Source organism: Blastococcus sp. CT_GayMR19 (genome assembly GCF_004570385.1).
Lineage (GTDB): Bacteria > Actinomycetota > Actinomycetes > Mycobacteriales > Geodermatophilaceae > Blastococcus_B.
The window spans coordinates 55477-110234 of the sequence record NZ_SPQL01000014.1 but is presented as its reverse complement, the minus strand read 5'-3'; the positions used below and the strand labels follow the sequence as shown (position 1 = coordinate 110234).

General features: G+C 73.8%; 50 protein-coding genes and 1 riboswitch (1 of these 51 running past the window's edge). Of the genes, 26 read left to right on the top strand and 24 right to left on the bottom strand.

All coding sequences use genetic code 11. From position 1 onward, the window contains the following. The first annotated feature begins 366 nt into the window (after window positions 1-366). From E4P39_RS17950 to E4P39_RS17925, 6 genes are all read left to right on the top strand, one after another. Window positions 367-1731, top strand: a complete 1365-nt coding sequence (locus tag E4P39_RS17950) for a glutamine synthetase family protein (protein WP_135137942.1) — start codon at window positions 367-369, stop codon at window positions 1729-1731. 9 nt (window positions 1732-1740) lie between these two features. Next, window positions 1741-3120 carry an aldehyde dehydrogenase family protein gene (locus E4P39_RS17945; protein WP_245159929.1) on the top strand — a complete coding sequence of 460 codons (1380 nt, stop codon included), beginning with the start codon at window positions 1741-1743 and terminating at the stop codon, window positions 3118-3120. A gap of 14 nt (window positions 3121-3134) precedes the next feature. Further along, window positions 3135-3902, top strand: coding sequence for a 3-oxoacyl-ACP reductase (locus E4P39_RS17940; RefSeq protein WP_209306602.1), 768 nt, complete (start codon window positions 3135-3137; stop codon window positions 3900-3902). Between the two features lie 56 nt (window positions 3903-3958). Next, window positions 3959-4897 carry a quinone oxidoreductase gene (locus tag E4P39_RS17935; RefSeq protein WP_135137940.1) on the top strand — a complete coding sequence of 313 codons (939 nt, stop codon included), beginning with the start codon at window positions 3959-3961 and terminating at the stop codon, window positions 4895-4897. A gap of 10 nt (window positions 4898-4907) precedes the next feature. Beyond that, complete coding sequence (locus tag E4P39_RS17930) at window positions 4908-5279, top strand: hypothetical protein (RefSeq protein WP_209306598.1); 372 nt, start codon at window positions 4908-4910, stop codon at window positions 5277-5279. Window positions 5280-5455: 176 nt separating this feature from the next. After that, on the top strand, window positions 5456-6070 hold the full coding sequence (locus tag E4P39_RS17925) for a hypothetical protein (RefSeq protein WP_135137939.1): 615 nt from the start codon (window positions 5456-5458) through the stop codon (window positions 6068-6070). Window positions 6071-6623: 553 nt separating this feature from the next. On the opposite strand, the gene E4P39_RS17920 is transcribed toward E4P39_RS17925, so the two are convergent. Further along, the gene (locus E4P39_RS17920) at window positions 6624-7187 is read right to left on the bottom strand and encodes a dihydrofolate reductase family protein (protein WP_135137938.1); all 564 of its coding nucleotides are present in this window, start codon (window positions 7185-7187) and stop codon (window positions 6624-6626) included. Window positions 7188-7264: 77 nt separating this feature from the next. Between E4P39_RS17920 and E4P39_RS17915 the strand changes: the two genes are divergently transcribed. Next, window positions 7265-8350 (top strand): S-(hydroxymethyl)mycothiol dehydrogenase, encoded by a 1086-nt coding sequence (locus E4P39_RS17915; protein ID WP_135137937.1) that lies wholly within the window; start codon window positions 7265-7267, stop codon window positions 8348-8350. After that, window positions 8350-8979 (top strand): MBL fold metallo-hydrolase, encoded by a 630-nt coding sequence (locus E4P39_RS17910; RefSeq protein WP_135137936.1) that lies wholly within the window; start codon window positions 8350-8352, stop codon window positions 8977-8979. The genes E4P39_RS17915 and E4P39_RS17910 overlap by 1 nt, the downstream gene beginning before the upstream one ends. A gap of 251 nt (window positions 8980-9230) precedes the next feature. Here the strand turns inward: E4P39_RS17910 and E4P39_RS17900 are convergent, their stop codons facing one another. Then, complete coding sequence (locus E4P39_RS17900; protein WP_135137935.1) at window positions 9231-9509, bottom strand: DUF1905 domain-containing protein; 279 nt, start codon at window positions 9507-9509, stop codon at window positions 9231-9233. A gap of 148 nt (window positions 9510-9657) precedes the next feature. Between E4P39_RS17900 and E4P39_RS17895 the strand changes: the two genes are divergently transcribed. Then, window positions 9658-10485 carry a DUF2218 domain-containing protein gene (locus tag E4P39_RS17895; RefSeq protein WP_209306596.1) on the top strand — a complete coding sequence of 276 codons (828 nt, stop codon included), beginning with the start codon at window positions 9658-9660 and terminating at the stop codon, window positions 10483-10485. A 30-nt stretch (window positions 10486-10515) separates the two neighbouring features. On the opposite strand, the gene E4P39_RS17890 is transcribed toward E4P39_RS17895, so the two are convergent. After that, a complete protein-coding gene (locus tag E4P39_RS17890) occupies window positions 10516-10893 on the bottom strand; it encodes an ABC transporter permease (RefSeq protein ID WP_245159928.1) in 378 nt (125 codons plus the stop codon). 109 nt (window positions 10894-11002) lie between these two features. Here E4P39_RS17890 and E4P39_RS17885 point away from each other — a divergent pair, with 109 nt between their 5' ends. Continuing rightward, window positions 11003-11761: a class II glutamine amidotransferase gene (locus E4P39_RS17885; protein ID WP_167761938.1), complete on the top strand. Its 759-nt coding sequence runs from the start codon at window positions 11003-11005 to the stop codon at window positions 11759-11761. Window positions 11762-11980: 219 nt separating this feature from the next. Continuing rightward, window positions 11981-12307: a GYD domain-containing protein gene (locus tag E4P39_RS17880; protein WP_135137933.1), complete on the top strand. Its 327-nt coding sequence runs from the start codon at window positions 11981-11983 to the stop codon at window positions 12305-12307. Between the two features lie 64 nt (window positions 12308-12371). Here the strand turns inward: E4P39_RS17880 and E4P39_RS17875 are convergent, their stop codons facing one another. After that, window positions 12372-12914, bottom strand: a complete 543-nt coding sequence (locus E4P39_RS17875) for a DoxX family protein (RefSeq protein WP_135137932.1) — start codon at window positions 12912-12914, stop codon at window positions 12372-12374. Window positions 12915-13296: 382 nt separating this feature from the next. Continuing rightward, window positions 13297-13437, top strand: a riboswitch (cyclic di-AMP (ydaO/yuaA leader). A gap of 14 nt (window positions 13438-13451) precedes the next feature. Between E4P39_RS17875 and E4P39_RS17870 the strand changes: the two genes are divergently transcribed. From E4P39_RS17870 to E4P39_RS17855, 4 genes are all read left to right on the top strand, one after another. Next, entirely contained in the window at window positions 13452-14564 is a 1113-nt protein-coding gene (locus E4P39_RS17870; protein ID WP_167761936.1) for a C40 family peptidase, read from the top strand. 281 nt (window positions 14565-14845) lie between these two features. Then, a complete protein-coding gene (locus E4P39_RS22425; RefSeq protein WP_167761934.1) occupies window positions 14846-15445 on the top strand; it encodes a TetR family transcriptional regulator in 600 nt (199 codons plus the stop codon). Between the two features lie 110 nt (window positions 15446-15555). Further along, the gene (locus tag E4P39_RS17860) at window positions 15556-17235 is read left to right on the top strand and encodes an MDR family MFS transporter (protein WP_135137930.1); all 1680 of its coding nucleotides are present in this window, start codon (window positions 15556-15558) and stop codon (window positions 17233-17235) included. Window positions 17236-17385: 150 nt separating this feature from the next. Continuing rightward, a complete protein-coding gene (locus E4P39_RS17855) occupies window positions 17386-18198 on the top strand; it encodes a DUF427 domain-containing protein (RefSeq protein ID WP_209306595.1) in 813 nt (270 codons plus the stop codon). A 60-nt stretch (window positions 18199-18258) separates the two neighbouring features. Here the strand turns inward: E4P39_RS17855 and E4P39_RS17850 are convergent, their stop codons facing one another. Beyond that, complete coding sequence (locus E4P39_RS17850) at window positions 18259-19710, bottom strand: FGGY-family carbohydrate kinase (protein ID WP_135137929.1); 1452 nt, start codon at window positions 19708-19710, stop codon at window positions 18259-18261. After that, window positions 19711-20901 (bottom strand): xylose isomerase, encoded by a 1191-nt coding sequence (gene xylA / locus E4P39_RS17845; RefSeq protein WP_135137928.1) that lies wholly within the window; start codon window positions 20899-20901, stop codon window positions 19711-19713. Window positions 20902-20975: 74 nt separating this feature from the next. Between xylA and E4P39_RS17840 the strand changes: the two genes are divergently transcribed. Further along, window positions 20976-22169 carry an ROK family protein gene (locus E4P39_RS17840; protein WP_245159927.1) on the top strand — a complete coding sequence of 398 codons (1194 nt, stop codon included), beginning with the start codon at window positions 20976-20978 and terminating at the stop codon, window positions 22167-22169. A gap of 74 nt (window positions 22170-22243) precedes the next feature. Here E4P39_RS17840 and E4P39_RS17835 read toward each other — a convergent pair whose 3' ends face one another. Next, a complete protein-coding gene (locus tag E4P39_RS17835) occupies window positions 22244-23272 on the bottom strand; it encodes an alcohol dehydrogenase catalytic domain-containing protein (RefSeq protein WP_135137927.1) in 1029 nt (342 codons plus the stop codon). Between the two features lie 9 nt (window positions 23273-23281). On the opposite strand from E4P39_RS17835, the gene E4P39_RS17830 reads away from it, so the two are divergent. Further along, the gene (locus E4P39_RS17830) at window positions 23282-25000 is read left to right on the top strand and encodes an IlvD/Edd family dehydratase (protein WP_209306594.1); all 1719 of its coding nucleotides are present in this window, start codon (window positions 23282-23284) and stop codon (window positions 24998-25000) included. A 7-nt stretch (window positions 25001-25007) separates the two neighbouring features. Here E4P39_RS17830 and E4P39_RS17825 read toward each other — a convergent pair whose 3' ends face one another. Beyond that, the gene (locus E4P39_RS17825) at window positions 25008-25769 is read right to left on the bottom strand and encodes a dihydrodipicolinate synthase family protein (protein ID WP_167761932.1); all 762 of its coding nucleotides are present in this window, start codon (window positions 25767-25769) and stop codon (window positions 25008-25010) included. 327 nt (window positions 25770-26096) lie between these two features. Between E4P39_RS17825 and E4P39_RS17820 the strand changes: the two genes are divergently transcribed. Beyond that, window positions 26097-27374 (top strand): multidrug effflux MFS transporter, encoded by a 1278-nt coding sequence (locus tag E4P39_RS17820; RefSeq protein ID WP_245159926.1) that lies wholly within the window; start codon window positions 26097-26099, stop codon window positions 27372-27374. Window positions 27375-27407: 33 nt separating this feature from the next. On the opposite strand, the gene E4P39_RS17815 is transcribed toward E4P39_RS17820, so the two are convergent. From E4P39_RS17815 to E4P39_RS17780, 8 genes are all read right to left on the bottom strand, one after another. Continuing rightward, window positions 27408-28913: a rhamnulokinase family protein gene (locus E4P39_RS17815; RefSeq protein ID WP_135137924.1), complete on the bottom strand. Its 1506-nt coding sequence runs from the start codon at window positions 28911-28913 to the stop codon at window positions 27408-27410. Window positions 28914-28923: 10 nt separating this feature from the next. Next, window positions 28924-30960 carry a bifunctional aldolase/short-chain dehydrogenase gene (locus E4P39_RS17810; protein ID WP_245159925.1) on the bottom strand — a complete coding sequence of 679 codons (2037 nt, stop codon included), beginning with the start codon at window positions 30958-30960 and terminating at the stop codon, window positions 28924-28926. A 98-nt stretch (window positions 30961-31058) separates the two neighbouring features. Beyond that, entirely contained in the window at window positions 31059-32225 is a 1167-nt protein-coding gene (gene rhaI, locus E4P39_RS17805) for an L-rhamnose isomerase (protein WP_135137922.1), read from the bottom strand. Then, entirely contained in the window at window positions 32222-32593 is a 372-nt protein-coding gene (locus tag E4P39_RS17800; RefSeq protein WP_135137921.1) for an L-rhamnose mutarotase, read from the bottom strand. The genes rhaI and E4P39_RS17800 overlap by 4 nt, the downstream gene beginning before the upstream one ends. A 75-nt stretch (window positions 32594-32668) precedes the next feature. After that, the gene (gene rhaS / locus E4P39_RS17795) at window positions 32669-33754 is read right to left on the bottom strand and encodes a rhamnose ABC transporter substrate-binding protein (RefSeq protein ID WP_135137920.1); all 1086 of its coding nucleotides are present in this window, start codon (window positions 33752-33754) and stop codon (window positions 32669-32671) included. 86 nt (window positions 33755-33840) lie between these two features. After that, the gene (locus E4P39_RS17790; RefSeq protein ID WP_135137919.1) at window positions 33841-34899 is read right to left on the bottom strand and encodes an ABC transporter permease; all 1059 of its coding nucleotides are present in this window, start codon (window positions 34897-34899) and stop codon (window positions 33841-33843) included. Beyond that, complete coding sequence (locus E4P39_RS17785; RefSeq protein WP_135137918.1) at window positions 34889-35959, bottom strand: ABC transporter permease; 1071 nt, start codon at window positions 35957-35959, stop codon at window positions 34889-34891. The genes E4P39_RS17790 and E4P39_RS17785 overlap by 11 nt, the downstream gene beginning before the upstream one ends. Beyond that, window positions 35956-37437 (bottom strand): sugar ABC transporter ATP-binding protein, encoded by a 1482-nt coding sequence (locus tag E4P39_RS17780; RefSeq protein WP_209306593.1) that lies wholly within the window; start codon window positions 37435-37437, stop codon window positions 35956-35958. The genes E4P39_RS17785 and E4P39_RS17780 overlap by 4 nt, the downstream gene beginning before the upstream one ends. A 246-nt stretch (window positions 37438-37683) precedes the next feature. Here E4P39_RS17780 and E4P39_RS17775 point away from each other — a divergent pair, with 246 nt between their 5' ends. The 5 genes from E4P39_RS17775 (at window position 37684) to E4P39_RS17755 (ending at window position 42474) form a co-directional block, all read left to right on the top strand. Next, window positions 37684-38745: a LacI family DNA-binding transcriptional regulator gene (locus tag E4P39_RS17775; protein WP_245159924.1), complete on the top strand. Its 1062-nt coding sequence runs from the start codon at window positions 37684-37686 to the stop codon at window positions 38743-38745. Next, the gene (locus tag E4P39_RS17770; RefSeq protein ID WP_135137915.1) at window positions 38742-39515 is read left to right on the top strand and encodes a (Fe-S)-binding protein; all 774 of its coding nucleotides are present in this window, start codon (window positions 38742-38744) and stop codon (window positions 39513-39515) included. The genes E4P39_RS17775 and E4P39_RS17770 overlap by 4 nt, the downstream gene beginning before the upstream one ends. Before the next feature lie 76 nt (window positions 39516-39591). Next, on the top strand, window positions 39592-41052 hold the full coding sequence (locus E4P39_RS17765) for a LutB/LldF family L-lactate oxidation iron-sulfur protein (protein WP_135137914.1): 1461 nt from the start codon (window positions 39592-39594) through the stop codon (window positions 41050-41052). Continuing rightward, window positions 41049-41672 carry an LUD domain-containing protein gene (locus E4P39_RS17760; protein ID WP_135137913.1) on the top strand — a complete coding sequence of 208 codons (624 nt, stop codon included), beginning with the start codon at window positions 41049-41051 and terminating at the stop codon, window positions 41670-41672. The genes E4P39_RS17765 and E4P39_RS17760 overlap by 4 nt, the downstream gene beginning before the upstream one ends. Before the next feature lie 85 nt (window positions 41673-41757). Beyond that, window positions 41758-42474 carry an alpha/beta hydrolase gene (locus tag E4P39_RS17755; protein ID WP_135137912.1) on the top strand — a complete coding sequence of 239 codons (717 nt, stop codon included), beginning with the start codon at window positions 41758-41760 and terminating at the stop codon, window positions 42472-42474. A 26-nt stretch (window positions 42475-42500) separates the two neighbouring features. Here the strand turns inward: E4P39_RS17755 and E4P39_RS17750 are convergent, their stop codons facing one another. The 3 genes from E4P39_RS17750 to E4P39_RS17740 all read right to left on the bottom strand — a co-directional run bounded on the left by E4P39_RS17750 (window position 42501) and on the right by E4P39_RS17740 (window position 48038). Continuing rightward, window positions 42501-42947 (bottom strand): hypothetical protein, encoded by a 447-nt coding sequence (locus E4P39_RS17750; RefSeq protein WP_135137911.1) that lies wholly within the window; start codon window positions 42945-42947, stop codon window positions 42501-42503. Then, window positions 42940-47457 (bottom strand): cation-translocating P-type ATPase, encoded by a 4518-nt coding sequence (locus E4P39_RS17745; protein ID WP_135137910.1) that lies wholly within the window; start codon window positions 47455-47457, stop codon window positions 42940-42942. Before E4P39_RS17745 ends, E4P39_RS17750 begins: the two co-directional genes overlap by 8 nt. A 122-nt stretch (window positions 47458-47579) precedes the next feature. Continuing rightward, on the bottom strand, window positions 47580-48038 hold the full coding sequence (locus E4P39_RS17740; RefSeq protein ID WP_135137909.1) for a helix-turn-helix domain-containing protein: 459 nt from the start codon (window positions 48036-48038) through the stop codon (window positions 47580-47582). An 83-nt stretch (window positions 48039-48121) separates the two neighbouring features. On the opposite strand from E4P39_RS17740, the gene E4P39_RS17735 reads away from it, so the two are divergent. Both E4P39_RS17735 and E4P39_RS22420 read left to right on the top strand, forming a co-directional pair. Continuing rightward, a complete protein-coding gene (locus E4P39_RS17735; protein WP_135137908.1) occupies window positions 48122-48595 on the top strand; it encodes a GNAT family N-acetyltransferase in 474 nt (157 codons plus the stop codon). Window positions 48596-48627: 32 nt separating this feature from the next. Then, window positions 48628-48771, top strand: a complete 144-nt coding sequence (locus E4P39_RS22420; protein ID WP_167761930.1) for a hypothetical protein — start codon at window positions 48628-48630, stop codon at window positions 48769-48771. Window positions 48772-48774: 3 nt separating this feature from the next. Here E4P39_RS22420 and E4P39_RS17730 read toward each other — a convergent pair whose 3' ends face one another. Genes E4P39_RS17730 through E4P39_RS17715 form a run of 4 tightly spaced genes read right to left on the bottom strand, consistent with a single transcriptional unit; the run spans window position 48775 to window position 52130 of the window. Further along, entirely contained in the window at window positions 48775-50409 is a 1635-nt protein-coding gene (locus E4P39_RS17730) for a TIGR03086 family metal-binding protein (protein ID WP_135137907.1), read from the bottom strand. Next, complete coding sequence (locus tag E4P39_RS17725) at window positions 50406-51074, bottom strand: hypothetical protein (RefSeq protein ID WP_135137906.1); 669 nt, start codon at window positions 51072-51074, stop codon at window positions 50406-50408. The genes E4P39_RS17730 and E4P39_RS17725 overlap by 4 nt, the downstream gene beginning before the upstream one ends. Window positions 51075-51123: 49 nt before the next feature. Then, on the bottom strand, window positions 51124-51798 hold the full coding sequence (locus tag E4P39_RS17720) for a hypothetical protein (protein ID WP_135137905.1): 675 nt from the start codon (window positions 51796-51798) through the stop codon (window positions 51124-51126). Next, on the bottom strand, window positions 51795-52130 hold the full coding sequence (locus E4P39_RS17715; RefSeq protein WP_135137904.1) for an antibiotic biosynthesis monooxygenase: 336 nt from the start codon (window positions 52128-52130) through the stop codon (window positions 51795-51797). The genes E4P39_RS17720 and E4P39_RS17715 overlap by 4 nt, the downstream gene beginning before the upstream one ends. Window positions 52131-52229: 99 nt before the next feature. Between E4P39_RS17715 and E4P39_RS17710 the strand changes: the two genes are divergently transcribed. Beyond that, window positions 52230-53579 carry a cytochrome P450 gene (locus tag E4P39_RS17710; RefSeq protein WP_135137903.1) on the top strand — a complete coding sequence of 450 codons (1350 nt, stop codon included), beginning with the start codon at window positions 52230-52232 and terminating at the stop codon, window positions 53577-53579. 36 nt (window positions 53580-53615) lie between these two features. Here E4P39_RS17710 and E4P39_RS17705 read toward each other — a convergent pair whose 3' ends face one another. Further along, window positions 53616-54758, bottom strand: the 3' portion of a protein-coding gene (locus E4P39_RS17705) for an MFS transporter (RefSeq protein ID WP_135137902.1). 24 nt of this gene lie beyond the right edge of the window; only the last 1143 of its 1167 coding nucleotides appear in the window; its start codon lies off the right edge, out of view; the stop codon is at window positions 53616-53618.

The following is a 54758-nucleotide window of genomic DNA, read 5'->3' as shown; positions in this document are numbered from 1 at the left end:
AACGCCACGACCGCATGGATCTGCGGTTCGCCATCGGCGTGCTCATGGGCAACCGCGACCTCCTCCGACGCCTCGCCGCCGAGGCCGGCGTGCCCGCGAACGGCTGAGACGGCGCTTCCGCGGGAACAGACCCGCAGGCCGACGCAGTCGCCGGAGTGGCACCCGGGGGACGGCGGCGACCGGGACCGGTCGGGTCGTTCGTGGGCGCAGGGCAGCAACCGATCCGGTAACGGCGGCCGCAGCGGCTTGTGGGGCGCATCGGGGGGCACCTAGGGTTCCGGCCTCTGGCCCATCCGCCGGGGTCAGCGGCCGGACGAAGGTAGGTCTGCATGAACGAGCGCGCGACCCGCGGCGCCGTGGACCGACGTGCCTGACCTCCGCGACCCCGTCCTCACGGTCGAGGACCTCCGCCGGCAGGTCGAGTCCGGCGACGTCGACACCGTATTGGTGGCCATCACCGACATGCAGGGCCGGCTGCAGGGGAAGCGCCTGCACGCCCGGTACTTCCTGGACGTCGTCCTCGAGCATGCGACAGAGGGCTGCAACTACCTGCTCGCGGTCGACGTCGACATGACCACCGTCGCCGGCTACGCGATGTCATCCTGGTCGAGCGGCTACGGCGACTTCGTGATGCAGCCCGACCTGTCCACGCTGCGGCCGGTGCCCTGGAACCCCGGCACGGTGATGGTCCTGGCCGACCTGCGGTGGGAGGACGGCAGCCCGGTCGTCGCCTCGCCGCGCCAGATCCTCGCCCGGCAGACGGCACGACTGGCCGACGCCGGCCTGACCGCCTACGTCGGCACCGAGCTGGAGTTCATCGTCTTCCGGGACACCTACGAACAGGCCTGGATCGCCGGCTACCGGAACCTGACGCCGGCCAACCAGTACAACGTCGACTACTCGATGCTCGGCACCGCGCGCATCGAGCCGCTGCTGCGGCGGATCCGCAACGACATGACCGGCGCCGGCCTGGTGGTCGAGTCCGCCAAGGGCGAGTGCAATCTCGGCCAGCACGAGATCGCCTTCCGGTACGACGAGGCGCTGCGCGCGTGCGACGGCCACGTGATCTACAAGAACGGCGCCAAGGAGATCGCCGCCCAGGAGGGCGTCGCGCTCACGTTCATGGCCAAGTTCGACGAGCGCGAGGGCAACTCGTGCCACATCCACTGCAGCGTCCGCGGCACCGACGACTCGATGGTCATGGCCGACGGCGACGGCATGTCCGCGGTCGGGCGGTCGTTCGTCGCGGGTCAGCTGAAGTACATGCGCGAGCTCACCCTCTTCCTCGCGCCGAACATCAACTCCTACAAGCGGTACGTCGAGGGGTCCTTCGCCCCGACCGCGCTCCGCTGGGGCCGGGACAACCGCACCTGCGCCTACCGGCTGGTGGGCCACGGCGGCTCGCTCCGGCTGGAGAACCGCATCCCCGGTGGCGACGTGAACCCCTATCTCGCCACGGCCGCGGTCGTGGCCGCCGGTTTCGCCGGCATCGAGGAGGGGCTGGAGCTGGAGCCGGCGTACGAGGGCAACGCCTACGGCGACCCGGACGCTCCGCGCGTGCCCACGGGCCTGGCCGAGGCGCTGGACCTGTGGCGGGGCAGCGCGTTCGCGCGCACTACATTCGGCGACGACGTCGTCGAGCACTACGCGAACATGGCCGCCGTGGAGTTGGCGGCCTTCGGCAGGTCGGTCACCGACTGGGAGCGTGTCCGGGGGTTCGAGCGGTTGTGAGCAGCACTCGTGTCTGACGGGATCGCGTCGTCCTACGACGTCGTCGATCCCGCCACCGAGCAGGTCCTCACCACCGTCCCCCTCGCGGACGGAGCGCAGACCGATGCGGCGGTGGCCCGGGCCAGGCGTGCCTACGACTCGTGGCGGCGGGTCGCCCCCGCCGACCGCGGGCGGCTGCTGCGCCGGTTCGCCGAGCAGGTCGAGCACTCCCTGGAGGAGCTCGCCCAGCTCGAGGTGCGCAACGCCGGGCACACGATCGGGAACGCCCGCTGGGAGGCCGGCAACGTCCGCGACGTGCTGACCTACTACAGCGCCGCGCCCGAACGCCTCTTCGGCCGGCAGATCCCGGTGGCCGGCGGGGTCGACATCACGTTCCACGAGCCGCTCGGCGTGGTCGGCGTCATCGTGCCGTGGAACTTCCCGATGCCGATCGCCGGCTGGGCCTTCGCCCCCGCCCTGGCCGCCGGGAACACCGTCGTCCTCAAGCCGGCCGAGCTCACCCCGCTGACCGCGATGCGGTTGGCGGAGCTGGCGCTGGAGGCGGGGCTGCCCGAAGGCGTCCTGACCGTCCTGCCGGGCAAGGGCTCGGTGGTCGGGCAGCGGCTGGTCGAGCACCCCGACGTCCGCAAGATCGTCTTCACCGGCTCGACGGCCGTCGGCAAGGGCGTGATGGCCGGCTGCGCCGCGCAGGTCAAGCGGCTGACCCTCGAACTCGGTGGCAAGAGCGCCAACGTCGTCTTCGCCGACGCGGACCTGGAGAAGGCCGCGGCGACGGCGCCCTCGGCCGTCTTCGACAACGCCGGGCAGGACTGCTGCGCCCGGTCGCGCATCCTCGTCCAGCGCTCGGCCTACGACCGGTTCCTCGAGCTCCTGGAGCCCGCGGTGAAGGCGGTCCGGGTCGAGGACCCGTCGCTGGAGACGGCGGACATGGGGCCCCTGATCAGCCGGGGCCAGTGGAACCGCGTGGCCTCCTACGTCCCGGACGACGCACCGGTGGCCTTCCGCGGCACTGCTCCCGACGGGCCGGGCTTCTGGTTCGCGCCGACGGTGCTGACGCCGACCGACCCCCGCGACCGGGCGCTGACCGAGGAGATCTTCGGTCCGGTCGTCGCCGTCGTGCCCTTCGACGACGAGGCCGACGCCGTCCGCATCGCCAACGAGGGCGAGTACGGCCTGTCCGGGTCCATCTGGACCCGGGACATGGGCACCGCCCTGCGGGTCTCGCGCGGCATCGAGGCCGGCAACCTGTCGGTCAACAGCCACTCGTCGGTGCGGTACTCGACGCCGTTCGGTGGCTTCAAGCAGTCCGGACTCGGCCGTGAGCTGGGCCCTGACGCGCTGCACTCGTTCACCGACGAGAAGAACGTGTTCATGGCGACGGAAGGGTGACCGTGGAGGAGCAGGTGGTGCGCCGGCTGGTCGACCGGGTGGCGGTGGTGACCGGCGGGGCGAGCGGCATCGGCCTGGCCACGGCCCGCCGGTTCGCCTCCGAGGGCGCGCACGTCGTCGTCGGCGACGTCGACCCCGTGAGTGGCAAGGCCGCCGCCGAGGAGGTCGGCGGGCTGTTCGTGCAGGTCGACGTGACCTCGCCGGAGCAGGTCGAGACCCTCTTCCAGACGGCGGTCGACACGTTCGGCGGACTCGACGTCGCGTTCAACAACGCGGGCATCTCCCCGCCGGACGACGACTCGATCCTCACCACCGGGCTGGACGCGTGGCGCCGGGTGCAGGAGGTCAACCTGACGTCGGTCTACCTGTGCTGCAAGGCCGCGATCCCGCACATGCAGGCACGGGGGCGCGGCTCGATCATCAACACCGCGTCCTTCGTGGCGCGAATGGGCGCGGCGACGTCCCAGATCTCCTACACCGCCTCCAAGGGAGGCGTCCTGGCGATGTCCCGGGAGCTCGGGGTGCAGTTCGCCCGCGAGGGCATCCGGGTCAACGCCCTGTCGCCCGGCCCGGTGAACACCCCGCTGCTCCAGGAGCTCTTCGCCAAGGACCCGGAGCGCGCCGCGCGGCGGCTCGTGCACATCCCGATGGGGCGGTTCGCCGAGCCGGCGGAGATCGCGGCGGCCGTCGCCTTCCTGGCCTCGGACGACTCCTCGTTCATCACCGCCTCGGAGTTCCTGGTCGACGGCGGGCTCTGCGGGGCGTACGTCACGCCGGTCTGACCCGGTCGGGCCGACGTCGGCCTGCCGCGACGGAGGACACGGGAGAGGATCGGGGCATGCGTGCAGTCGTGTTCGAGCGAAACGGTGGCCCCGACGTCCTGAATTTCACCGAGGCGCCCGATCCGGAGCCCGGTCCCGGCCACGCCCTGGTCGACGTCGAGGCGGCCGGTATCAACTACATGGACGTCTACGAGCGCGAGGGCAACGGGTACGGCCGGCCCGCGCCGGCCGTCCCGGGCGCCGAGGGCGCCGGCACCGTCGCCGGAACCGGGGAGCGGGTCGCCTGGATGAACGTCCCCGGCAGTTATGCGCAACGGCTGAGCGCGCCACGGGAGAATCTGGTGCCGGTGCCGGACGGCCTGTCGCTCGAGGTCGCGGCGGCCGCGATGCTGCAGGGCATCACCGCGGACTACCTCGTGTCCGACTCCTATCCGGTCCAGCCAGGCGACTGGGTCGTGGTGCACGCGGCGGCCGGCGGCGTCGGTCTGCTGCTGACGCAGCTGGTGAAGCTCCGGGGCGGCCGGGTCATCGGCACGACGTCGACCGAGGAGAAGACCGCGCTGGCCCGGGAGGCGGGCGCGGACGAGGTGCTCGGCTACGACGGCTTCGACGGACGCGTCCGGGAGATCACCGACGGCGAGGGCGCGGCGGTCGTGTACGACGGCGTCGGCCGGACCACGTTCGACGCCGGACTGAAGGCGCTCCGCCCGGCCGGCAGCATGATCCTCTACGGCGCCGCGAGCGGGCAGCCCGAGCCGCTGACGCTGCAGTCGCTGGCCGCCCACGGGTCCCTCTACGTGCAGCGGCCGACGGTGAAGACCTACGTCCGGACGGCGGACATGCTGCAGCAGCGGGCCCGCCGCGTCCTGGACCTGGTCAGCACCGGGAAGCTGGAGATCCGGATCGGCGCCCGCTACCCGCTCGGGGAGGCCCGGCGGGCTCACGAGGACCTCGAGGCCCGGCGGACCACCGGCAAACTGCTCCTCATTCCGTAGCGGGACAACCGTGACCACGGCCGGCGTCAAGCGGGCACGGCTGGCAGGGATCCGCGCCGTGCACACCGTCGCGTGGCTGCTCATCGAGTCCAGCGTCGTCTACCTGCTCTGGGCCGGGGTGAGCCATCGCAGCGACCGCCGGTCCGCGATCGCCGCGGCGGTGGTGGCCGGGGAGTGCCTCGTCTTCGCCGGCAACGGTTTCCGCTGCCCACTCACCGGGCTGGCCGAGGCAGCCGGCGCCGAGCACGGCTCGGTTACGGACATCTACCTGCCGCGGTGGTTCGCCCGAAATCTGCCCGCCATCCACGTGCCCCTGCTGATCGTGCTCGTCTGGTTGCACAGGCGGAATCGACGCTCCACCGTCCGGGACGTCCGGGAGTAGCGTCCACCCCCTCGGTTCTCGTCGTGCACCGACCATCGATGTCGGTGCCGAGCCGGGGGCTCGCTACCTCGCCGCTCGGCCGGCGGAGTCAGGCCCTCCCGCAAGTGGCTGTTCCCACGTTTCCCGCGACCCCGGCTCTCGACGCGGCAGTGCACCGACCGGACCGTTCCCTAGCCGTGTTGCTGTTCACCCAGGGCGCGCTGATCACGACCAGCGCGGCGCTCGGACCACTCGGCCTCGACGTCCTGCACTACCGCACCTCGGACTCCGGGATCGCCCAGATCCTCGGCACCGATCTCACCGCAACCGTTCTCGTCGCACCGCTGTGCGTCTGGATCGGGCGCCTGGCGTGGCGGGGGGATCCAGCGGCGCCGGTGCTCGCGCTCGCCCCGGCCGTGTTCACGGTCTACGTCTGGACGCAGCTCCTCGTGGGCAACGAGTTCGGCCGGCTGCCAGGGAACGTGGAGTGGTTCTCACCGCTCCTGCTGGCTGTCGTGGGCGTGGGGGTCGCGGTGGCCGTGCGGGCGTCCTCGGCGCTGCGGCGCTCCACCGTTCCACCGTGGGGACGACGGCTCGAGCGCGCCACCGGCATCCTGCTCCTCGTGGTGGCGGCTTTCGTCGTGGTCGGTATCCACCTTCCCTCCCTGGTCGACGCACTCCAGGAGATCCCGAGCGGCTACGCAGTGCTCAGCACCCCGAACGCCTTCTGGGTCGTCAAGGCGTGCGATCTCGGCGTCGTCGCCCCTGCCGCTGTGGTGCTGGCCAGCGGACTCCTGCGCGGGCGGGTCTGAGCGCGGACCCCGGCTGCCGCCGTCCTCGGCGGATACGTGCTGCTCGGGTGTTCGGTGGCCGCGATGGGGTGGAGCATGCTGCGCAGCGGAGCGCCTGATGCCTCTGTCGGCCTCGCCGTGGGGGCGACGGCCATCGCAGCGGCCGGCGCCGGGTATGCCGTCGCCCTCTACCGCCCGCTCTTCCGAGCGGCTGCCAGGACTCTGGCCCGCACGGGCTGATGCCTGCACCAGCCTCGTCAGAGCAATCTGCGCTCGGACCACGATCGGCAGCGAGGCCGGGCGTAGCGTGGGGTTGTCGGTCCTCCTCGTGCACCCCTCGGACGTGGGTGCCGGATCCGACGTCTCCCCTAGCCCGCCGCTCGCCGGCGGAGGCAGGCAGTTGCCGCCATGACCGCTCCCACGTCCACTCCCGCGCCCAGCCCCACGGCGCCCTCGCCCGCCTGTGATGTCTGCGCGCATCCGGCGGCCGCCCACGACGTGATCGGACGTCGGTTCTGCGACGCCACCCAGCTGGGCGCTCTCACGCGGGGCTGCATCTGCCGGAAGTAGCCGCCTAGCTCTTCAGCCGCTCGTAGCGGAGCAGGACGACGCCGTTGCCGAAGGTGCGGTTCTCGGCGAGGCGGAAGTGGAGGCGGGTGTCGGTCGGGAACACCGGCCGGCCCCGCCCGATGGAGACGGGAGTCAGGTAGAGCCGGTACTCGTCGACGAGACCGAGCCGCTCGAAGGTGGTGGCGAGGTTCGTCCCGCCCAGCGTCATGTCGCCGCCGGGCTGCGCCTTCAGGGCGAGGACCTCCTCGCGGACGACGTCCCGGACCAGGGTCGCGTTCGGGCCGACGCGCTCCAGCGTCCGGGAGTAGACGACCTTGGGCACGTCGCGCCAGATGCCGGCGAAGTCGATCATCGGCGGGGTGCTCTCCGGATTCTCGGCGGCCGTCGGCCAGAACTCCTCCATGCCCTCGTAGGTCACCCGCCCTTCGAGGAAGGCGCCCATCCCGCGCAGCACGTCGTTGACGTGCGCGTGCAGCTCGTCGTCGACCATGTGCCAGTCGATCTCGCCGTCCGGGCCGGCCATGTAGCCGTCGAGCGACATCCCCATCCATACGATGATCTTGCGCACCACGATCCTTCCGCCGCCGGACGACGCCGCATCCTCCCGCCCGGGCCGTGCCGCGCACCACCCCCTAACGTCAGGGCATGGCTTACGAGGTGAGGGGCGTCGTCGCCCGCGGCAAGGGTGCGCCGGTCGGCGTCGAGACGATCCTGGTGCCCGATCCCGGTCCGGGTGAGGCGGTCGTCGACGTGCAGGCCTGCGGGGTCTGCCACACCGACCTGCACTACCGCGAGGGCGGCATCAACGACGAGTTCCCCTTCCTGCTCGGCCACGAGGCGGCCGGGCTGGTGTCGGCAGTCGGCGAGGGCGTCACGAATGTCGCGGTCGGCGACTTCGTCATCCTCAACTGGCGGGCGGTGTGCGGCCAGTGCCGCGCCTGCCTTCGGGGGAAGCCGCAGTACTGCTTCGCCACGCACAACGCGACGCAGAAGATGACGCTGGCCGACGGCACGGAGCTCTCCCCCGCGCTCGGCATCGGCGCCTTCGTCGAGAAGACCCTCGTCCACTCGGGGCAGTGCACCAAGGTCGATCCGGCCGCGCCGGCGACGGCCGCGGGCCTGCTGGGCTGCGGCGTGATGGCCGGCGTCGGTGCGGCGATCAACACCGGCGGCGTCGGGCGGGGCGACTCGGTCGCCGTCTTCGGCTGCGGCGGTGTGGGCGACGCCGCGATCGCCGGCTCCCGCCTGGCCGGCGCGAGCACGATCATCGCCGTCGATCTCGACGACCGGAAGCTCGAGTGGGCCAAGGGCATGGGCGCCACCCACACGGTCAACTCGGGGCAGACCGACCCGGTGGAGGCGATCAAGGCGCTGACCGGCGGGTTCGGGGTGGACGTGGCGATCGACGCCGTCGGCCACCCGAAGGTCTTCGAGCAGGCCTTCTACGCCCGCGACCTGGCCGGGACGGTGGTGCTCGTCGGCGTCCCCAACCCGACGATGACCATCGAGCTGCCGCTGATCGAGGTGTTCGGCCGCGGTGGCGCGCTGAAGTCGTCCTGGTACGGCGACTGCCTGCCCTCCCGCGACTTCCCGATGCTGATCGACCTCTACCTGCAGGGCCGCTTCGACCTCGACGCGTTCGTGTCCGAGACGATCGGCCTGGACGACGTGGAGGCGGCGTTCGAGAAGATGCACCGGGGCGAGGTCCTGCGCAGCGTGGTGGTCTTCTGATGACCCCCCGCATCGACAAGGTGGTCGTCAGCGGCGTCTTCAGCCTCGACGGGCAGGACTTCGACGTCGACAACAACGTCTGGCTGGTCGGCGACGACGACGAGGTGCTCGTCATCGACGCCCCGCACGACGCCGCACCGATCCTCGAGGCCATCGGCGGCCGGACGGTGACGGCGATCGTGCTCACCCACGGGCACAACGACCACATCACCGCCGCCGTGGCGCTGCGCGAGGCCACCGGCGCGCCGATCTGGTTCGACGCCGAGGACCGCATGCTGTGGGACGCGGTGTATGGGCATGGCGGGCGGGAGGGAGGCGCAGCCGTTCCCGACCGCGCCCTGGCCGACGGCGTGACCTTCGACGTCGCGGGGACGACGCTCACCGCGCTGCACACGCCGGGCCACTCCCCCGGCAGCACCTGCCTGTACGCGCCCGACCTCGGCACCGTCTTCACCGGCGACACCCTGTTCTGCGGCGGCCCCGGCGCCACGGGCCGCTCCTACAGCGACAAGCCGACGATCCTGGAGTCGATCCGCGGCCGGCTGCTGACCCTGCCCGGCGACACCGTCGTCCGCACCGGGCACGGCGACGACACGACCATCGCGGCGGAGGTCGGCACCATCGCCTGACCCTCCCCGCCCCGGGGAGGTGAAGGAGGGGTCATGCATCTGCTGCTCGAGTACACGCCGGCCGACGACTACCTGGAGCGCCGCGCGGCGCTGCGCGAGGAACACCTCGGGCTGGCCCGGGCGGCGCACGAGCGGGGCGAAGTGCTCCTCGCCGGTGCGCTGAGCGACCCGTACGACAGCGGGCTGCGAGGTGGACCCCTACGTCGTCCACGGTCTGGTGACCTGCTGGACCGTCCGCGAGTGGAACGTCGTCATCGGCTGAGCTGCTCACCCTGCCCGCGGCATGAGGCGCACGGCGACCTCGTCCCCGGAGGCGATCCCGCCTGCTTCCGGAAGGCGGCGCTCAGCACGAGGAACGCCGTCCCGCCCGCGGAGCCGACGGAGCCGGCGAACGGGGTGCCGGCGATCGTGCCCTCGACGTAGTGCCGCGGCTTCTTCCCCCAGCGCTCGCGGGGGTCGAACGGCAGCGGCAGCCGGACGTGCCCCCGGTCCGTGGTGATCGGGGTGCTGGTGAACTCCGCCGGCTCCATCGGCTACCCCCTCCACGGACGTTCGCCCGGCACCCGGCCGAACCCGGACGGTAGCGCCGGGACGCTACCGGCCGGCACACGTGTCCGCCTGGAAGAGTCTCCGGGCGAGGGATCGGCACGGACGCCGGCGACGAGGAGGCACAGCGGAATGACCGAGGAGACCGACCCGCTGACGGCCCGGGACCCCACCGCGGCCTGGACCGCGCTGATCGGCCGCTACTACGAGGGCTGCAGCGCCGGCGACGTCGACCTGATGCTCACGACCCTCCATCCGGACGTCGTCCACTGGTTCCTGGCGCCCAACACCGGCTCGACGGCGGTCACCGGGGCGGAGCACCTGGCCCGCTACTGGCGGAAGGCCGGCCGGATGAACTCGGCCCGGTGGGTGGTGGACAGCATCTGCGCCACCCCGGACCAGGCGGTCATCGAGTGGACGATGTGGTGGCTGCCGGAGGGGGCATCCGAGAGAGTGGCGACCCGCGGAGCCGAGTGGTTCACCTGCCGCGAGGGCCTGATCCACGAGATCCGCTCCTACTACCAGCTGCGCCCGCGGACGACCGAGCTCGACGGGTTCCCCTACGCGGCGCGCGGCTACTCCTCGCCCGGCGCCGAGCGCAGCGCCGTCCACCCCACCGCCGACCGGTTCGGTCCCGAACCCAGCTCCCCCGAGGATCCCCACGTGACCAGTCGCCTCACCGCCCGCGCCGACGTGCTCACCGAGGCGCCGGCCCGCTACGCCAAGCAGCTCGTCTCCCATCTCGGCCGCCGGCTGACCTGGACGACCGAGGGCGGCGCGTCGACGGCGCAGATCGGCGAGGCGACCGGTGTGGTCCTGGTCGGCGACGGCGTGCTCACGCTCCTGGCCGAGGCGCCCGACGAGGAGTCCCTGGCTCGAGTGCAGCACGTCCTCGGCAGCCACCTCGAGCGGTTCGGCCAGCGCAACGAGCTCACCGTCGCGTGGACGCCCGGCGCCTGACGGCCGCCCGTGTGGGCCGCCGCACGCACCTCAGCGGCTGCGGTAGAGCCGGGTCGTGATCGGCAGGAAGACCGCGGCCAGCACGGCGGCCACCGCGAGCGAGACCAGGATCGCGCCGCCGTCGGGCTTCCCGTCCATCAACGAGCGGGATGCCGTGGCCAGGATCGAGATCGGGTTGACCTCCACGAACGCCTCGAGCGGACCGGGCAGCGTGCGGGGATCGACGAACACGTTGGACAGGAACGTCAGCGGGAAGATGCCCGTGAAGCCGGCGTTCATGACCGCGTTCGGCGAGCGCAGCAGCAGCCCGAGCACGCAGAACACCCACGACAGCCCGAACGAGAACACCACCACCGGGGCCAGGGCCGCGCGGGACCCGCGGGGCGCCCGGCCGGGCCCGTCGGTCACGGGCGCCCCGTGCGCCACGACGCGGCCCGGATGTCCGCGGGATCAGCGGCCCGTGCGGGGAGGGTGGACGGCGAACCCGTTGCCGCTCCCGAGAAAGCCGATTCGCACCATGTGCCGACTCCTGGGCTGGGCCACCCGCACCCCGGTCACCCTGCACGGCCTGCTCGGCGACGAGGACCTCGTCGACTTCACGGAGCTGTCGGTCAAGCACGGCGACGGCTGGGGGGTCGCCCGTGCGACGCAGTCCGGCGTCAAGGTGCACAAGCGTCCGGACACCGCCCGCGACAGCCGGTCGTTCGCCCTCTGGGCCCGCACCCACGCCACCGACCTCGGCATGGCGCACCTGCGCTGGGCGACCATGGGGCTCGGCGTCGGGATCGAGAACACCCATCCGTTCACCGACGGGCGCGTCGCCTTCGCGCACAACGGGTCGGTGCTGTCACCGGCGTCGCTCGACCCGCTGGTGGCGCCCGGAGTGGCCCGGCTCCGCCGCGGGACGACCGACAGCGAGCGCTACTTCCTCGCCCTGCTCACACGCACGGCCGACGGCGCGACGCCGCACGAGGCGCTGCGCGACACCGTCGACGAGATCGCGCGCACGTCGCCCTTCACCAGCCTGAACTGCCTGCTGATGACGCCGGACGAGCTGATCGCGCTGTGCCGGTACGACGAGGACGGGCCCCTGGAGGACAAGGATCCCGAGTACTACCGGCTGCGCTACCGGGTCACGGACGACGCCGTGGTGGTCTCCTCCAGCGGCTGGGGCCGCGGCTGGCAGGAGCTGGCCAACGGCGACCTGCTGGTCGTGCGCCGCGGAACGCTGGCGAGCACCGTCCTCTCCGGCGAGCGGCTGTCCACCGCCCGCTGAGCGCACGTCGTCGACTGACCGACGGCCGGGAGCCCGCGGCGCGGTCGAGGTGTCGGCGCCCAGCTTCCGGTACCGAAAGCTGAGCTGCGCCGCCTCGCTTCCGGTACCGAAAGCCGGCAGGCGATGCGCGCTCCGACACCGTCCCCCGCCCGCGGGTCGTGGCTACGCTCGGACGCCCCCACGCCGAGCGACGCGACCGACGCACGGGACGGACAGGACATGCCGCTCTACCTGACCAGGTTCAGCTACACGCCGGAGACCTGGGCCCGGCTCATCGCCAACCCCGAGGACCGCCGGACCGCGGCGCAGACCTACATCGAGTCGGTCGGCGGGAAGCTCCACGGCTTCTGGTACGCCTTCGGACCGCATGACGGCTACAACCTCTGGGAGGCGCCGGACAACGTCTCCATCGCGGCCGTCGTCCTGGCGATCGGTGCCGGCGGCGCGCTCAGCTCCGTGGAGACGACCGTCCTCATGACCGTCGACGAGACGTTGGACGCCCTCCGCATGGCCGGGCAGGTCCGGTACAAGCCACCGGGCAGCTGACACCTCCGGACAGCCGAACGGCGCCGGAGCCCGTGCGGGCCCCGGCGCCGTCCGGCGGTCCGGGTCAGGCGGTGGCGCGCTCGTCCGTGCGCGGGCTGTAGGTGGCGATCAGGAGCAGCGCCGCGCTGATCAGGACGACGTTCTTGAGCACGAACTCACCGTCCGCGGTGAGCTCGAAGATGTGCGCCCCCCACATCAGCTCGGACGCCGTCACGAAGGAGAGGAACGTGCCGGCCAGATGTCCCGCCAGGACCAGGAGGGTCGTCCGCGGGAAGAGGCCGAGCGCGAGGACCAGCCCGATCGCCACCTCGACGATCCCCAGCGCCGGTACGGCGAAGCCCGCGTCGACGAACGGGAGCGTCGCGGCGATCAGGTCCTCCACGGGGCTGGCCCCGATGAGCTTGAGCGCACCGAACCACACGAACACCGTGGCGAGCGCCAGACGCACCAGCGTCGGGGCGTAGCGCTGGTTGACCTCGACCGCACGGTGGACCACGGCCGCGCCCGGCAGGCGCGTGGTCCGGCCGTTCCCTGCGGGCGTCTCCGGCGGCGCCGCCGCCGTGGATCGCGTCATCAGGGTCGTCGACGAGGTCTCGACCATGGTCATCTCCTCTCCATCGGGTGGTCCGCACCTTCCGTGCGGCCGTCGATGGAAGGAGCGCCGGACGTGGACGGGGATACAGGCCGCGCGCCTCCCGGCTCGCCCCAGACGCTCCGCCGAACGATGCTCGACAGAACGTGACAACGGCACGTCGCTTCCGGCCGACCGGGATCCCGGCCTCGTTCGCACAGGGCGCGCCGTACAGCTGCGATCCCGCAGGTGGCGTCTCACAGCCAGTGAGGGGCTCGCGGAGTTTCAGCGTTTCCCCAGGTGGAACCGCTTGATCGGTTTGTCCCCTCGGGACGGCGCCCCTAGCGTCGGCGGCGTCCGGACGGCCTCCGCTGTCGCCCCCAGGCGACGACCGGCCGGACGCCGCCGAACCACCCGCCGGAGCATCTCGCCGGCACAGGACCGGGGACCCATCGCACCACCGGGGTGAAGCGACCGACGGCCCGATCGGACCGTCGGCGCCGGGCGTCTTCCCGCCCGAACCCGTCAGCTAACTCGGTAGGCGGCCGTGGAAGGAAGGACAACCCGCCGCACATGGCGAGTTCCCGCATGCCTGCCGGCCGCCGCTCCACCGGCCGCCGAGCGCTCCTGGCCCTCCTCACCGCCGGCGGGGTCGTCCTCACCCCCCTCCCGGCCGCAGCCGTACCCGAACAGCCCACCACCTCCCGGCAGGCCGCGGACCTCGTCGCCGCGCGGGCCCACGACCTCGAGGTCCTCACCGAGCAGTTCAACGAGGCCCGCGAGCAGCTCGAGGCGACCCGGGAGGCGGCGGACCTCGCCGCCGAGGAGCTCGTCGTGGCAGAGGACGACCTGGCCGAGGCGCGGGACCACGTCCGCGCGGTGGCCCGCGGGGCATGGACCGGCGATCGGCTCGGCCCGCTCCAGGCGATCCTGACGAGTGGGTCCGCCGACGAGCTCCTCGACCGGGTCGGCATGCTGCAGACGATCGCCGAGCACAACAACGGCGTCCTGGGTGGCGCGCAGCAGGCGACGGACGACGCCGACCGGGCGAAGGCGGCGACCGAGCAGCTCGCCACCGAGGCGCAGGTGCAGGTGGACCGCGTCACCGCGCAGAAGCGCGAGCTGGACGCCCAGATCGCCGTCTACCAGGCGGCGTACGAGCGGCTGACCGAGGAGGAACAGCGGGCCTCCCGGGCCGCCGCCGAACGACACGCACGCGAGCAGGCCGCCGCCGCGGCACCGACCGTCGTCGGTGCCCCTCGGGAGCGGGCCGCCCGGCCGGCGCCCCCGGCCGCTGCGCCCGCGCCTGCCGCGGCACTGGCCGGCGGCAGCGCCGCGGCGCAGTCCGCCGTCAGCGCTGCCATGGCCCAGATCGGCGATCCGTACGTGTGGGGCGCCGGTGGCCCGAACGCCTTCGACTGCTCCGGGCTCACGCAGTACGCCTACGCGGCCGCCGGCGTCGCCCTGCCGCACTCGAGCCGGATGCAGTCGACGATGGGCGCCCCGGTGTCACGGGCGGCTCTCCAGCCCGGGGACCTGCTGTTCTTCTACAGCCCGGTCAGTCACGTCGGGATGTACATCGGCAACGGGCAGATGGTGCACGCCTCGACATCGGGCGTACCGGTCAAGACCGCGTCGATCGATTCCATGGGCAGCTTCTCCAGCGCCCGCCGCATCGCCGGCTGACCCGGCCCCGCCACACGGCACGGTCCCGGCGCGGGGGTTTCACGGCCACGCCGGGACCGGTCGAGCGGCGCTGTGCCCGGGTATGCCGCGCTGAAAACCGATCCAGCGGCGATCGCTGCAGAAAATTCGACGCGCGCGACGCGGCCTGCGTTTCGCCAGCTCGGGCCGCCACGGGACCCGCGCACTGCGTCCCGCCGGGGGCCCGTAGACGTGAGCGACACGACACTCCGTGCAGAGTCTGCAAACTTGCACTGCATGCAAAGAATGGCGACCATGGTTCCGTGACGTCCGGACTCCGCGAGCGCAAGAAGCAGGCCACCCGGCTGGCGCTCCACGAGGCGGCCCTCCGGCTGGTCGCCGAGCGCGGGCTGGACGGCGTGTCCATCGACGACATCGCCGAGCGGGCCCACGTCTCGCCGCGCACCTTCTTCAACTACTTCCCGTCGAAGGACGACGCGGTGCTCGGGCTCGATCCCGGCGCGCCGCAGCACCTCGCCGGGCTCTTCACCGGGCGGCCGGCGGAGGAGTCGGCGGTCGAGGCGGTGCGCGCCGTCCACCGGAAGATGGCGGCGGAGATGGCCGAGGACCGCGAGCTGTGGCCCCTGCGCCTGACCGTGATCGACGCCCACCCGGCGCTGATCGGGCGACTGGTCGCGGGTTTCGGCGAGTCGGAGCGAGTGCTGGCCGTCGCGATCGCGGAACGGACCGGAACGCGGGTCGGTATCGACGTCTACCCGAGCCTGCTGGCCTCGGTGCAGGCCTGCGTGATGCGTACCGCCCTGCACCGCTGGCTCGCCACCGACTTCACCGCCTCACTGACCGACCTCGTCGACGAGGCGTGGGACGTGGTGACCGCCGGTCTGCCCGCGCCGCCGCGCTGACCACCTGACCGTCGCGGACGGCGTCGTCCGCAGCCCCTGAACCAGCGAGCGGCCCCGGCCGCTCGATCGGCGCCGCGCCCGCGGCGCCGTCCTTGTCCCGAGGAGTGCAGTTGCTCGCCCCCACCACGGAGTCCGCCGCGCCCGGCGCGACCCCGATCGTCCTCACCCGGCGCCGGATCAACACGATCTTCGGCGCCCTCCTGGCCGGCATGCTCATGGCGGCCCTGGACCAGACCATCGTCTCGACGGCGATGCCCACCATCGTCGGCGACCTCGGCGGTGTCTCCCACATGGCGTGGATGACCACCGCCTACCTGCTGGCCACCACGCTGGTCATGCCCATCTACGGCAAGTTCGGCGACCTCTGGGGCCGGCGGACGCTGTTCCTGGTGGCGATCGGCCTGTTCACCGTCGCGAGCATCGGTGCCGCGCTGGCACCGGACTTCGCCTGGCTCGTCGTCTGGCGCGGGGTCCAGGGCCTCGGCGGCGGCGGACTGATGATCCTGTCCCAGGCGATCATCGCCGACATCGTCCCCGCCCGTGAGCGCGCCAGGTACATGGGCCCGATCGGCGCCCTGTTCGGCCTCTCGGCCGTGGCCGGGCCGCTCGTCGGCGGGTTCTTCACCGACCACCCCGCCCTCGGCTGGGAGTGGGCCTTCTGGATCAACGTGCCGGTCGGCCTCGTGGTGCTCGCCATCGGCTGGTTCGCGCTGACCCTGCCGCGCAAGCGCAGCACGACGCCGGTGGACTACGCCGGGATCCTCGCGCTCTCGGCAACCACCACCTCGCTGATCCTGTTCACCGACTTCGGCGGCCGGGACGGCTGGGGCTCCTGGCAGGCGCTGCTCCTGCTGGCCACGTTCGCCGCCTCGGCGGCCGCCTTCGTCGCGGTGGAGCTGCGGGCGGCCGAGCCGATCATCCCGATGTCGCTCTTCCGCAACCGGACCTTCGTCGTCGCCACGGCACTCGGCATGGCCGTCGGCCTGGGCATGTTCTCGGCGATCGCGTTCATGCCGACGTTCCTCCAGATGAGCTCGGGGCTGTCGGCCGCGAACTCGGGCCTGCTGATGCTGCCGATGACCGCGGGCATCATCGTCACGATCCAGGGTTCGGCGTCGTTCATCGCGAAGACCGGCCGCTACAAGATCTTCACCGTCGCCGGCGTCCTGGTGATCATGGCCGCGATGATCTGGCTGACCACGCTCTCCGGCGACACCTCGCTCTGGACGATCGGGACGATGTTCTTCGCCCTCGGCGCGGGGCTCGGGCTGATCATGCAGAACGTCGTGCTCGCGGCGCAGAACGCCGTGCCCGCCGGCCAGATCGGCACCGCCACCTCGACGAACAACTACTTCCGCGAGGTCGGCGCGACGCTCGGCGTGGCGATCTTCGGCACGCTGTTCACCAGCCGCCTGGCCGACAACCTCGGCTCGGCGCTGGCGGGGAACGCCGAGCAGGCGGTCCAGGCGGGCATCACCTCGCCGGACACGCTCGTCCCCGCCGCGGTCCAGGTCGCCGGCGCGGAGTTGAAGGCGGCGATCGTCGACGCCTACGCGAACAGCCTCGCCCCGGTGTTCTGGTACCTGGTGCCGATCCTCGGCGTCGCGTTCCTGCTGTCGCTGATCCTCAAGGAGATCCCGCTGTCGGAGTTCGCGGGCATGGTCGCCCGCGGCGAGGCGGTCAACTCCGACGAGGAGCCGGCGGCGCCGTCGGCGCCGGTCACCGTCGAGAAGGTGGTTCTCCTCGAGGACCGGGACGACGACGCGCGCGAGGCACCTGTCCACGCGTAGCCGCGCAGCTGTGCACCGCCGGGGCCCGGGATCACCTCGATCCCGGGCCTCGGCGGTTCAGCCCTCACCGCCGCTGCCAGCCGAGGCGGGGGCCCGACGAGACCCACAGACCCTTGCTCCGCGGCGGGCTGCGCGAGCACGCTGGTCCGGGTGAGCGCACCGAGCACGTCGCATCGGGGCATCGAGGTGGTCCTGGCCGATCGCCCCGGGATGCAACTGTGGTGGCCGTCGGTCGAACCCACCGCGCGCTGGATCCGCGTCCGCCTCGGCGGTGAGCTGGTGGCCGACTCCCGCCGGGCCGTCCTGCACCTCACGTACGGGCCCGGCGCCCTGCCGCGCAGCTTCCTGCCGACCTACTACGTGCCCGTCGAGGACGTCCGCCCCGGGGTGCTGGTCGACGGGCAGCTCGACGACTCCGGGACGACGACCTGGGCGGTGGCGGCGGGCGGCCGCCGGGTGGAGGGCGGCGCCTGGATGCACCGGTCGCCCCCTCCCCCGCTCGAGGCCCTGACCGGCATGGTCACGTTCTCGTGGCGGCGGCTCGACTGGTTCGAGGAGGACGAGCCGCTGATGGCCCACGCCCGCGACCCGCACACACGGGTCGACGTGGCACCCAGCTCCCGCCATGTCCGGGTAGAGCTGGACGGACACCTGCTCGCCGAGAGCACCCGCCCCACGCTGCTCTTCGAGACCACCCTGCCGGTGCGGTACTACCTCCCACGAGAGGACGTCGTTGCCGAGCTCTCGCCCACCTCCACCCACACGATCTGCCCCTACAAGGGCGTCGCATCGTGGTGGTCGGTCCGCGTCGGCGAGCGGGTCGTGGAGGACCTCGTGTGGAGCTACCCGACCCCGATCGCCGAGAACCCGCGCATCGCGGGGCTGATGTGCTTCTACAACGAGAAGGTCGACCTCGTCGTCGACGGCGAGCGCCAGGAGCGGCCGGTCACGCCCTGGTCGTGAGTCGCGTCGGGGGTCGAACCGGTGGGGCCCGGAATCACGTCGATTCCGGGCCCCACCGGTTCAATGCTTGCGCCGCGCGGTCAGGTCGCGGACCTCGGCGTAGCGCTCCCGCACGTGGGGGACCGGATCGGCCTCGTGGCGCACCGTGCCGGGCCGCGCCCATTCGGGAGCGGTCGGCCCGCCGGCCAGCACCCAGGCGGCCTGCCGGGCGGCGCCGTCGGCGACGTACTCCCCCGCCGGCGGCACGAGCACCGGCACACCGAGGACGGCGGGGGCGATCCGGCGCACGGCCTCCGACTGCGCCCCGCCGCCGACGAGGAACACCCGGCGCACCGGGGTCCCGCCCGACGCGATGGCGTCCAGGCCGTCGGCCAGACCGCAGAGCAGGCCCTCCACCGCGGCGCGGGCCAGGTGGGCCGGATCGGCCGTCGCCTGGGTCAGCCCGTGCACGGCGCCGGTGGCGTCCGGCCGGTCCGGCGTCCGCTCCCCCTCGAGGTAGGGCACGAGCACCAGGCCACCCGCGCCGGCCGGGGCCGAGAGAGCGAGCCGCGACAGCGTGGCGTGGTCGACGCCGAGCAGCCGGGCGGTCGCGTCGAGCACCTGAGCGGCATTGAGCATGGCGACCAGGGGCAGGAAGTTGCCGGTGGCGTCGGCGAACCCGGCGACCGTCCCGGACGGGTCGACCGCCGGCGACGTCGACACGATCGACGCCACCCCGGACGTGCCGATCGAGAGGACGACGTCCCCCGGCTCGGCCGCCAGCCCCAGCGCGGCGGCCGCGTTGTCACCGGTCCCGGGCCCCAGGGCCGCACCGCCGATCGCCGTGCCCGCCTGCTCGGCCGGGCCCAGCACGCGCGGGACGACGGCGGTGCGGCCGAGCGCCCGCTCGAGAAGGTCGAGCCGGTACTCCCCCGAGGCCGCCGACCAGTAGCCGGTGCCGCTGGCGTCCCCGCGGTCGGTGACGAGCGCGTCGAGGCTCCGCCGGCCACTCACCGACCCACCGCTGCGGCCCCCGGACAGCCGCCAGGTCAGCCAGTCGTGCGGCAGGCAGACGGCCGCCGTCCGGTCGGCGTTCGCGGGCTCGTGCTCGGCGAGCCAGCGCAGCTTGGTGACCGTGAACGAGGCGACCGGCACCAGCCCGACGGCGTCGGCCCACGCCTTCCGGCCGGCGTCGCCGCCGCCGAGCTCGGCGATCAGGTCGGTCGCGGCGCCGGCCGAGCGGGTGTCGTTCCAGAGCAGGGCCGGCCGCACGACCTCGCCGTCCCGATCCAGGCAGACCATGCCGTGCTGCTGCCCTCCGACGGCGATCCCGGCGACGTCGTCCAGTCCCCCGGCCTCGGTCAGCGCCCGCTGCAGCGCCGCCTCCCACGCGGCCGGGTCGACCTCGGTCCCCGGCGGATGCGGCGCCCGGCCCTCCCGGACGAGCCGGCCGGTCTCCGCCTTCCGGACCACCACCTTGCACGCCTGGGTCGAGGAGTCGACCCCCGCGACCAGCGTTCCGGAGCCGGCCATTCAGCGGGCGCCGAGCAGGTGCTCCACCGCCAGCTGGGCCACGCGCTCGACACCGGCGCCCCGCGCGGCCGCGGCGTCGACGTCGAAGTCCTCGAACGCCGACCGGTCGGCGAGCAGGTCCTCGTAGGACTCGCCGTCCGCCAGCGTCGGCGTGGCCAGCTCGGCCACGCGCGCGGCGGCGAGCGCGTCGGCCACCTCGGGGTCGGCCCGGAACGCGGCCGCCCGCTCCTTGAGCAGGAGGTACGTGCGCATGTTGGCCGCGGCCGAGGCCCAGACGCCGTCGATGTCCTCGGTCCGCAGCGGCTTGTAGTCGAAGTGACGCGGGCCGTCGTAGGCCGGTCCGCCCTGGCCGGCGCCGTTCTCCAGCAGGTCCACCGTCGCGAACGCGCTGAGCAGGTCGCCGTGCCCGAACACCAGGTCCTGGTCGAACTTCGGCCCGTGCTGCCCGTTCAGGTCGATGTGGAAGAGCTTGCCCTGCCAGATCGCCTGGGCGATGCCGTGGGTGAAGTTCAGCCCGGCCATCTGCTCGTGGCCGACCTCGGGGTTCACGCCCACCAGCTCGGCATGGTCCAGGGTCGAGATGAGCGCCAGGGCGTGCCCGATCGTCGGCAGGAAGATGTCGCCGCGCGGCTCGTTCGGCTTCGGCTCCAGGGCGAACCGCAGCCCGTAGCCGCGGTCCACGGAGTACTGGGCGAGCGTGTCCAGACCCTCGCGGTAGCGGTCGAGCGCGGCGCGCAGGTCCTTGGCCGTGTCCACCTCGGCGCCCTCGCGCCCGCCCCAGAGCACGTAGGTGCGGGCGCCCAGCTCGGCCGCCAGATCCATGTTCCGCATGACCTTCCGCAGCGCGTAGCGCCGCACGTCCCGGTCGTTGGCGGTGAGCGCCCCCTCCTTGAACACCGGGTGGGTGAAGAGGTTGGTCGTCGCCATCGGCACCACCAGGCCGGTCTCCTCCAGCGCCGCCCGGAACCGCTTGATGTGCTGCTCGCGGGCGGCGTCGTCGCTGCCATGGGGGATCAGGTCGTCGTCGTGGAACGTGACGCCGTAGGCGCCGAGCTCGGCGAGGCGGTGCACGCTCTCCACCGGGTCCAGCGCCGGGCGGGTGGCGTCCCCGAAGGGATCGCGGGCCGGCCAGCCGACGGTCCACAGACCGAAGGAGAACTTGTCGTCGCGGGTGGGCTGCGGGGTGCTCAAGGCGGACTCCTCCGGAGGTGCCACGGTTTTGTTTTGCCCTGGAACATAATCCACGTCACAGCTAGCCTCAAGGGGTGATCCGCGAGCAGACCGGCGCGCGGCAATCGTCCCTGCGGGCGACGAACCTCGCGCTGGTCCTGCGCACGGTCTGCGCCTCGCCGGATCCGCTGTCCCGGGCGGCCGTCGCCGGCGCGACGGGGATGACGCGGGCGACCGCGGCACGCCTGGTCGACGACCTCGTGGGCGGCGGCCTGCTCGACGAGGTCGAGCGCGTGGTCCTGGCCCGCCGGGGCCGGCCGGCCACTCCCCTCGTCCCGGGTGCGCGCTTCGCGGCCCTCGGCCTGCAGGTCGACGCGGGGCTCCTCGCCGCCCGGGTGCTCGACCTGCGCGGGCGGGTGGTCGCCGAGCAGGTGACGGACGGCGACTTCGTCGGCAGCGCCCCCGTGCCCACACTGGCCCGGCTGGGCGGTCTGGCGGCGGATCTGCTCGCCGGCCTCCCGCGCAACCTGCGGGTGGTCGGCACCGGCCTGGCGCTGCCCGGGATCGTCGACGTCGACGCGGGCGTCCTGCTGCGTGCGCCGAATCTCGGCTGGTCCGACGTACGCCCGGCGGACCTCCTCGCCCCGCACCTGCCGTCCGGGGCGAGCGTGGTCCTCGGCAACGAGGCCGACCTCGCCGCTCGGACCGTCGCCGAGACCGCACCCGGGCGCCCCGGTGCGCACCGCGACTTCCTGTATCTCTCCGGCCAGATCGGCGTCGGGGGCGCTGCCGTTCTCGCCGGCCGGGTCATGAGCGGCAGCTCCGGATGGGCCGGCGAGATGGGCCACGTGTGCGTCGACCCCGACGGACCGCCCTGCCGCTGCGGCTCGACCGGCTGCCTGGAGCAGTACGCCGGCCGGCACGCGCTGCTGTCCGCCGCCGGGCTGCCGCTCGACGCCGCACCCGGAGAGCTCGCCGCGCGGGTCGCCGCCGGGGATCCGGCCGCCGGGCGAGCGCTCGACACCGCCGCCCGTGCGCTCGGCGTCGCCCTCGCCGGGGTCATCAACGTCCTGGACATCCCGACCGTCGTGCTGGGCGGGCACCTCGGCGAGCTGGCCGGGCTGCTGCGGCCCGCCGTCCAGGACCACCTGGACCGGCGCGTCCTCTCGGCGGGCTGGCGGCGGCCGACCATCGCGGCAGCGGATACGCATCCGGCGGCCGGCGCCACCGGCGCGGCGCTGCGTGTGCTGGGCGACGTCGTGGCCGACCCCGCCCGCCGGCTGAGCTGATCGTCAGGTGTCCCCGCCGCGCCATCTGCGGCGGAGGACGATCGCCACGGCCGTGGTCGCCCGCCGCAGTCGCGTCAACGGATGCGCGGGTCGACGTGGACCTTCGGCCCGGGTCCGGCACCGTCGGGCCGCTCGCCGGCGAGCACGGCGGCGACCTGGTCGAGGCCGACCGTCGCGCAGACCAGTGGGCGCGGGTCGACGCCCCCGTCCGCGTAGGCGGCGATCGTGGCGGCCAGCCCCGGGGAGGCCGACAGGACGCCGACGGCCGTCACGTCCTTGAGCAGGAGCGTCCGGGTGTCCACCGTGCTCGGCGCGCCCGCGATGCCGATGCAGACGACCCGGCCCGCCGGCTCGACCAGGTCCAGGGCCAGCGCCGGCGACCCGGCGGCGGTCGAGGCGTCGACGACGGCGTCGAACGGCAGGTCCGGCAGGGTCCCCCGGGTCCAGGCGGCGGGGAAGCCCACGTCGCGGGCGAAGGCCAGCGAGGGTTCGGTGATGCCGAGCAGGTGCACCTCGGCTCCCGCTGCACGGAGGAACATCGCCGTCAGCAGGCCGATCGTCCCGGGTCCGATCACCAGCGCCCGGTCACCCGACCCGGCGCTCGTGGCCCCCGCGGCCCGCCACGCGTTGCCCCCCGGCTCGACGAGCGCCCCCAGCACCGCGTCGACGGGGTCGGGCAGCTCGTGCAGCGACCAGGCCGGGACAGCGATCTGCTCGGCCAGCGCCCCGTGCCGGCCACCTCGGATGCCGACCTCCTGGCGTCGCTCGCACACGTGCTGGGCCCCGCGACGGCACCGCCGACAGGCCCGGTCGCCCAGCATCGTGTCGCCCATGACCCGTCGGCCCAGCCAGTCGGCGTCGACGCCGTCGCCGAGCGCGGTGACCCGGCCGCACCACTCGTGGCCCGGCCGCAGCGGGTACGAGGAGTGCCCCGTCTGCAGGTAGGACAGCTCGCCGGTGAACAGCTCGACGTCGGTGCCGCACACGCCGACCCGCTCGACGTCCACGACCACCTCACCCGGGGCGGCTTCGGGGGCGGGCACGTCCGCCACCGCGCAGTCCCCCGGCCCGGAGAGCACGACCGCGCGCATGGTCCTCGACACAGCGCAAGGATGGCGGGCGTGACCCTGCGCAGCGCGGCCTGGTACTCGGGCGACGGCCGCAACACCTACATCCACCGGGCGTGGATGCGCCGCGGCATCCCGGACGACGCGTTCGGCCGACCGCAGATCGCCATCGCCAACACCGCCTCGGACCTCGTGCCGTGCAACCGGCACCTCACCGAGGTGGCGGCGGCCGTGCGCGACGGCGTCCACGCCGCGGGCGGCACCCCGCTGGAGATGCCGGTGCTCGGGCTGGGCGAGACGCAGGTCCGGCCCACGGCGATGCTCTGGCGCAACCTGGCCGCGATGGAGATGGAGGAGATGTTCCGCGCCAACCCGGTCGACGGGCTGGTGCTCCTCGGGGGGTGCGACAAGACGATCCCGGCGCTGCTCATGGCCGCCGCCTCGGTCGACCTGCCGGCGGTGGTCGTCCCGGGCGGACCGATGCTCACCGGCACGTTCCGCGGGGTGCCGCTGGGCTGCGGCACCGACGTCTTCCGACTCTCGGAGGAGGTCCGCGCCGGCACGCTGTCCGCCGAGGAGTTCGCGCGCTCCGAGTCGGCGATGATCCGCAGTCGCGGCCACTGCAACACGATGGGCACCGCCTCGACCATGGGGCTGGTCGCCGAGGCGCTGGGCGCCGTCGTCCCCGGGGTCGCGGGCACGCCGGCCGTGGACAGCCGCCTGCTGGAGGCTGCGCACGGCACCGGCAGGCTGGCCGTGGAGATGGTCGCCGCCGACCGCCGTCCGTCGACGTTCCTGACCGAGGCGTCCTTCGCCAACGCGATCGTCGCGCTGGCGGCCATCGGCGGCTCCACGAATGCCGTGATCCACCTGCTGGCGATCGCCGGCCGCCTGGGTATCGACCTGACCCTCGACGACTTCGACCGCATCGGCTCGGGGGTGCCGGTGCTGGTCGACCTGCTGCCGGCCGGCCGGTTCCTGATGGAGGACTTCCACCGCGCCGGCGGGCTGCCGGCCGTGCTGAACCAGGTCCGCGACCTGCTCGACCCGACGGCCCTCACCGTCACCGGCAAGCCGCTGGTGGACTCCCTCGACGAGGCCGCCATCTGGGACCCGGAGGTCATCCGGCTGCGCCGCGAACCTCTGGTCGAGCACGGCGGCATCGCCGTCCTGCGCGGCAACCTCGCCCCCGACGGCGCGGTGATCAAGCCGGCCGCGGCCTCACCGCACCTGATGCGGCACCGCGGCCGGGCGGTGGTCTTCGACTCCATCGAGGACTTCCACAGCCGCGTCAACGACCCGGCCCTCGACGTCGACGCCGACTCGGTGCTCGTCCTGCGCGGCTGTGGGCCCAGGGGCTACCCCGGCATGCCGGAGGTGTCCAACATGCCGCTGCCGAAGAAGCTGCTCGAGGCAGGCGTGCGCGACATGGTGCGCGTGTGCGACGGCCGGATGAGCGGGACCGCGTACGGCACCGTCGTCCTGCACGTCGCGCCGGAGGCCGCGGCCGGCGGGCCGCTGGGCCTGGTGCGGACCGGGGACGTCATCGCGCTGGACGTCGCCGCCCGCCGGATCGACGTCGAGGTCCCGGACGACGAGCTGGCCGCCCGCACGCCGGACGAGGCGGTCGTCGCCGGGTTCGCCGACCCGCGGCGCGGCTGGGAGCGGCTCTACGTCGACCACGTGCAACAGGCCGACACCGGTGCCGACCTGGACTTCCTCGTCGGCTCGAGCGGGTCGGAGGTCAGCCGCGAGTCGCACTGAGCGCCGGTCAGCGGCCCACGCGCGTGAGCACCGACGTGCCGAAGCGCTGCGCGGCCGCGCGCTTGTAGCCGGCCGGGAAGTCGGCGGACGCGGTGCGGTCCGCGGCGGCCAGCCGCACCTGGGCCTCGGCGTCGCCGGCGAAGGCCCCGACGGCGTCCTCGGGCGCGAGGTTGGCCACCGCCACCAGCGCGCCCGCGCCGCCGACCGCGCCGCACAGGCCGACCAGGCTCGTCGCGCCGGTGTAGAGGTCCCCGTCGAAGACATCGCGCTCGTGCAACAGCCGGCCGGCGTCGCCCGAGGAGTCCTTGAGCCCCGACACCGGCAGCTCGGCCAGCAGGTCGACGGGAATGCCGGGCGCGGCGGCACCCGGGAAGTGGTAGGCCAGCAGCGGCCCGCCGGCCGCCTTGGCGACCGTCTCGTAGTACGGCCGCGGATCGGCGACGCCGGGCGGCGAGAGCGCCAGGACGGCGTCGGCGCCGACGGCGAAGGCCCGCTCGGTCAGCTCGGCCGCCTGCCGCCCGGTGGGCGCGCCGGTGCCGGCGAGGACAGGCACGTCGGCCGGCAGCGCTGACCGCACCGCGCTCACCACGCTGTCCCGCTCGTCGGGGGTGAGGGCGGCCGCCTCCCCCGTCGTCCCGGCGACCAGGACGCAGCGCACGCCGAGGTCGACCAGCCGCCCCGCGAGTTCGGCGGTGGCGGGCGCGTCCAGCGCGCCGTCCTCCCGGAAGAGCGTGACCAGGGCGACGCCGACACCGCGGAAAAGTGGCATGCCGGCATCCTGCACCTCCGGTGCCGACCGGGGATCGGTTCCACTCGACGGCACCGACATGGGCCCGGGGCACGCCGCGGCCTACGCACAGTGCCCGGTGACCGTCGTCCGCTGAACCGCCGCGGGGACTGACCGTTCGCGCCTGACCCGGCTCCCACGGCGGGATGCGGGCCCGACGCGGCGGCAGTCCTGCCGGACGAGCGTCGCGGGCACGGCCGCGTCGTCGAGGAGTTTCCCGACGGCGGAATGAACGAGGGCCGGGGCGGATTGGCTCCGACGAGAGGGCCAACGGCGGTCGCTCGATCACCGCCCAGTCGAAGGACCCCCGTGACCCTCACTGCTTCCCCCCGTGCGACCACGCCGGCCCCGGTCCCGCACGCGCCCCGGCGCCCGTCCATGGCCCGCCTCGCGCTGACCCTCGGCGCGTTCGTGGCGCTGGGCCCGCTGACCATCGACATGTACCTCCCCGCCCTGCCGACCATCCGGGACGAGCTGGGGACGTCGTCGGCCACCGTGCAGCTGACGCTGACCGGCACCCTGGTCGGCCTGGCCCTGGGACAGCTCGTCATCGGCCCGCTGTCCGACGTCCTCGGCCGACGCCGGCCCCTCCTCGTGGGGACGGCGCTGCACGTCGTGGCCTCGGTGCTCGTGCTGGTGGCCCCGAGCATCGCCGTCCTCGGCGCGCTCCGCGTGCTGCAGGGCGTGGGCACCGCGGCGACCGCCGTGGTCGCGCTGGCCATCGTGCGCGACCTGTTCGAAGGCCGCGCGGCGGCGACCATGCTGTCGCGGCTGTTCCTGGTCATGGGGGTCGCGCCGGTGCTGGCGCCGACCATCGGTGGGGAGCTCCTGCGGTTCACGTCCTGGCGGGGCGTCTTCGCCGTCCTCGCCGTCTACGGCCTGCTCGTGCTCGCCCTCGGCGCGTTCGGCCTCCGCGAGACCCTGCCGCCGGAACGCCGTCGCCGCGGTGGGGTCGCGGAGACGATGCGGACCTACGGCGGGCTGTTCCGGGACCGCACCTACGTCGGGCTGATCCTCGTCGCCGGGCTCACGATGGCCGCCCTGTTCACCTACGTGTCCGGCTCGTCCTTCGTCTACCAGCGCCAGTTCGGGCTGGACGAGCAGCAGTTCGGTCTGCTGTTCGGCGCCGGCGCGGTCTGGCTGATCGCGGCCACCCAGCTGAACCCGGTCCTGCTCCGCCGATGGTCACCGGCACAGATCCTCGTCGGCGGGACGGTCGGGGGCGCGGCCGCGGGCGGCGTGCTGGTCCTCCTCGCCGCGGCGGAAGCGGGCGGCCTGTTCGGCGTCGCGCTGCCGCTGTGGGCGGTCCTCTTCGCCGCCGGCCTCGCGCTGCCGAACGCCCCGGCCCTCGCCCTGGCGCAGTACGGCGCATCGGCCGGGTCGGCGGCGGCGCTCCTGGGGGCGGTCCAGTTCGGCGTCGGTGCGGCGGTGTCACCGCTGGTCGGGCTGCTCGGCAACGACGCCCTGGCGATGGGCATGGTGATCGTCGCCATGCTGGTGCTCGCGGTCGCCGTCCTCACCGCGGTCGTGCGGCCGTGGCAGCTCCCCGAGCCGCAGGACGGTCCGGCCCCGGCCTTCGCCCACTGACCCGGTCCGCCCTGGGACGCTCGGGCAGCGCGATCACCAGCGCACCCGCTGCTCGGCGGCTTGCCAGGCGGGTTCGGCTCCCGGCATGGGCATGTGGAGACGGACGTCCTGCGTGCTCCGCAGCAGCGCCCGGAGCTCCCCCAGCCCACCGGAGAGGACCCCGCCGGCCCGCGCCTGCACCAGGACGTTGCCGAGCGCGGCCGCCTCGACCGGACCGGCGAGCACCGGCAGGCCGCAGGCGTCGGCCGTGAGCTGGCACAGCAGGGTGTTGCGCGCTCCCCCGCCGACCAGGTGCACGACCTCGACGTCCCGCCCGGACAGCTCGGCGGCGCGCCGGACCGTCCGCCGGTAGGCGAGCGCGAGGCTGTCGAGGATGCAGCGGACGGTCTCCGCCTGGCTCTGCGGCGGGGTCTGCCGCGTCTCGGCGCAGACGGCGGCGATGCGCGCCGGCATGTCGCCGGGCGGCAGGAAGCGAGGGTCGTCCGGGTCGACGAGGGCGGTGAACGCGGGCACGTTCGCGGCCGCGGCGATCAGCTCGGACAGGTCGGCGGGCAGTCCCGCCGCCGCCCACGTCCGCAGTGACTCCTGGAGCAGCCACAGCCCCATCACGTTGCGCAGGTAACGGACGGTGCCGTCGACGCCCAGCTCGTTGGTGAACCCCGCGCTCCGGCTCTCCTCGGTGAGCACCGGCTTCCCGAGCTCCACGCCGACCAGCGACCACGTCCCGCAGGAGATGTAGGCGAACCGGTCGGACGTGGCCGGGACACCGACGACGGCCGAGGCCGTGTCATGGGACCCGACCGCGGTCAGCGGCACCGGGCCGGTCAGCCCCGTCTCGGCCAGGACGTCGTCCCGCAGCTCACCCAGCCGCTCCCCCGGCTGCCGGAGCGGGGCGAACAGCCCGCGCGGCAGCTGCAGCCGGTCGATCAGCGGCCACGCCCACTCGCGCGTCGTGGCGTCGAGCAGCCCCGTCGTCGAGGCGTTGGTGACCTCGGCGCCGACCGCGCCCGTGAGCCAGTGGGCGAGGAGGTCGGGGACGAGCAGCGACGTGCGGGCCGCGTCCAGCTGGGCGCTGCCCCGCGCCGCGGCGAGCTGGAAGACGGTGTTGAACGGCAGGTGCTGCAGGCCGCTGATCCGGTACAGCTCCTCCGGCGGGACGGCGGCGTGCACGGCGGGCACCGCGGTCGCGTGCCGGGTGTCGCGGTAGTGGACCGGGTTGCCCAGCAGCGCGCCGTCGGCGTCCAGCAGCCCGTGGTCCACGGCCCAGCTGTCGATGCCGACGCCGTCCAGCCGGCCGAGATCCCGGCCCGCCGCCCGCAGCCCGTCGAGGATGCCGCCGTAGAGGGCGAGCACGTCCCAGTGCAGCGTGCCCGCCGTCCGCACCGGCCGGTTGGGGAACCGGTGCACCTCGTGCAGGTCCAGCCGCTGCGGTCCGACCCGGGCGGCCATGACCCGTCCGCTCGAGGCACCCAGATCGACCGCCGCGAACGTCCCCTCGCCGCTCACGCGCCCACCACGTGCGGCCACAAGCACGCTCATGGCCCTCATGTCAGCGGAGGAAGGCGGCCGCGACGCCCGAGTCGACCGGCACGTGCAGGCCCGTCGTGCGGGTCAGGTCACCACCGGTCAGCGCGAAGACGGCGTCGGCGACGTGGTCGGGCAGCACCTCGCGCTTGAGCAGGGTCCGCTGGGCGTAGAACTCGCCGAGCTTGTCCTCCTCGACGCCGTAGACGGCGGCCCGGCTGGCGCCCCAGCCGCCGGCGAAGATGCCGGAGCCACGGACGACACCGTCGGGGTTGATGCCGTTGACGCGGATCTGGTGCGGGCCGAGCTCGGCGGCCAGCAGCCGGACCTGGTGCGCCTGGTCGGCCTTGGTCGCCCCGTAGGCGATGTTGTTCGGACCGGCGAACAGCGAGTTCTTGCTGCTGATGTAGACGATGTCGCCGCCCAGCCCCTGCTCGATCATGATGCGGGCGGCCTCGCGGGAGACCAGGAAGCTGCCCTTCGCCATGACGTCGTGCTGCAGGTCCCAGTCCTGCTCGGTCGTCTCCAGCAGCGGCTTGGAGATCGACAGCCCGGCGTTGTTCACCACCAGGTCGACCCCGCCGAAGGCCAGCGCGGCCGCGCGGAACGCGGCCGCCACGGCCTCGCCGTCGGAGACGTCGGCGGCCACGCCGATCGCGACGTCGGAGCCGCCGATCTCGGCGGCGGCGTTCCGGGCCTTCGACAGCTCGAGGTCGGCGACGACGACGCAGGCGCCCTCGGCCGCGAGCCGGACGGCGATCGCCTTGCCGATGCCGGAGGCGGCCCCGGTGACCAGGGCGACCCGGGTCGCCAGCGGCTTCGGCTTCGGCATCCGCGCGAGCTTGGCCTCCTCCAGCGCCCAGTACTCGATGCGGAACTTCTCCGCCTCGTCGATCGGCGCATAGGTGGAGACGGCCTCGGCGCCGCGCATCACGTTGATCGCGTTCACGTAGAACTCGCCGGCCACCCGCGCGGTCTGCTTGTTGGCCCCGAAGCTGAACATGCCGACGCCGGGCACGAGCACGATCGCCGGGTCGGCGCCACGCATGGCCGGGCTGTCCGGGGTCGCGTGCCGCGCGTAGTAGGCGGCGTACTCGGCGCGGTACTCCTCGTGCAGCTCCTTCAGCCGCGCGACGACGTCCTCGACCGACGCGTGCGCGGGCAGATCGACCACCAGGGGCCGCACCTTGGTGCGCAGGAAGTGGTCGGGGCAGGACGTGCCCAGCGCCGCCAGCCGCGGGTGCTCGGCCGCGGCGAGGAAGTCGAGCACGACCTCGGCGTCGGTGAAGGAGCCGACCTGGGGCCGGTCGGTGGACGCCAGCCCGCGGATGACCGGGGCGAGCGCGGCCGCCTTGTGCTTCCGCTCCGCCGGCGGCAACGCCTCGTAGCCCGGGACGACCGGACCGAAGGGCTCGGGGCGGCCGCGCTCGGCGAGGAAGCGCTCCGCCGTCCGGATGATCTCCAGGCTGTTGGCCTCGCACTGCTCGCTCGTCTCGCCCCACGCCGTCACGCCGTGCCCACCGAGGATGCAGCCGATCGCCTGCGGGTTCTTCTCCGCGATCTCGGCGATGTCCAGGCCGAGCTGGAATCCGGGCCGGCGCCACGGCACCCAGACGACGCGGTCGGCGAAGCACTCGCGGGTCAGCGCCTCGCCGTCGGCCGCCGTCGCCAGGGCGATCCCCGAGTCGGGGTGCAGGTGGTCGACGTGCGCCGACCGGACCAGGCCGTGCATCGCCGTGTCGATCGACGGCGCCGCACCGCCCCGCCCGTGCAGGCAGAAGTCGAAGGCGGCAACCATCTCGTCCTCCCGGTCGACGCCCGGGTAGACGTCGACCAGGGAGCGCAGCCGGTCCAGCCGGAGGACGGCGAGACCGGGCTCGGTGAGCGTGCCGAGGTCTCCCCCGGAGCCCTTGACCCAGAGCAGCTCGACCGGCTGCCCGGTCACCGGGTCGGTCTCGGTGCCCTTCGCGGAGGTGTTGCCGCCGGCGTAGTTGGTGTTGCGCGGGTCCGCGCCGAGCCGGTTGCTCCGGCCCAGCAGGTCCTCGACCACGGGGTTCGTCACGATCGTGCGGTCCTTCCGATGTCCTGTCCCCGCTTTCGGTACCGAAAGCGCGGAAGAGAGGGGCCGCTTTCGGTACAGAAAGCGGAGGGCTGGTGGGGTCAGGCGCCCCAGCCGGCCTGGGAGCCGCCGACGCGCTCGCGGGCGATGCGCTCCTGGTGGCCGGACCGGGCGTAGGCGGCGTACGGGTCGGGGTCCAGGCCCGACGACACCCGCAGCTCGGCGAGCAGCGGGCGGACGTCGGTGTTGTAGGCGTCCATCAGCAGCGCGTTGGCCCCCAGCACGTCACCCGACCGCTGGGCCGCGGCAAGCGCGTCGCGGTCGACGAGCAGCGCCTTCGCCGTCGCCTCCTGCACGTTCATCACCGACCGGATCTGGCCCGGGATCTTGGGCTCGATGTTGTGGCACTGGTCGAGCATGAAGTTGACGTCGGCACCGAGCAGGGCGTCCGCGGCCACGATCTCGTTCAGGATCCGGAACAGCTGGAACGGATCCGCCGACCCGACGATGAGGTCGTCGTCGGCGTAGTTGCGCGAGTTGAAGTCGAACGCGCCCAGCCGCCCGGCCCGCAGCAGCTGCATGACGATGAACTCGATGTTGGTGCCCGGCGCGTGGTGGCCGGTGTCCAGGACGACGGTCGCCTGCTCCCCCAGCGCGAGGCAGTGCACCAGCGACGTGCCCCAGTCGGGGATGTCCATCGCGTAGAAGTACGGCTCGAAGAACTTGTACTCGAGCAGCATCCGCATCCCCGGCCCGAGCATCGCGTAGATCTGGGACAGCGAGTCGGCCAGCCGGTCCTGACGGGCCCGCAGGTCGTCCTGCCCCGGGTAGTTGGTGCCGTCCGGCAGCCACACCTTGAGGTCGGTCGAGCCGGTGGCGTTCATGACCTCGACGCATTGGGCGTGGTGGTCGATCGCCTTGCGGCGGACGGCGGGATCGGCGTGGGTCAGCGAGCCCAGCCGGTAGTCGTCGTCCTGGAAGAGGTTGGAGTTGATGGCGCCGATCGAGACACCGAGGTCGGCGGCGTGGGCGGCAAGCTTGCCGTAGTCGTCGACCAGGTCCCACGGGATGTGCAGGGACACCCGCGGCGCGACGCCGGTGTACCTGTTCACCTGGGCGGCGTCCTCGAGCTTCTCGTACGGATCGCGGGCCACACCGGGCTGGCCGAAGACCTTGAACCGGGTGCCGGAGTTGCCGAACGCCCAGGAGGGCAGCTCGATGGTCTGCTGCGCCAGCGCCTCGAGCGCGCTGGACCTGGTTGTGGTCACGGTCGGTCTCCTGTTCCGGGGGTGGTCGTCTCACAGGCCGCCGCGAGCTGGGCGTCGAGATCGAAGACGAGATCGAGCAGGTGCATCCCTCGGTCGGGCCGACCGTCGGGGAGGTCGAAGAAGGGCGCCATGTCGGCCTGCCAGCGGGAGTTGACCGAGGTCCGCTCCATGGCGGCCTGGGCCGCGGCGAGGTCGTCGGTCACCAGGGTGCCGACCAGCAGGCCGTCCTCGCGCAGGAAGAGCTGGTAGTCGTGCCAGCCGGTGTCGCGCAGGGCACGCAGCATCTCCGGCCACACGGTGGCGTGCCGCTCGCGGTACTCGGCGAGCCGGTCCGGGCGGACCTGGAGCGTGAAGCAGACGCGGGGCACGTCGGGTTCCTCTCAGCGGGGTGGTGCCTCCTGCCGCCGCCGGCCGGATGACCGGCGGCGGCAGGAGCGGACGACTCAGAAGTCGAAGTCGTCGATGTTGTCGGCGTTGAACACGGTGGGCTCGCCGAGGACGACGACGCCGTCGGCCTCGACCGTGTACTCGCCGAGCTCGCCGGCCTCGAAGGTCTCGCCCTCCGCGCCGGTGATCTGACCGGCGGCCAGGGCCGCTCCCGCGTAGGCGGCCAGGTAGCCGAGCTCCTCGGGGTTCCACAGCGCGAAGGCCGTGACGGTGCCGTCCTTGACGAACTCCCGCATCTGGTTCGGCGTCCCCAGGCCGGTCAGCGCGACCTTGCCCTTGTACTCGGAGCCGGACAGGTACCGGGCCGCGGCCGAGATCCCGACGGTGGTCGGCGAGATGATCCCCTTGAGCTCCGGATAGGTCTGCAGCAGACCCTGGGTCTCCTGGAAGGACTTCTCGTCCTCGTCGTCGCCGTAGACGGTGGCGACGATCTCCATGTCGGGGTACTTCTCGGCGGCGTAGGTCTCCATGATCTCGATCCAGGCGTTCTGGTTCGTCGCGTTCGCCGTCGCCGACAGGATCGCCACCTGGCCCGCGCCACCCATCTGCTCGGCCATCAGGTCGATCTGGCTCTGCGCGATGCCCTCGCTGGTGGCCTGGCTGATGAACAGGTCGCGGCACGCGGGATCGGTGTCGGAGTCGAAGGTGACGACGTTGGCGCCACCGGCCCGGGCCTGGTCCAGCGCGCTGCAGATGGCGTTCGGGTCGTTCGCCGAGGTGACGATGACGTCGACGCCCTGCTGGGTCAGCGTGTTGATGTAGCTGACCTGCGAGGAGGCGCTGGCCTCGGACGGGCCGACCTCGCTGAACTCGCCCTCGATCTCCTCGACCGCGTTCTCGCCGCCGCCGTCGGCGATCGCGAAGTAGGGGTTGTTCAGCTGCTTGGGCAGGAAGGAGATCTTCAGCCCCGAGGGGATCTCGGCGTCGGGGTTGGCCGAGGCGCTGGCCTCGCCGGCGGAGCCGCCGCCCTCCTCCTCGCCGCGGGTGGTGCCGCCGCAGGCGGCGGTGGTCAGCACCAGGGCCGCGACGGCGGCGCCGGTCAGGCCGCCGCGCAGGCGGCGGCTGGACAGGAAGCTGGTCATGGGTTGCCTCTCTTGTGAGCCGGCGCCAGGGCGGCCGGAGTCGGGGAACGGACGTGCGCCCGGGACGGGGCGTGCGGGTGGTGCGCTCATGGGGTGCGGGGCCGGCCCCGCGGCCGCCGCCCGCGGAACCGGGCGGCGATCTGCGGCGTGACGACGGCGACGATCAGCAGCGCGCCGGTCACGATGTTCAGGACGTCGGAGGGCACGTTGACCAGCTGCAGGGCGTTGCGCAGCGAGCCGAGCAGGAGGGCACCGGCGAGGACGCCGACCAGGCCGCCGCTGCCGCCGAAGATCGAGACGCCGCCCAGCAGGATCGCCGCGATGACCTGCAGCTCCAGGCCCTGGGCGTTGTCGGCGCGGGCACTGCCGTAGCGCAGCGTCCAGTAGACGCCGCCGAGGGCCGCGACGACGCCGGTCACGACGAAGAGCCAGAGCTTGGTGCGGCCGACGTCGATCCCCGCGAACCGGGCGGCGTCCTCGCTGTTGCCCATGGCGTACAGCGAGCGGCCGATCGGGGTGGCGTGGAGGACGACGCCGGTGAGCACGATCAGCACGAGCAGCGGGACCACCACCACGGGGATGCCGGTCGCCCCGATGCCGCTGAGCGCCCAGGTCGTCCAGGATCGGGGGAAGTCGGCGACGGCCCGGTCCCCGAGGACGACGAAGGCCAGCCCGCGGTAGAGCGCGAGGGTGCCGATGGTGACCGCCAGGGAGGGCAGCCCGAGCCTGGTGACGAGCAGTCCGTTCACCGCGCCGAGCACGCCGCCCAGCAGCAGGCAGATCGGGATGATCGCCTCGAGGGGCAGCCCGGCGAACCACAGCTGGCCCATCACCGCGCTGGTCAGCCCCACCGTGCTGGCCACCGACAGGTCGATCTCGCCGGTGACGATCACGAGGGTCAGCGGCAGCGCGATCAGCACGATCACGACGACGTCCAGCAGCAGGAAGCCGGTGTTGCGCGTCGAGGCGAAGCCCTCGACCGCGAACGAGGCGACGAGCAGGAAGACGACCAGGACCAGCGTGATCACGCCGTCGCCGGTGCCCAGCAGGCGGAGCCGCGAGGTCGGCGAGGGCCGCTCGGCGGGCGCCTGGCCGGCCGGGGTCGCGGGGGCGGGGGTGGCGGGGTGGGCCGAATCAAGCGCCACGGAGGTTCCTCCCTCGGAGGCGGCGGGCCAGGCGCAGGGAGAGCGCCCGGTCCAGGGCGATGGCGGCGAGGATCAGGGCGCCGACGGCGGCGTCCCGCCAGAACGGGTTGAGACCGAGCTGGGGCAGCGAGGTCCCGATGGTGGTGAGCAGGAGAGCGCCCAGCGCGGCGCCGTACACCGAGCCGCTGCCCCCGAAGATGGCCACGCCACCCACGACGGCCGCCGCGACGACGAAGAGCTCCTGGCCGGTGCCTGCGGTGGCGTCCAGCGTCTGGAACCGCGCGGCGTAGAGAACCCCCGCGAGGCCGGCCAGGGCGCCGTTGACGACGAACGCGAGGAGCACCCGCCGGCCGACCGGGATGCCCGACAGCCGTGCGGCCGCGGGGTCCGAGCCGATGCCGTACAGCTCCCGGCCGCTGCGGTAGTTGCGGAGGTAGAAGCCGACCAGCAGCACCACGGCCAGTGCGATCAGGAACAGCAGCGGGACGCCGAGCAGCCGGGCGCCGGCGAGGGACTTGAAGCCGGTGGGCAGGTCGGCGGCGTTGATCTGCAGCCGGTCGCTGCTGCTGGCCCAGAGCGAGTCCAGTCCCCGGAACGCGTAGAGCGTGCCCAGGGTGACCACCAGGGACGGCACCTTGGCGATGGCCACGATGGCGCCGTTGAGCAGGCCGCACGCCGCCCCGACCGCCATCCCTGCCAGGATCACCAGGACCACCGGGGTGCCCGGCGCGTTCACCAGCAGCGTGCCCGACGCGTAGGCGGACAGCCCGAGGACCGAGCCCACGGAGAGGTCCACGTTCCGGGTGACGATGACGATCGTCTGGCCGGCCGCGAGGACCGTCAGGATCGACGCCGACAGGAGCAGGTCGCGGAGGTTCTGCCCCGACAGGAAGCGCGGGTTGGCGATCACCGTGGCGACGATCAGGAGCAGCAGCGCGGCCAGGATACCGAGCTCGCGCACCACCACCAGCCGCTGCACCAGCGCCGCGCCGCGCCCGCCGGTGTGCTCGGGGGCCACGTCGACCGGAGCCGGGGCCGCGGCCTTCGTCGAGGAGCTCATGACGCCACCGCCGGGCGGCCGGCCTGGCCGGTGGCCGCGAGCATCACGCTGTCCTCGTCGGCCTGCGCCCGGGGGATGTCGGCGACGACGCGGCCCTCGTGCATGACGAGGACGCGGTCGGCCATGCCGAGGACCTCCGGGAGCTCGCTGGAGACCATGACGACCGCCATGCCGTCCGCCGCGAGCTGCGAGAGCAGGCGGTGCACCTCCGCCTTGGTGCCGACGTCGATCCCGCGGGTCGGCTCGTCGACGATGAGCACCCGGGGGTCGGTGGACAGCCACTTCGCCAGGACGACCTTCTGCTGGTTGCCACCGGAGAGCGTGGACACGGCGTCCGAGAGCTTCCCGGCCTTGACCTGCATCCGCTTCGTCCAGTCGGCGGCCGTGGCCCGCTCGCTCCGGGCGGAGAGGAGGCCGAACCGCGCGAGCTTCCAGCGCCGGGTCAGGGTGGCGTTGCGTTCCACGGAGAGCTCCATGACCAGTCCCTGCTGGCGGCGGTCCTCGGGCACGAGCGCCAGGCCGGCCGCCATGGCCGCGGCCGGCGACCCCTGGCGCAGTTGCGACCCGGCGACCCGGACCGAGCCCGCGTCGTAGGCATCCACGCCGAACACGGCCCGGACGACCTCGCTGCGCCCGGCCCCGACGAGACCCGCCAGGGCGACGATCTCCCCGGCGCGCACGTCGAACGAGACGTCGGCGAAGACCCCGACGCGCGTCAGCCCGCGGACCTCGAGCACCACCTCGCCGGGCTCGACGTCGATCTTCGGGAAGAGCGAGGCGACCTCGCGGCCGACCATGCGCCGCACCACCTGGTCGACGGTGAGGTCCGTGGCCGGGTCGGTCGACACCCACTGGCCGTCGCGCATGACCGTGATCCGGTCGCACAGGTCGAAGACCTCGTCGAAGCGGTGGGAGATGAACAGCACGGCCGCGCCGGAGGAACGCAGCGACCGGGCCACGGTGAACAGCCGCTCGACCTCGACGCCGGAGAGCGCCGCGGTGGGCTCGTCCATGACCAGCACTCGGGCGTCGAACGAGAGCGCCTTGGCGATCTCGATCATCTGCTGGTCGGCGATGGACAGGCCGCGCGCCGGGCGGTCGGGGTCCAGCGTGACGCCGAGCCGCTCGAACAGCGCCCGGCAGCGTGCGGCCAGTTCCCTGCGGTCGATCCGGCGTCCGCCGGTGAGCGGCTGGCGGCCCATGAAGATGTTCTCCGCGACCGAGAGGTCGGGGAACAGCGTGGGCTCCTGGTAGATGACTGCGATGCCGGCCGCGCGGGCCGCGGCCGGGTTGTCCAGCGTCACCGGGGCGCCGTCGAGCAGCACCCGTCCGGAGTCGGGGCCGTGGACCCCCGCCAGGATCTTGACCAGCGTCGACTTGCCGGCGCCGTTCTCGCCGACCAGCGCGTGCGCCTCGCCGGCCCGCAGTTCGAGTCGGGCACCGCGCAGCGCGGCGACGGCGCCGAAGGACTTGCTCACGTCCTCGAGAGCGAGGACGACGCTGCCGGGCGCGGGGTGCGCCGGGGCTGGCTCCAGGGTGACCGCCTCCGATGTATGAAACGTTTCACAAGGGGTGTGGCGCAGACCATAGGGATACCGCCCGGCTGTGTCAAGCGTCACGGACGCCACGCTCAGCACCCGGATATGTACGCCTGTGCTGCGCGGTTGACACGTTTCACCCGGGACCGGGATCATGCGGGCTCACGGGCGCATCGACGCGGCCTGGTGATCCGGGGAGGACCACTGACCAGCAGCATCCGCGACGTCGCCGAGCGGGCGGGTGTCTCGGTGGGGACCGTCAGCAACGTGCTCAACCGCCCCACCATGGTCAGCGAGGTGACCCGTGACCGCGTCCTCGCCGCGATCGCCGACCTCGGCTTCGTCCGCAACGAGTCGGCCCGGCAGCTGCGGGCCGGGCACAGCCGGACCATCGGCCTGGTCGTCCTCGACATCGCCAACCCGTTCTTCACCGACGTGGCACGTGGCGTCGAGGAGGCGGCGAACGCCGAGGGGTTGTCGGTGATCCTCTGCAACTCCGACGACCTCGCGGCCCGGGAGGCGGCGCACCTGGACGTGCTCGCCGAGCAGCGCGTGCGCGGTGTCCTCATCACCCCCACCGCCGAGCTCTCCCCCGCCCTCGAGGCCGTGCGCCGCCGGGGCGTGCCGGTGGTGCTGCTGGACCGTCGGGCCACCGGCCCGGACCAGTGCTCGGTCGCGGTGGACGACGTCCACGGGGGCCGGCTCGCCGCCGATCACCTGCTGGAGCGGGGGCACCGGCGGATCGCATTCGTCGGGGGATCCTCCGGCCTGCCCCAGGTGCAGGAGCGGCACCAGGGCGTGGAACTGGCGATCCGTGAGGCCTGCGGATCCGACGACGCGCTGACCGTCCTCTCGCCCGCCAAGCTCACCGTGGCGGGTGGGCGCGAGGCCGCCGAGCAGATCATCGGGACGCCCGCCGCGCGGCGTCCCACGGCCGCGATCTGCGCCAACGACCTGCTCGCCCTGGGGATGCTCCAGGAGATGGTCCGGCACGGTGTCGCGGTGCCGGAGGACTTCGCGATCGTCGGTTACGACGACATCGACTTCGCCGCCGCCGCCGCCGTCCCGCTCTCGTCGGTGCGCAAGCCACGGCAGGAGCTCGGTCGACGCGCGGCCGAGCTGCTGATCGACGAAGCTCGCGGGGAGAACCACCTGCACGAGCAGCTGCTCTTCGAGCCCGTGCTGGTGGTCCGGCAGTCCAGCATGGTGCGCAGGAACGCCGCGCCTACCCGGGAGGCGACCGCATGAAGGTAGCTCTGTTCGCCACCTGCCTGGTGGACACGATGGTGCCGCAGGTGGCCCGCGCCACGGCCACCCTGCTCGAGCGGCTCGGTCACGAGGTCGTCGTCCCGGCGGGGCAGAGCTGCTGCGGGCAGATGCACGTCAACACCGGGTACCGCCACGAGGCCGTGCCGATCGTCGCCAACCACGTCCGCGCGTTCGCCGGGGCGGAGGCGATCGTGGCGCCGTCCGGGTCGTGCGTCGCCTCGATCCACCACCAGCAGGCCGCCGTGGCCCGCCGGGCGGGCGAGCACGCACTCGCGGACGAGGCGGAACTGCTCGCGGGACGCACCTACGAGCTGTCCCAGTTCCTGGTCGACGTCCTCGGCGTGACCGACGTCGGGGCCTTCTACCCGCACCGGGTGACCTACCACCCGACCTGCCACTCGCTGCGGCTGCTGCGGGTCGGCGACCGGCCGCTGCAGCTGCTCCGCGCCGTCCGCGGCCTCGATCTCGTGGAGCTGCCCGGCGCCGACCAGTGCTGCGGCTTCGGCGGCACGTTCGCCGTCAAGAACGCCGACATCTCGACGGCGATGCTGACCGACAAGATGGCCAACGTGCTGTCGACCCACGCCGAGGTCTGCACCGCCGGCGACGCGTCCTGCCTGATGCACATCGGGGGCGGGCTGTCCCGGCTCCGGGCCGGCACCCGCACGGTGCACCTGGCCGAGATCCTCGCCTCGACGGAGGAAGCCGTGAACCCGCAGCAGTCGACCAAGCCCTCGGTGCCGGCATGACCGCCCCGTGCCGGCTTTCGGTACCGGAAGCGGCGCCGTCGCCCTCCGCTTCCGGTACCGAAAGCGGGAGTCGGCGATGACCGCGGTCTTCCTCGGCATCCCGACGGCGCCCCGCGACGTGGGGCACCTGCGGGGCGACCAGTCCTTCCCGGACGCCGCCCGCGGTGCCCTGCGGGACGGGCAGCTCCGCGCGAACCTCGGCCACGCCACCTCCACCATCCGGGCCAAGCGCGCCCGCGTCGTCGGCGAGGTGCCCGACTGGGCGGAGCTCCGGGAGGCCGGTCGCGCGATCAAGGCCGCCACGATGGCCCGGCTCGACGAGCACCTGATCGCCCTGGAGGAGCAGGTCACCGCCCGCGGCGGCACGGTCCACTGGGCGCGCGACGCGAACGAGGCGAACGCGATCGTCACCCGGCTGGTGCAGGCCACCGGCGCGGACGAGGTGGTCAAGGTCAAGTCGATGGCCACCCAGGAGATCGGCCTCAACGAGGCGCTCGAGGCCGCCGGGATCACCGCGCTGGAGACCGACCTCGCCGAGCTGATCGTGCAGCTCGGCGACGACAAGCCCTCCCACATCCTCGTGCCGGCGATCCACAAGAACCGCTCCGAGATCCGCGAGATCTTCGCCCGCACCATCCCCGGTGTCGACCCCGAGCTCACCGACGAGCCGCGGAAACTCGCCATGGCCGCCCGCACCCACCTGCGCGAGCGCTTCCTGAGGGCCCGGGTGGCCGTCAGCGGCGCGAACTTCGCGATCGCCGAGACCGGCACCCTCACGGTGGTCGAGAGCGAGGGCAACGGCCGGATGTGCCTGACGCTGCCGGAGACGCTGATCACCGTCATGGGCATCGAGAAGGTCGTGCCCACCTGGCGCGATCTCGAGGTGTTCCTGCAGCTCCTCCCCCGCTCCTCCACCGGCGAGCGGATGAACCCCTACACCTCGCTGTGGGCCGGGGTCACCCCGGGCGACGGGCCGCAGGACTTCCACCTCGTCCTGCTCGACAACGGGCGGACGGCGGTGCTCGCCGACGAGGTGGGCCGCGAGGCGCTGCACTGCATCCGGTGCTCGGCCTGCCTCAACGTCTGCCCGGTGTACGAGCGCGCCGGCGGGCACGCCTACGGCTCGGTCTACCCCGGGCCGATCGGCGCCGTCCTCTCCCCGCAGCTCACCGGGGTCGAGGACAACGCGTCGCTGCCGTACGCCTCGTCGCTGTGCGGCGCCTGCTACGACGTGTGCCCGGTCGCGATCGACATCCCCTCGATCCTGGTGCACCTGCGCGCCGAGCACGTGGAGGCCCAGACGCGGACGACCCCCGAGGCGGCGGCGTTCCGCGCCCTGTCGAAGGTCATGTCCAGTCCCCGGCTCTGGCACCTGGCCCAGCGGGCCGCCGGGCTCGGCCGGTTCCTCGCCCGGGGGAAGCCGACGCTGCCGGCCGCCCTGCCGCCCCCGGCGTCGAAGTGGACGCGCACCCGCGACCTGCCCACCCCGCCGCGGGAGACGTTCACGCAGGCCTGGGCGCGGGAGCACGGCCGATGACGGCCCGGGAGGAGATCCTCGGCCGGATCCGGACGGCGCTCGGCCCGGACCGCGCGGCGCCCGCCCCGATCGCGCGGAACTACCGGACCGCCGACGACCGCTCGGCGGCCCAGCTGCTCGACGTCCTCACCGACCGCCTCGAGGACTACAAGGCCACGGTGCTGCGCTGTGCGCCGTCCGAGGTCGCGCAGACCGTCGCCAGCGCGCTGCAGGCGACGCTCGGGGAGCACCCCGAGGCCGACGTCGTCGTGGCCCCCGGCCTGCCTGCCGACTGGCGCCCGGACGGGGCCACCGAGGACGACGGCCGACCCGCCGTGGAACTCGCGGGATACGCGGCGACGGTCACCGGCGTCTCCGTCGCGGTCGCCGAGACCGGCACCCTGGTGCTCGACGGCAGCCCGGTCTGCGGGCGGCGCGCGCTGTCCCTGCTCCCCGACTGCCTGGTCTGCGTGGTGACGGGCGACCAGGTGGTGGGCGGCGTGCCGGAGGGGCTGGCACGGCTCGAACCGCTCGCCCCGCTGACGATGATCAGCGGGCCCTCGGCGACCAGCGACATCGAGCTCCAGCGGGTCGAGGGCGTCCACGGCCCCCGCACCCTGCTGGTCGTCCTGGTCGGCTGACGATGCCGGCACAGAGCTCCTTGTAGCCGGCGTCGGTCGCTGCGACCATTCCGGCGCACGGGGACCCGACGTCCTGGGGGCCGCGATGGCCACGTTCGTGATCGTGCACGGCGCCTGGTCGGGCGCCCACGCCTGGCGCTGGGTCCGCCCGCTCCTCCGCACGGCCGGCCACGAGGTCGTGACGCCGTCGCTCACCGGCCTCGGGGAACGCGCCCACCTCGCCACCCCGGAGACGGACCTCGACGTGCACATCGCCGACGTCGTCGCGGTGCTCCACTACGAGGACCTCACCGACGTCGTGCTCGTCGGCCACAGCTACGGCGGCATGGTGATCACCGGGGTGGCCGACCGCACCCCCGAGCGCATCGGGCAGCTCGTCTACCTCGACGCGGACGTGCCCCGCGCGGGCGAATCGATGCTGGACCTCGTCCCGGCCGAGTCGCGGGCTCTGTACGAGGAGTCGGCCCGCACCCGGGGCGACGGATGGCGGGTGCCGGCACCCCTTCCCGACCCGTTGCCACCGGACATCCCGTCCGAGGTCGCGTGGGCGGTGGCGCGGATGGTCCACCATCCTCTGGCCACCATGACGCAACCGCTGCACCTCGAGCACGGGGAGACCGAGCTGCCGCGGACCTTCGTGCTCTGCACGGAGGAGAAGGAGGGCGAGGCCGAGCCGCCGTCCGTGACGCGGGTGCGCACCGACCCCTCCTGGCGGCTGGTCGAGCTGGCCGCGAGCCACACGGCGCACGTGGCCGCGCCGGCGCTTCTCAGCAGCACGCTCCTGAAGATCGCCGCGGGGTAGCCCGGCCGCGGCGGGCCGGCCGGCCCTCAGCCGGTCCGGCGGTAGACGAGCTCGAAGTCCGGCTGCCAGTCGGCGCCGTCGGGGGAGGTCTCCCACTGGCCGGCGATGGTGGCGCCGTCCTCGCTGAAGGTCCCGACGAACCGCTGCGCGAAGTCCAGCGGGGTGAAGTCGGGTGCCGTGCGGGCGAGCGTCCATTCCCGGCCGTCGAAGCTCATCTCGTAGAGCCGCACCACGCCGCGCGAATCGAAGTAGTGCGCCCGGTAGCCGGCGGGCAGGCCGGGGTCCGGGGCGATGATCATCTCGCTGTCGGGCGCCTGGGGGTGGTCGGTCTGCGCCCGCTGGACCAGGAAGCGGTGCCCGAGCAGCCAGCCGAAGGTCGAGGTGCCCCGCACGACGGGTGGCTCGCGTGCGGGGAACCGTGCCTCGACCTCCCACATCCCGGCGAACGGTTCCAGGGCCTCCGCGTCACGCATCTGCGGTCCCCGGGCGAAGGCGCTCGATCACGGCGGGGCCGACCTCAGCGGTCACGGTCCCGGCGGCGGCCCAGCCGAGCACGACCAGCCAGGACAGCGGGTCCAGGGGCGTGCAGCCGAAGGACCGGCTGACCCCCGGGGTCTGGACGAGCGCGAACAGCACCGCGAAGGAGCCGGCGGCGGTGCCCAGCACCAGCGGGCTCCTGCGCCCGGCCCACGCCGTCTGCCCGAGCTGGGTGGCGATCAGCGCGGCCAGCCCCATGGTGCTGGCCCGCCCGAAGGGGCCGGTCAGCCGGCCGGTCGCCCACGCGCCGGTCGCGCCGACCGTGGTGGCGGCGCCCCGGACCAGCACCATCCGGCGCACCGTGTCGGTGAAGCCGCGCTGCGGCCCGGCGAGCAGGACCGGCGCCAGCGGATGCCCGGAGAAGGGCCCGGCCTCGGCCGCCTCCACGGTGGCCGCCCGCGGCGTCGCGACCGCCACCGCGAGTGCCGGGAACATGTCGGTGAGCAGGTTGACCAGCAACAGCTGGCGGGTGCCGAGCGGGGCCCGCCCCCCGAAGGCGGTGCCGAGCACGGTGAACGCCACCTCGCCGGCGTTGCCGCCCACCAGCACCGACACCGCGTCCCGCACGCGCGACCACATCGCCCGGCCCTCGGCGATCGCGTCGACCAGCCGGGTCAGGTCCTGATCGGTCAGCACCAGGTCGGCGGCCGTGCGCGCGGCAGGTGACTCGGCGCCGGAGACCCCCACGCCCACGTCGGCCAGCCGGATGGCGGCGGCATCGTTCACGCCGTCCCCGGTCATCGCCAGGGTCGCCCCCGACCGGCGCAGGGCGGCCACCAGGGTCACCTTCTGCTCCGGCGACAGCCGGGCGAAGACGGCGGAGGTCCGGACCAGCTCCGCCCGTTCGGTGTCCGACGCCCGGGCCAGCTGGGCGCCGGTGACCACCCGGTCCCCGTCCGGGATGCCCGCCTGCGCCGCGATGGCCCCGGCCGTCTCGGGATGGTCCCCGGTCGCGACCAGCACGCGCACGCCGGCGGCGCGCAGCTGCTCGACGGCGGCCACCGACGATTCCCGCAGGGTGTCGGCGAGGCCTACGAGACCCCGCAGGGTCAGCTCCCGGGCCGCGTCGTCGAGGTCCTCGGGCCGGCCCTGCACCTCCCGGTCTGCGACGGCGAGCACCCGCAGCCCCTCCCCCGCCAGCTCCTGGACGCGTTCCTGGACGCCGGAAGCGTCGGCGCAGCGGCGCAGCACCACCTCCGGCGCCCCCTTCACGACGAGGCGCCCGTCCCGGACCGCCGCGGAGAACCCGCGGTCCGTCGCGAAGGGCAGGCACGCCTCCGGGTCGCCGTCCCCGGCCAGGTCCCGGTCGGCGGCCGCATCGGCCACGGCGCGGTCGGTCTCGTGGGCGCGGTCGTCACCGTCGGCCATCGCCGCCGCGGCCAGCCGCAGGACGTCGTCCTCCCCGGACCCGTCGAGGGCGACCAGGCGGACCACCCGGAGCCGGTTCTCGGTCAGGGTCCCGGTCTTGTCGAAGCAGACGGTGTCCACCCGGCCGAGGGCCTCGAGCACCCGAGCGCTGCGCACGACGGCGCCGCGCTTCGACAGCCGCCGGGCGGCGGCCTGCTGGGCGACGGTCGCGACCAGGGGCAGCCCCTCGGGCACCGCGGCGACCGCGATGGCCAGCCCCGAGCCGACGGCCTCGCGCAGCGGGCGGCCCCAGAGCACGCCCAGCGCGGTGACCACCCCGCCACCGGCGAGCGTGAGGGGCAGGACCGCGCGCGTGAGCTCACCGAGCCGCGCCTGGACGCCGGCCGGTGGGGCCGCGGTGCCGGACCCGACGGCCACGACGACGGCGCGCCCGGACCCGGCCACGACGGTGGTGCCGTCGAAGAGCATGCAGGTGCGGTCGGCGACCTCCGCCCCGGGCGTGGCGGGCACCGACTTCGACACCGAGAGCGATTCGCCGGTGAGGTTGGACTCGTCGACCTCCAGGTCGGTCGCCTCCAGCAGCCGCGCGTCGGCGGCCAGGACGTCACCGGCCGCCACCCGCAGGACGTCGCCCAGGCGCAGCGCGCTGCCCGGCACCTCCTCGGTCCCGCCGTCGTTCTCGCGGCGGGCGCAGACGTCCTGCTCGAGCAGCAGCGACTCCAGCGCCGTCTCGGCGCGCAGCCGCTGGACGCCGCTGATCAGCGCGTTGCCGATCGTCACGCTGCCGACCAGGACGGCGTCCGTCGACTCGCCCAGCATCGCGGTCGCGGCGGCGCCGGTGCCCAGGATCGGCGTCAGCGGATCGGCCAGCTCGGCGGCGACCGTGCGCGCGAAGCGGGCCGGCACCCGGACCAGCGGGAGCGCGCCGACGGCCCGCACGGGTGCCAGCAGCGGGCGGGGCGCCGGCACCGTCTCCTCCGGCAGGTCCTCCAGTCGGCGCAGGACGTCGTCGGGCTCCAGCGCGTGCCAGGGCGTGTGCACCGCGGGGGCCGGATCGGGACGCCGGGCCAGCCGGACGGCCGTCCAGGCGCCGTCCAGCATGGTGACCGTGGTCGCGGTCTTGCCGGGCGCCGTCGCCTTGCGCTGCCCGTACCGGGCGCTCCCGACCGCGGCCAGCAGGGCCCCGAGCACATTGCCGGTGAGCGCGGTGCCGACCGACCGCCGGCTCACCGCCCGCGCCAGGACGGTGGCCGCGACCAGGCGGCAGGCGGAGGTGAGTCCGGGCGGCGTCACCAGGTCGGCGCCCCAGGCAGGGGCGCGTCCGGCCAGGACGGGGGCGACCGCGACGTCGGCGGCCAGCAGGGCCGGTCCGTTCACCGCCGAGACGACGAGCACGCCGCGCCCGTCGGTCTGCAGCCGCCGCACCGTGTCCGCGAGCGACTCGTCGACGGGCGGAATCTCGTCCGCCGCCGCGGCGATCGCCCGCGTGCCCACGTGCGGCGAGAGGACGAGCCGGTGACCGGCCTCGGTGACGGCGGTGAGGAGCGCCTCCGCGTGCGGGTCCAGTTCGGCGGCGACCGTGACCTCGCCGATCCGGCGGCGGCCCTGGAGCAGGGAGCGCACCTCGCCACCGGGGGCGTCGCCGGAGGTCCGGGGCGGTCCGAGCCGCAGCCGCGCGCTCCCCTCCTCCTCCGGAGCGGCATCCCCGAGCAGGTGCGCGGCGGCGGTCCAGACCGCGGCCGTGTCCCAGTCCTCGGCATCGGGCACCGCGTCGATCACGACCGGCGGGCCGGTGCACAGGGCCTCGGCGTCGAGGACGACGGCGTCGATCCGGTCCAGCCTCCGGTAGGCCGATCCGTCCATCGGCAGGACGTCGCGGCGGCACATGAGGAAGTCGGCCGCGGCGGCGAACGACTCGCGGCCGAGCAGCGCGGCCTTGGGGGTCAGCGCCTTGAGCAGGTCGGCCGACCGGCCGGGACGCCGGGTCAGGGGCAGGAGCACTGCCGCGCCGCCGAGTGCTGTCGGGCCGAGGCGGGCGCGGTAGGTCTCGATGGGGCCCTTGGGCAGCGGTCCGGGACGGGTCCCCGGCGGTTCGACCGGCTCGGCGGGATCCTGCTCCGGTTCGGGCCGGCACAGCTCCGGCTCGCGACGTCGCCACACCTGGCGTCGGGCGCGGATCTCCAGCGCCTGCTGCAGGGCGGCGGCCGCATTGATCGCGGGCACCGTCGGGCTCTGGGTGAGGGCGTGCAGCAGCGCGCTCGTCCCGGCGAAGGCGAGGTCGGTGCCCACCGGCCCGATCCGCGCCTCCAGCGCGTCCTTCAGCCACTGCTGGGAATCCAGCAGGGCGATGGCGAGCGTGATGTGCCGGGTGACCGCCGGCACCGGCAGCACCTTGCCGGCGAAGGCGACCCCGACCGCGGCGGCGTCCACCGCGGCGGTGAGGACCGCGGCCAGGAGTGGCTCGAGGTCCGCCGGGTGGTCGAGCCGCTGCGGGAAGACCTGCCGTGCCCCGCGGGCCTGCTCGATCGCGGTGACGACGCCGACGACCTCCTCGACGGAGACCCGCCGGTCGTCGATCCCGATCAGCACCCGGCCGACGACGTCGTTGACCGTCGCCCATTCGACGCCCTCGAGGCGCTCCAGGTGACGGCGGAGGGCCCGGCGGATCTCCGGCTGCTCCTCCGCGGAGGGGGCGGCGACCTCGATGTGCACGTGTCCGCGGTCGGCCCAGATCCGGCGGGTGTGCCGGGCGAGCGGCGGCTCCAGCATGCTGCGGGCGACGTCGGCGAGGTGCCGGACGTGCCCGTCGGGAATCGGGTCGGAGCCGGTCACCACCGTGCCGACGGCACGCGTCCCGGACACGGCGGCAGCCTTGGCGAGGTGCAGGGAGCCGCCGGCGACGGCGGCCGTGGTGTCGGCCGCGGCGCGGGCGAGCCGCCCGGCGAACCGGGTGGGCTCCGCGAGCAACCCGACGGTCGCGACAGCGGGCACGGAGGCGAGCACGGCCCCCGTCACGGCCAGGCGCGCAGCAGTGGCCGCCGCGCCGCGCGCGGCCTCGATCCGGCGGAGCAGAGCCATCGACGTCCCCTGGAAACGACGGTCCTCCGGACGCTACGCCGCCCGGTCGTGTCCTGCCGCCCGTCGCAGCCCCGTCCGGGCGGGCGCCCGGTGCCGCGAGCGCCGCAGGGACCGACCGGACGTCAGCCGGTCGCGGTCCGGCGCACCGGCCGGACGTCGCGGGGACCGGCCACCGGGTGGCCGGCCTCGCAGGTGAGCTCCAGCCGGATGGCGGCACCGCAGTCCCGGTGCTCGAGCGCGAGCGGCGCGGCACCCGGCTCGGCGAGGTAGCGGTCGCCCCACTGCATCAGCGCGACCACGGTGGGATAGAGGTCGCGGCCCTTGTCGGTCAGCCGGTACTCGTGACGCTGCCGCTCCCCGTCGGCCTGATAGGGCACGCGCGCGAAGATGCCGGCCGCCACCAGGGTCGTCAGCCGGTCGGTCAGCACCGCCTTGGGCGCCCCGAGGATCCGCTGGAAGTCGGCGAACCGCCGGACGCCGAGGAAGGCCTCCCGCAGCACGAGCAGGCTCCACTTCTCGCCGATCACCGAGAGGGTGCCGGCGACGGAGCACCGGGACCGGTCGTAGGAGGGCTCGCTCACATCCGCAGCATAACCCTGCTGAGTTCACTTGACGAACCTCGATCGGAGGAGCAGAGTTCAGGTCACGAACCCAGGAGGCGGAGATGGATCTCGCGATCGCGACCCGGCCCGTGCAGCTCGACGACGAGCCGCGGTTCCACCGGCTCTGGCCGCGGCTGTCGCGCGAGGCGGTCTACCGCCGGTTCCACGCCCCGCTGCACGGCCTCCCGCCGGACGCCGTCCACCGGCTCGTCGACGTGGATCACGACCTGCGCGAGGCGGTCGTCGCCGACGTGGGCGGCGACGTGGTGGGTGTCGCCCGCTACGACCGCTCCCCCGCCGACCCGTCGACGGCGGAGTTCGCCGTCGTCGTCGAGGACGCGTGGCAGGGCGTCGGCCTCGGCCGTCAGCTGCTCTCCGAGCTCTTCGCGCTGGCCCGCTCGCGGGGCGTCACGACCCTCACCGCCACCGTGCAGCCCGACAACGACCGCATCCAGTGGCTCATCCGTCGCCTCCTCCCGGAGGCGACGTTCGTCCGTGACGACGACGTCTACGCCGTCGTCAGTCCCCTTTCCTGAAGTCGCCTCACCTGAATTCGGAAGGATCCGTCATGACCACCCTCCGCTCCGTCCTCGCCCGGCACCGGTCCCACCGCGACCAGCACCGGAACGAGCGCGCGCTCGGGCACGCCCTGGCCTCCGCGCCGACCGTCGAGTCGGCCCACGAGATCGCGGTCCTGGCCACGCGCCGCTGACCGTCAGCGCTGCGCGCGGCCGAGGAACGCGGCGAGCCGCGCGTAGACGCCGGCGGTCGGCGGAACCTGCACCGGCCCGGCGAACGCCGCCCCGTCGCTCCGGAGGGCGGCGGGCAGGAACCGCTCGGCGATCCCGAGGGCCGCGGTCCCGAGCCGGTCGTCGAGCAGCTCCGTGCGGCCGATGCTCCCGGCGACGTCGTGCGTGTGCGCGACCAGCTCGAGGACGAAGCCGGCCAGGGCGACCGGTGCCGGCACGAGCCCCCAGGGCACCCGGACGTCGGCCGGCACGGGGGCCCCGTCGGCCCACGCGAGCCTCGCCTTGCGCGCGGCCGCGTCGAAGGTCGGTCCCCACCGGTCCCGCCGCTCGAGGCGTGCCACGCCGGCCCTCGGCGGCCCCGCTCCCCGGGCCACCTGCTCCGCCTGCCGGACGGTGGCCACGAGATGCCCGAGCACGTCGCGCACGTCCCAGCCGGCGCAGGCCGTCGGCCGCTCGAGGTCGCCCGGCCCCACCGCCGCGATGACGGACCCGGCCATCGCGAGCGCGTCGGCGAACAGCGCCCGGACGTCCTCGGGGGCCTGCTCCGGCCGCTCGGGCGCCGCCAGGCCGAAGAGTCGCCTCGTGTTGTCCTCGAGCAGGGCCCGGAGGGTCTCCGCCGGCAGCTGCCGGGCCAGGCGCAGCAGGCTCTGGTTGTAGTTCTCCGTCATCTCGATGTTGGGCGGCGAGCGGACGAAGTGCACCGGCCCGTCCACGGCGGCGTCGGATCCGAACAGCACCCGGCCGGCCCCGACCTCGTCGATCAGCCGCCGCACCTCCTCCGAGCGGCACCAGGAGGTCTCGAGGTGCAGGTTCGGCATCTCCTGGGCGTGCCGGGCGGCCCGGCGGCGACCCTCCGGATGGCCGAGGAACGTGTGGTAGAGCACGAACGGCACCTGCGGGAACCGGTCGGCCAGCCTGCGGATGAGGTCGGGATCGGAGGGACCGGGAGCAGTGTGCACCGCGACGGGGACCCCCGCCTCGGCCGCGACCTCCAGGAAGGGGTCCAGGCCGGGCGCGTCCGCCGGGTACTCGTCGTAGGAGGGGTGCAGCTTCAGCCCGACCGCGCCACCGGTCAGCCGCCGGCGGACGTCGTCGACTCCCGGGCCGCCGGGGCTCACCCACACCAGCCGGGTCAGCCAGGGAAGTCCGCGCGTCGCCCGGTCGACGAAGTCGTTGTCCTGCCACGACACCAGCCCGTGGGTCATGCCGCCGGAGGCGAGGGCGATCCGCAGGCTGTCGAGGCCCATCGGGTCGAGGCCGGGACTGCGCGCGTGGACGTGCGCGTCGACCGGGTCCAGGCCGACCCACAGCCGGTAGTTGGCGCCGGCGTTGTTGTCCCAGTAGTCGGGCGACGCGGAGACGGCGCAGTCGAGGAGGACGTGCCCGTCGGTGTCGGGGATCTCCGCGGTCCAGCTACCGTCGTCCTCCCGTTCCAGGACCACGTCCCGGAACGGTGGCGGCGAGCCGTCGAAGCCGAGGTGCAGGTGCAGCGGGCGGTCGGACGCCGCGAGGGAGCCGCGGTAGCGGACCCGGCCGCCCGGCGTGCGATCCCCGGCCGGCGAGATCCACTCCAGCGGGAGACGGGGGTCCGGGGCGGTCACAGCCTGATGGTCCACCCGCTCCCGCCGTTGTCCTCCCACACCTCCGTGTCGTCCTCGGGTCGCGGGCCGCCGGCCCGCACCAGGTGGAACACGTAGCCCAGGTCGAAGCCGCGCGGACCCCACACGAGGCCGTGGAAGACGTGCGGGAGCGGCTGGGCCCGCACGAACTCGTGGATCGGCGCGGGCTCGGCCGGCGCCCCCGCCCCGGCGTCCTCGAAGGAGAGCCCCTCCATGGCGGCCGCGGTGTAGTTCGGCGCCGCGAGGTCGGGCAGGCCCGGTGAGACGCCCCAGCCGATGCCCACGTGGGTCCACGCCCCGGTGTCGTCGGTGTAGGTGATCTCGCGGGCGACGATCTCCTCGGTGAGCACCGGCGAGGTGCTCGACTCGTCCCCGGTGACGAGGAAGAAGAAGTGGTGCAGCAGGTACTCGCGGCTCCCGTCGACCTGCCTCGGCACCTCGATGACCGCGGTCCGCAGGCCGGGCGAGTCCTCGCTGGGGGTGAGCACGCGCGTGTCGGCGGCCTCCCAGTCCGGCTCCCGTCCCGGCGCCGTCCAGGCGTAGTGGACCTGCACCATCTCGATCCCCGGCACGGTGTCCACCCACGTCCGGCGCAGGCCGAACAGCTGCTCGGTCTCGGCCCTGACGGCCGCGGTCAGTTCACTCACGGGCACCTCGCGATCGGACGGGACGACGACTCGGGCACTGGGCTGGGCGCTAGAGGGCGTGGACCCAGTAGTTGCCGCCGGGGGCGGACCGGCCGTCGGGGCCCAGCCAGAACTCGTCCTTCTCCTCCGGCGGGTACATCCGCCCGACGTGGTACTGCTGGACCAGCGTGGTCCCGCGCGGCCCGTACATGCGCGACCGCCACCGGTGCGGCCGCTCCATCGACTGCAGCATCCAGAACTTGTCGTGGTGGAAACGCTCCTTGTCCTGGTACGAGTAGTACTTCGTGGCCCGGAACTCGGAGTCGACCGGGAAGCGGGGGTCCTCCATCGGGCTGTAGACCGGGGCCGACCAGTCACCCACGGACCAGTAGATGCAGATGTTGGTCGTCCAGCCGTGGTCGTCGACGTACTCGAGGTCGCGGTACACGATGTCCTCGGTGAACCGGTCCGTCGTCCAGCGGTGGCCGTTCTGGAAGACCTCGAAGTAGTAGTGGAAGCGGTACTCGGGAGTCGACCGGCCGTGCTGGATGTCCCAGACGTCGCGCGGCATGCGCAGCACCTTCAGCCGGTTCCGCGGGAAGCCGCCGCGGTCCTCGAGCACCCGGGACTCGTGCCCCCACGACCAGTCCGGCCACTGCTCCGGCGGCGTGCAGACGTAGTGGATCACGACCTGCTCGACGCCGTCCTCCTGGTCGGTCCAGCCCTTCGGGTAGTACCAGGTCATGGCCGCCCACCCTGTCCGGCGGTCTGCCAACCGTCCCCGCCGCCGTCCGGGGCGATCACCTCGTAGGTGCGGATGGTCGGCATGCCCATGAGCAGCTCCGGCAGCGCCCGGTAGAACTCGCGGGTGGCGTCCAGGTCGAGGTAGCCCTGCATGGCCTCGGTGCTCTCCCAGCTCGACACCGCGAGCACCTGGTCGCCGCTGCGCAGCGCCTGGGCGAACAGGGCCCCGGGCGCGGACGCGACCACCCGGTCGTTCTGCGTGACGAGGAGCTCGGCGAGACGGTCGATCCCGCCCGGACGTGCCTTCGCCTCGAGGATGCGGAAGACGGCCATGTCGCGCTCCTGGGTCGGACGCCGGGTGCACCGTGGCCCATACGGTAGGAGCGCCACCGCGCAGGCGCAGGTCGACGACCCATCGGGAGCTGGTCCGCCATGTCCGACGTCGATGCCCCGGACGTCCGCGCCGTCGTCGACCCGGCGACCTACCAGCAGGGCCCGCCGCTCGAGGCGCTGCGCCGGCTGCGGTCCGCGGGGGCGGTGACGTGGGTGGACGAGCCGGCCCTGCACGACCAGGCCGCGGGTCCGGGTTTCTGGCTGGTCCTCCGGCACGCCGAGGTCGAGCGCGTGCTGCGCGACCCGGCGACGTTCTCCTCCTGGCTGGGTGCCACCCAGGTCCGGGACGCGGCCGACCTCGCGTGGGTGCGCCGGATGATGCTGAACATGGACCCGCCGGACCACTCCCGGCTCCGGCGGCTGCTGTCCCGCTCGTTCACCCCGCGCGCCGTGGCCGAGCTCACCGCCGGCATCGAGGCGACCGCGGCACGGCTGGTCGACCGGATGATCGACGGCGCCGAGGAGGGCCGCTGCGACTTCGCCAAGGACGTCGCCGCCGAGCTGCCGCTGATCAGTCTCGCCGACGTCCTCGGCGTGCCGCCCGAGGACCGCTGGCTGATGTTCGACTGGTCCAACCGCGTGATCGGCTGGCAGGACCCCGACTACGCGTCGTCGGCCGCGTTCGACGGGACCACCGGGACGGCGATGGCCCGCGAGGCGCTGGCCCTCAGACCTTCCCCCGGCGCCGACGGCCGGATGCCCGACCCGCGCACGCGGGCCGGCATGCCCGACCTCTACGCCTACGCCCGGCTGCTGGCCGAGGAGAAGCGGCGCGCACCGGGCGACGACGTGATGTCGATCCTCCTGGCCCAGGAGGACGGGGACGGCGGGCGGGGCGGCTCCGCCGGCCGGGTCAGCGACGCCGAGTTCGAGAACATGTTCTGGCTGTTCGCCGTCGCCGGGAACGAGACCCTGCGCAACGGGCTGCCCGGCGGGCTGATCGCGCTCCTGCAGCACCCGGAGCAGCTGGGCGCCCTGCGCGCCGACCCGTCGCTGCTGCCGGGCGCCGTCGAGGAGATGCTGCGCTGGTGGACGCCGGTGATGGTCTTCCGGCGCACCGCCACCACCGACGCCGAGCTCGACGGCGTCCGGATGCGCGCCGGGGACAAGGTGGTCGTGTCGTTCACGTCGGCCAACCGCGACGAGGGGGTGTTCGACGACCCGGACCGCTTCGACGTCCGACGCGCACCCAACCCGCACCTGAGCTTCGGCCACGGTCCGCACTTCTGCCTGGGCGCACAGCTCGCCCGCGTGCAGATGCGCGCGCTGTTCGGCGAGCTGCTCCGCCGGACGGCCGTCGTCGGGTTCGACGGCCCCCCGGCGCTGCTGCGCTCCAACTTCCAGCGCGGCGTGAAGCGGCTGCCGATCCGCTGGGTCGCCGGCGAGTAGCGCGTCGGGTGCCCTCGTACCGGGGGAAAGCCGCGTTCAGGCGCGACGGCCGACACCCAGCACGGTCAGGTACGCGGCGAGCCCGAGCACGAGGCATCCGGCGATGGCGGGCCCGTAGGAGCCCGAGGCGTCGATCGTCACGCCCGCCAGCGGTGCGCCGAACGCCGAGCCGATGCCGACGCTGGTGTAGAGCACCCCCAGGAGCCCACCGAGCCGCGTCGTGCCGAACCGTTCGGCGACGACCGCGGGACCGAGGGCGACGAATCCGCCGTAGCCGACCCCCAGCACGACGGCGAAGGCGAGCAGCACGCCGTAGCCGCCGCCGATGCCCCACAGCGCGAAGCTCGCACCCATGGCGAGGAAGCACCCCTGCAGAGCGCGGGTCGGGCCGGTCCGCGCCGCGACCGCCCCGAGCACCAGCCGACCGACGACGCTCGCCGCGCCGATCACCCCGACCAGAGCGGCCGCCGCGACCTCGTCGACCCCGGCACGCTGCGCATATCCCGGCAGGTGCACGAACGGGACGAACATCGCGACGCCCATGAGGCCCATGGCGAGGTACAGCCGGCGGTAGTCGCGGTTGCGCACCGCCTCGCCCAGGGTCAGAGCGGCCGGCCCGGTCTGCACCGGCGGCGGCGCGACCACCGCGGCACAGACGAGGAGGACGGCGCCTCCGGCCAGGCCGAGGACGAGGTGGGTGTCCCGCCACCCGTTCTCGTCGATCAGCGCGGCGGCCAGCGGCGCGACGGCGAAGGTGCCCAGCCCGATGCCGGTGACCGCCACCCCGATCGCCAGGGTGCGCCGTCGCTCGAACCACCCGCCCACGACCGCCACCATCGGGACGTAGGCACAGGCGACCCCGATACCTACCCCGAGTCCGTAGGTGAGCAGGCCGATCCACAGCGCGCCGACCTGCGACGTCGCGGCCAGGCCGGCGCCGAGGGCGATCCCGCCGACCAGGAGCACCCGCCGGGGGCCGTAGCGGTCCACCGCGACGCCGCTCAGGGCGCCGAACCCGAAGTAGCTCAGCGACGTGAGGGCGAAGAAGACCGAGGTGGCCCCGCGGCCGGAGCCGAACTCCTCGGCCATCGGCTCGAGGAACGCGCCGAAGGAGTAGGCGATCCCGAAGGCGGTGAACATCGCCGCGAACGCCGCGGTGACCATGACCCAGCCGCGGCC

Coding starts and splice junctions, on each gene's coding strand:
- E4P39_RS22420 (WP_167761930.1), top strand. CDS start 48,628: ATGACCACCCTCCGCTCCGTCCTCGCCCGGCACCGGTCCCACCGCGAC.
- E4P39_RS17910 (WP_135137936.1), top strand. CDS start 8,350: ATGACCCCCCGCATCGACAAGGTGGTCGTCAGCGGCGTCTTCAGCCTC.
- E4P39_RS17875 (WP_135137932.1), bottom strand. CDS start 12,914: ATGACCATGGTCGAGACCTCGTCGACGACCCTGATGACGCGATCCACG.
- E4P39_RS17825 (WP_167761932.1), bottom strand. CDS start 25,769: ATGCCACTTTTCCGCGGTGTCGGCGTCGCCCTGGTCACGCTCTTCCGG.
- E4P39_RS17830 (WP_209306594.1), top strand. CDS start 23,282: ATGGCGGGCGTGACCCTGCGCAGCGCGGCCTGGTACTCGGGCGACGGC.
- E4P39_RS17935 (WP_135137940.1), top strand. CDS start 3,959: ATGCGTGCAGTCGTGTTCGAGCGAAACGGTGGCCCCGACGTCCTGAAT.
- E4P39_RS17750 (WP_135137911.1), bottom strand. CDS start 42,947: ATGCGTGACGCGGAGGCCCTGGAACCGTTCGCCGGGATGTGGGAGGTC.
- E4P39_RS17915 (WP_135137937.1), top strand. CDS start 7,265: ATGGCTTACGAGGTGAGGGGCGTCGTCGCCCGCGGCAAGGGTGCGCCG.
- E4P39_RS17850 (WP_135137929.1), bottom strand. CDS start 19,710: ATGGCCGGCTCCGGAACGCTGGTCGCGGGGGTCGACTCCTCGACCCAG.
- E4P39_RS17770 (WP_135137915.1), top strand. CDS start 38,742: ATGAAGGTAGCTCTGTTCGCCACCTGCCTGGTGGACACGATGGTGCCG.
- E4P39_RS17870 (WP_167761936.1), top strand. CDS start 13,452: ATGGCGAGTTCCCGCATGCCTGCCGGCCGCCGCTCCACCGGCCGCCGA.
- E4P39_RS17885 (WP_167761938.1), top strand. CDS start 11,003: ATGTGCCGACTCCTGGGCTGGGCCACCCGCACCCCGGTCACCCTGCAC.
- E4P39_RS17735 (WP_135137908.1), top strand. CDS start 48,122: ATGGATCTCGCGATCGCGACCCGGCCCGTGCAGCTCGACGACGAGCCG.
- E4P39_RS17715 (WP_135137904.1), bottom strand. CDS start 52,130: ATGGCCGTCTTCCGCATCCTCGAGGCGAAGGCACGTCCGGGCGGGATC.
- E4P39_RS17815 (WP_135137924.1), bottom strand. CDS start 28,913: ATGAGCGTGCTTGTGGCCGCACGTGGTGGGCGCGTGAGCGGCGAGGGG.
- E4P39_RS17755 (WP_135137912.1), top strand. CDS start 41,758: ATGGCCACGTTCGTGATCGTGCACGGCGCCTGGTCGGGCGCCCACGCC.
- E4P39_RS17745 (WP_135137910.1), bottom strand. CDS start 47,457: ATGGCTCTGCTCCGCCGGATCGAGGCCGCGCGCGGCGCGGCGGCCACT.
- E4P39_RS17760 (WP_135137913.1), top strand. CDS start 41,049: ATGACGGCCCGGGAGGAGATCCTCGGCCGGATCCGGACGGCGCTCGGC.
- E4P39_RS17880 (WP_135137933.1), top strand. CDS start 11,981: ATGCCGCTCTACCTGACCAGGTTCAGCTACACGCCGGAGACCTGGGCC.
- E4P39_RS17900 (WP_135137935.1), bottom strand. CDS start 9,509: ATGGAGCCGGCGGAGTTCACCAGCACCCCGATCACCACGGACCGGGGG.
- E4P39_RS17785 (WP_135137918.1), bottom strand. CDS start 35,959: ATGAGCTCCTCGACGAAGGCCGCGGCCCCGGCTCCGGTCGACGTGGCC.
- E4P39_RS17720 (WP_135137905.1), bottom strand. CDS start 51,798: ATGACCTGGTACTACCCGAAGGGCTGGACCGACCAGGAGGACGGCGTC.
- rhaS (WP_135137920.1), bottom strand. CDS start 33,754: ATGACCAGCTTCCTGTCCAGCCGCCGCCTGCGCGGCGGCCTGACCGGC.
- E4P39_RS17895 (WP_209306596.1), top strand. CDS start 9,658: ATGACCGAGGAGACCGACCCGCTGACGGCCCGGGACCCCACCGCGGCC.
- E4P39_RS17710 (WP_135137903.1), top strand. CDS start 52,230: ATGTCCGACGTCGATGCCCCGGACGTCCGCGCCGTCGTCGACCCGGCG.
- E4P39_RS17765 (WP_135137914.1), top strand. CDS start 39,592: ATGACCGCGGTCTTCCTCGGCATCCCGACGGCGCCCCGCGACGTGGGG.